This is a genomic window from Tardiphaga sp. OK246 (assembly GCF_900188215.1).
Classification (GTDB): domain Bacteria; phylum Pseudomonadota; class Alphaproteobacteria; order Rhizobiales; family Xanthobacteraceae; genus Tardiphaga; species Tardiphaga robiniae.
In genome coordinates this window covers 179,772-236,374 of record NZ_FZOX01000004.1, presented here as the reverse complement: position 1 = coordinate 236,374, position 56,603 = coordinate 179,772, and the positions used below count along the sequence as shown (strand labels likewise).

56 protein-coding genes (1 of these 56 only partly in view) are annotated in these 56,603 nt (G+C 61.7%); 23 read left to right on the top strand and 33 right to left on the bottom strand.

Annotated elements, in window-relative coordinates:
* Positions 1–2,533, top strand: the 3' portion of a protein-coding gene (locus CHC01_RS19480; protein ID WP_089265909.1) for a PAS domain-containing protein. The gene continues 728 nt to the left of window position 1, outside the view; the window shows 2,533 of its 3,261 coding nt (coding positions 729–3,261); its start codon lies off the left edge, out of view; it ends in the stop codon at positions 2,531–2,533.
* 15 nt (positions 2,534–2,548) lie between these two features.
* On the opposite strand, the gene CHC01_RS19475 is transcribed toward CHC01_RS19480, so the two are convergent.
* Positions 2,549–3,757 carry an NnrS family protein gene (locus CHC01_RS19475; protein ID WP_089265908.1) on the bottom strand — a complete coding sequence of 403 codons (1,209 nt, stop codon included), beginning with the start codon at positions 3,755–3,757 and terminating at the stop codon, positions 2,549–2,551.
* A gap of 24 nt (positions 3,758–3,781) precedes the next feature.
* Positions 3,782–4,225, bottom strand: coding sequence for a pseudoazurin (locus tag CHC01_RS19470; RefSeq protein WP_089265907.1), 444 nt, complete (start codon positions 4,223–4,225; stop codon positions 3,782–3,784).
* A gap of 153 nt (positions 4,226–4,378) precedes the next feature.
* Here CHC01_RS19470 and CHC01_RS19465 point away from each other — a divergent pair, with 153 nt between their 5' ends.
* A complete protein-coding gene (locus tag CHC01_RS19465) occupies positions 4,379–5,086 on the top strand; it encodes a Crp/Fnr family transcriptional regulator (RefSeq protein WP_089265906.1) in 708 nt (235 codons plus the stop codon).
* A 5-nt stretch (positions 5,087–5,091) separates the two neighbouring features.
* Here CHC01_RS19465 and CHC01_RS19460 read toward each other — a convergent pair whose 3' ends face one another.
* The gene (locus tag CHC01_RS19460; protein ID WP_089265905.1) at positions 5,092–6,426 is read right to left on the bottom strand and encodes an ATP-binding protein; all 1,335 of its coding nucleotides are present in this window, start codon (positions 6,424–6,426) and stop codon (positions 5,092–5,094) included.
* Positions 6,423–7,088, bottom strand: coding sequence for a response regulator transcription factor (locus CHC01_RS19455; protein WP_089266246.1), 666 nt, complete (start codon positions 7,086–7,088; stop codon positions 6,423–6,425). Before CHC01_RS19455 ends, CHC01_RS19460 begins: the two co-directional genes overlap by 4 nt.
* Before the next feature lie 366 nt (positions 7,089–7,454).
* Between CHC01_RS19455 and CHC01_RS19450 the strand changes: the two genes are divergently transcribed.
* From CHC01_RS19450 to CHC01_RS19440, 3 genes are all read left to right on the top strand, one after another.
* Positions 7,455–9,761 carry a TonB-dependent receptor gene (locus tag CHC01_RS19450; protein WP_244558430.1) on the top strand — a complete coding sequence of 769 codons (2,307 nt, stop codon included), beginning with the start codon at positions 7,455–7,457 and terminating at the stop codon, positions 9,759–9,761.
* 166 nt (positions 9,762–9,927) lie between these two features.
* Complete coding sequence (locus CHC01_RS19445) at positions 9,928–10,944, top strand: Fe(3+) ABC transporter substrate-binding protein (protein ID WP_089265904.1); 1,017 nt, start codon at positions 9,928–9,930, stop codon at positions 10,942–10,944.
* Between the two features lie 187 nt (positions 10,945–11,131).
* Positions 11,132–12,805, top strand: a complete 1,674-nt coding sequence (locus CHC01_RS19440; RefSeq protein WP_089266244.1) for an ABC transporter permease — start codon at positions 11,132–11,134, stop codon at positions 12,803–12,805.
* Positions 12,806–12,810: 5 nt separating this feature from the next.
* On the opposite strand, the gene CHC01_RS19435 is transcribed toward CHC01_RS19440, so the two are convergent.
* The 3 genes from CHC01_RS19435 to CHC01_RS19425 form a co-directional block, all read right to left on the bottom strand.
* Positions 12,811–13,875: an AI-2E family transporter gene (locus CHC01_RS19435; RefSeq protein WP_089265903.1), complete on the bottom strand. Its 1,065-nt coding sequence runs from the start codon at positions 13,873–13,875 to the stop codon at positions 12,811–12,813.
* A 145-nt stretch (positions 13,876–14,020) separates the two neighbouring features.
* Entirely contained in the window at positions 14,021–14,671 is a 651-nt protein-coding gene (locus CHC01_RS19430; protein WP_068728764.1) for a 3-oxoacid CoA-transferase subunit B, read from the bottom strand.
* A 28-nt stretch (positions 14,672–14,699) separates the two neighbouring features.
* Positions 14,700–15,404 (bottom strand): CoA transferase subunit A, encoded by a 705-nt coding sequence (locus CHC01_RS19425; protein WP_068728766.1) that lies wholly within the window; start codon positions 15,402–15,404, stop codon positions 14,700–14,702.
* A gap of 265 nt (positions 15,405–15,669) precedes the next feature.
* Here CHC01_RS19425 and CHC01_RS19420 point away from each other — a divergent pair, with 265 nt between their 5' ends.
* The gene (locus tag CHC01_RS19420; RefSeq protein ID WP_089265902.1) at positions 15,670–17,598 is read left to right on the top strand and encodes an AsmA family protein; all 1,929 of its coding nucleotides are present in this window, start codon (positions 15,670–15,672) and stop codon (positions 17,596–17,598) included.
* Between the two features lie 9 nt (positions 17,599–17,607).
* Here the strand turns inward: CHC01_RS19420 and CHC01_RS19415 are convergent, their stop codons facing one another.
* The 4 genes from CHC01_RS19415 to CHC01_RS19400 form a co-directional block, all read right to left on the bottom strand.
* On the bottom strand, positions 17,608–18,423 hold the full coding sequence (locus tag CHC01_RS19415; RefSeq protein ID WP_089265901.1) for an ABC transporter permease: 816 nt from the start codon (positions 18,421–18,423) through the stop codon (positions 17,608–17,610).
* Positions 18,423–19,334: an ABC transporter permease gene (locus CHC01_RS19410; RefSeq protein ID WP_089265900.1), complete on the bottom strand. Its 912-nt coding sequence runs from the start codon at positions 19,332–19,334 to the stop codon at positions 18,423–18,425. Before CHC01_RS19410 ends, CHC01_RS19415 begins: the two co-directional genes overlap by 1 nt.
* Entirely contained in the window at positions 19,331–20,497 is a 1,167-nt protein-coding gene (locus CHC01_RS19405; protein ID WP_089265899.1) for an ABC transporter ATP-binding protein, read from the bottom strand. The genes CHC01_RS19410 and CHC01_RS19405 overlap by 4 nt, the downstream gene beginning before the upstream one ends.
* 65 nt (positions 20,498–20,562) lie before the next feature.
* Positions 20,563–23,232, bottom strand: coding sequence for a sensor domain-containing protein (locus tag CHC01_RS19400; protein ID WP_089265898.1), 2,670 nt, complete (start codon positions 23,230–23,232; stop codon positions 20,563–20,565).
* 190 nt (positions 23,233–23,422) lie between these two features.
* Between CHC01_RS19400 and CHC01_RS19395 the strand changes: the two genes are divergently transcribed.
* Positions 23,423–24,526, top strand: coding sequence for an NAD(P)/FAD-dependent oxidoreductase (locus CHC01_RS19395; RefSeq protein WP_089265897.1), 1,104 nt, complete (start codon positions 23,423–23,425; stop codon positions 24,524–24,526).
* A gap of 168 nt (positions 24,527–24,694) precedes the next feature.
* Here CHC01_RS19395 and CHC01_RS19390 read toward each other — a convergent pair whose 3' ends face one another.
* Positions 24,695–24,880 carry a YdcH family protein gene (locus CHC01_RS19390; protein WP_068728781.1) on the bottom strand — a complete coding sequence of 62 codons (186 nt, stop codon included), beginning with the start codon at positions 24,878–24,880 and terminating at the stop codon, positions 24,695–24,697.
* A 249-nt stretch (positions 24,881–25,129) separates the two neighbouring features.
* On the opposite strand from CHC01_RS19390, the gene CHC01_RS19385 reads away from it, so the two are divergent.
* Both CHC01_RS19385 and CHC01_RS19380 read left to right on the top strand, forming a co-directional pair.
* A complete protein-coding gene (locus tag CHC01_RS19385; protein ID WP_068728782.1) occupies positions 25,130–25,336 on the top strand; it encodes a YdcH family protein in 207 nt (68 codons plus the stop codon).
* Between the two features lie 425 nt (positions 25,337–25,761).
* On the top strand, positions 25,762–26,013 hold the full coding sequence (locus CHC01_RS19380; RefSeq protein WP_089265896.1) for a hypothetical protein: 252 nt from the start codon (positions 25,762–25,764) through the stop codon (positions 26,011–26,013).
* Positions 26,014–26,039: 26 nt separating this feature from the next.
* Here CHC01_RS19380 and CHC01_RS19375 read toward each other — a convergent pair whose 3' ends face one another.
* On the bottom strand, positions 26,040–26,375 hold the full coding sequence (locus CHC01_RS19375; protein WP_349636622.1) for a hypothetical protein: 336 nt from the start codon (positions 26,373–26,375) through the stop codon (positions 26,040–26,042).
* A gap of 31 nt (positions 26,376–26,406) precedes the next feature.
* Between CHC01_RS19375 and CHC01_RS32650 the strand changes: the two genes are divergently transcribed.
* The 3 genes from CHC01_RS32650 to CHC01_RS19365 are packed head-to-tail and all read left to right on the top strand — an operon-like array spanning position 26,407 to position 28,165.
* A complete protein-coding gene (locus CHC01_RS32650; protein WP_170849526.1) occupies positions 26,407–26,586 on the top strand; it encodes a hypothetical protein in 180 nt (59 codons plus the stop codon).
* Positions 26,583–27,071, top strand: a complete 489-nt coding sequence (gene purE, locus CHC01_RS19370; protein WP_068728790.1) for a 5-(carboxyamino)imidazole ribonucleotide mutase — start codon at positions 26,583–26,585, stop codon at positions 27,069–27,071. Before CHC01_RS32650 ends, purE begins: the two co-directional genes overlap by 4 nt.
* An 8-nt stretch (positions 27,072–27,079) precedes the next feature.
* Positions 27,080–28,165 (top strand): 5-(carboxyamino)imidazole ribonucleotide synthase, encoded by a 1,086-nt coding sequence (locus CHC01_RS19365; RefSeq protein ID WP_256461239.1) that lies wholly within the window; start codon positions 27,080–27,082, stop codon positions 28,163–28,165.
* A 24-nt stretch (positions 28,166–28,189) separates the two neighbouring features.
* On the opposite strand, the gene aqpZ is transcribed toward CHC01_RS19365, so the two are convergent.
* Positions 28,190–28,912: an aquaporin Z gene (aqpZ, locus tag CHC01_RS19360; protein ID WP_089265893.1), complete on the bottom strand. Its 723-nt coding sequence runs from the start codon at positions 28,910–28,912 to the stop codon at positions 28,190–28,192.
* 283 nt (positions 28,913–29,195) lie between these two features.
* Here aqpZ and rpsU point away from each other — a divergent pair, with 283 nt between their 5' ends.
* Positions 29,196–29,498: a 30S ribosomal protein S21 gene (gene rpsU / locus CHC01_RS19355; RefSeq protein ID WP_089265892.1), complete on the top strand. Its 303-nt coding sequence runs from the start codon at positions 29,196–29,198 to the stop codon at positions 29,496–29,498.
* A gap of 171 nt (positions 29,499–29,669) precedes the next feature.
* Positions 29,670–30,329 (top strand): tetratricopeptide repeat protein, encoded by a 660-nt coding sequence (locus tag CHC01_RS19350; RefSeq protein ID WP_244558428.1) that lies wholly within the window; start codon positions 29,670–29,672, stop codon positions 30,327–30,329.
* A gap of 85 nt (positions 30,330–30,414) precedes the next feature.
* Here CHC01_RS19350 and CHC01_RS19345 read toward each other — a convergent pair whose 3' ends face one another.
* The 3 genes from CHC01_RS19345 to CHC01_RS19335 form a co-directional block, all read right to left on the bottom strand.
* The gene (locus CHC01_RS19345; RefSeq protein WP_349636621.1) at positions 30,415–31,251 is read right to left on the bottom strand and encodes a hypothetical protein; all 837 of its coding nucleotides are present in this window, start codon (positions 31,249–31,251) and stop codon (positions 30,415–30,417) included.
* 166 nt (positions 31,252–31,417) lie between these two features.
* Positions 31,418–31,705: a cupin domain-containing protein gene (locus CHC01_RS19340; RefSeq protein WP_089265891.1), complete on the bottom strand. Its 288-nt coding sequence runs from the start codon at positions 31,703–31,705 to the stop codon at positions 31,418–31,420.
* Positions 31,706–31,725: 20 nt separating this feature from the next.
* On the bottom strand, positions 31,726–32,826 hold the full coding sequence (locus CHC01_RS19335; protein ID WP_089266242.1) for a calcium:cation antiporter: 1,101 nt from the start codon (positions 32,824–32,826) through the stop codon (positions 31,726–31,728).
* Positions 32,827–32,998: 172 nt separating this feature from the next.
* On the opposite strand from CHC01_RS19335, the gene CHC01_RS19330 reads away from it, so the two are divergent.
* Positions 32,999–33,391: a VOC family protein gene (locus tag CHC01_RS19330; protein ID WP_089265890.1), complete on the top strand. Its 393-nt coding sequence runs from the start codon at positions 32,999–33,001 to the stop codon at positions 33,389–33,391.
* 65 nt (positions 33,392–33,456) lie between these two features.
* On the opposite strand, the gene CHC01_RS19325 is transcribed toward CHC01_RS19330, so the two are convergent.
* The 9 genes from CHC01_RS19325 to CHC01_RS19285 all read right to left on the bottom strand — a co-directional run bounded on the left by CHC01_RS19325 (position 33,457) and on the right by CHC01_RS19285 (position 40,105).
* The gene (locus CHC01_RS19325; protein WP_089265889.1) at positions 33,457–34,860 is read right to left on the bottom strand and encodes an NAD(P)(+) transhydrogenase (Re/Si-specific) subunit beta; all 1,404 of its coding nucleotides are present in this window, start codon (positions 34,858–34,860) and stop codon (positions 33,457–33,459) included.
* A gap of 10 nt (positions 34,861–34,870) precedes the next feature.
* Complete coding sequence (locus CHC01_RS19320) at positions 34,871–35,185, bottom strand: proton-translocating transhydrogenase family protein (RefSeq protein ID WP_089265888.1); 315 nt, start codon at positions 35,183–35,185, stop codon at positions 34,871–34,873.
* Positions 35,186–35,196: 11 nt separating this feature from the next.
* Positions 35,197–36,327, bottom strand: a complete 1,131-nt coding sequence (locus CHC01_RS19315) for a Re/Si-specific NAD(P)(+) transhydrogenase subunit alpha (protein WP_089265887.1) — start codon at positions 36,325–36,327, stop codon at positions 35,197–35,199.
* 82 nt (positions 36,328–36,409) lie between these two features.
* Positions 36,410–36,562, bottom strand: coding sequence for an aa3-type cytochrome c oxidase subunit IV (locus CHC01_RS19310; protein ID WP_089265886.1), 153 nt, complete (start codon positions 36,560–36,562; stop codon positions 36,410–36,412).
* A 119-nt stretch (positions 36,563–36,681) separates the two neighbouring features.
* A complete protein-coding gene (locus CHC01_RS19305; protein ID WP_089265885.1) occupies positions 36,682–37,065 on the bottom strand; it encodes a type II toxin-antitoxin system death-on-curing family toxin in 384 nt (127 codons plus the stop codon).
* Positions 37,062–37,325 (bottom strand): AbrB/MazE/SpoVT family DNA-binding domain-containing protein, encoded by a 264-nt coding sequence (locus CHC01_RS19300; RefSeq protein WP_244527965.1) that lies wholly within the window; start codon positions 37,323–37,325, stop codon positions 37,062–37,064. Before CHC01_RS19300 ends, CHC01_RS19305 begins: the two co-directional genes overlap by 4 nt.
* 80 nt (positions 37,326–37,405) lie before the next feature.
* On the bottom strand, positions 37,406–39,316 hold the full coding sequence (locus tag CHC01_RS19295) for a M3 family oligoendopeptidase (RefSeq protein WP_089265884.1): 1,911 nt from the start codon (positions 39,314–39,316) through the stop codon (positions 37,406–37,408).
* Between the two features lie 25 nt (positions 39,317–39,341).
* On the bottom strand, positions 39,342–39,779 hold the full coding sequence (locus tag CHC01_RS19290; protein ID WP_089265883.1) for a hypothetical protein: 438 nt from the start codon (positions 39,777–39,779) through the stop codon (positions 39,342–39,344).
* Complete coding sequence (locus CHC01_RS19285) at positions 39,776–40,105, bottom strand: helix-turn-helix domain-containing protein (RefSeq protein WP_089265882.1); 330 nt, start codon at positions 40,103–40,105, stop codon at positions 39,776–39,778. Before CHC01_RS19285 ends, CHC01_RS19290 begins: the two co-directional genes overlap by 4 nt.
* Positions 40,106–40,215: 110 nt before the next feature.
* Here CHC01_RS19285 and CHC01_RS19280 point away from each other — a divergent pair, with 110 nt between their 5' ends.
* From CHC01_RS19280 to CHC01_RS19260, 5 genes are all read left to right on the top strand, one after another.
* Positions 40,216–40,557, top strand: a complete 342-nt coding sequence (locus CHC01_RS19280) for a hypothetical protein (RefSeq protein WP_089265881.1) — start codon at positions 40,216–40,218, stop codon at positions 40,555–40,557.
* A gap of 131 nt (positions 40,558–40,688) precedes the next feature.
* Positions 40,689–41,342, top strand: coding sequence for a TerC family protein (locus CHC01_RS19275; protein ID WP_089265880.1), 654 nt, complete (start codon positions 40,689–40,691; stop codon positions 41,340–41,342).
* Positions 41,343–41,404: 62 nt separating this feature from the next.
* On the top strand, positions 41,405–42,907 hold the full coding sequence (locus CHC01_RS19270; RefSeq protein ID WP_089265879.1) for a sigma-54-dependent transcriptional regulator: 1,503 nt from the start codon (positions 41,405–41,407) through the stop codon (positions 42,905–42,907).
* Between the two features lie 314 nt (positions 42,908–43,221).
* Positions 43,222–45,411: a L,D-transpeptidase family protein gene (locus CHC01_RS19265; protein ID WP_089265878.1), complete on the top strand. Its 2,190-nt coding sequence runs from the start codon at positions 43,222–43,224 to the stop codon at positions 45,409–45,411.
* A 285-nt stretch (positions 45,412–45,696) separates the two neighbouring features.
* Positions 45,697–47,370, top strand: coding sequence for a peptidoglycan L,D-endopeptidase MepK (locus tag CHC01_RS19260; protein ID WP_089265877.1), 1,674 nt, complete (start codon positions 45,697–45,699; stop codon positions 47,368–47,370).
* A gap of 172 nt (positions 47,371–47,542) precedes the next feature.
* On the opposite strand, the gene CHC01_RS19255 is transcribed toward CHC01_RS19260, so the two are convergent.
* Complete coding sequence (locus tag CHC01_RS19255; protein WP_068728829.1) at positions 47,543–47,818, bottom strand: DUF2312 domain-containing protein; 276 nt, start codon at positions 47,816–47,818, stop codon at positions 47,543–47,545.
* Positions 47,819–48,005: 187 nt separating this feature from the next.
* Positions 48,006–48,308, bottom strand: a complete 303-nt coding sequence (locus tag CHC01_RS19250) for a DUF1244 domain-containing protein (protein ID WP_089265876.1) — start codon at positions 48,306–48,308, stop codon at positions 48,006–48,008.
* Positions 48,309–48,485: 177 nt separating this feature from the next.
* Between CHC01_RS19250 and CHC01_RS19245 the strand changes: the two genes are divergently transcribed.
* The gene (locus tag CHC01_RS19245; RefSeq protein ID WP_089265875.1) at positions 48,486–49,094 is read left to right on the top strand and encodes a DUF1036 domain-containing protein; all 609 of its coding nucleotides are present in this window, start codon (positions 48,486–48,488) and stop codon (positions 49,092–49,094) included.
* Positions 49,091–50,524 carry a pyruvate kinase gene (gene pyk / locus CHC01_RS19240; protein WP_089265874.1) on the top strand — a complete coding sequence of 478 codons (1,434 nt, stop codon included), beginning with the start codon at positions 49,091–49,093 and terminating at the stop codon, positions 50,522–50,524. The genes CHC01_RS19245 and pyk overlap by 4 nt, the downstream gene beginning before the upstream one ends.
* 58 nt (positions 50,525–50,582) lie before the next feature.
* Here pyk and CHC01_RS19235 read toward each other — a convergent pair whose 3' ends face one another.
* From CHC01_RS19235 to CHC01_RS19225, 3 genes are all read right to left on the bottom strand, one after another.
* Positions 50,583–51,011, bottom strand: coding sequence for an OsmC family protein (locus CHC01_RS19235; protein WP_089265873.1), 429 nt, complete (start codon positions 51,009–51,011; stop codon positions 50,583–50,585).
* A gap of 42 nt (positions 51,012–51,053) precedes the next feature.
* On the bottom strand, positions 51,054–52,016 hold the full coding sequence (locus tag CHC01_RS19230; RefSeq protein WP_089265872.1) for an alpha/beta fold hydrolase: 963 nt from the start codon (positions 52,014–52,016) through the stop codon (positions 51,054–51,056).
* Between the two features lie 74 nt (positions 52,017–52,090).
* Complete coding sequence (locus CHC01_RS19225; protein WP_176454642.1) at positions 52,091–52,813, bottom strand: DUF3750 domain-containing protein; 723 nt, start codon at positions 52,811–52,813, stop codon at positions 52,091–52,093.
* A gap of 201 nt (positions 52,814–53,014) precedes the next feature.
* Between CHC01_RS19225 and CHC01_RS19220 the strand changes: the two genes are divergently transcribed.
* Positions 53,015–53,197 carry a hypothetical protein gene (locus CHC01_RS19220; RefSeq protein ID WP_068728843.1) on the top strand — a complete coding sequence of 61 codons (183 nt, stop codon included), beginning with the start codon at positions 53,015–53,017 and terminating at the stop codon, positions 53,195–53,197.
* A 146-nt stretch (positions 53,198–53,343) separates the two neighbouring features.
* On the opposite strand, the gene CHC01_RS19215 is transcribed toward CHC01_RS19220, so the two are convergent.
* Positions 53,344–55,650, bottom strand: a complete 2,307-nt coding sequence (locus CHC01_RS19215; protein ID WP_502695672.1) for a mechanosensitive ion channel domain-containing protein — start codon at positions 55,648–55,650, stop codon at positions 53,344–53,346.
* A gap of 227 nt (positions 55,651–55,877) precedes the next feature.
* A complete protein-coding gene (locus CHC01_RS19210; RefSeq protein ID WP_089265870.1) occupies positions 55,878–56,522 on the bottom strand; it encodes a tetratricopeptide repeat protein in 645 nt (214 codons plus the stop codon).
* Positions 56,523–56,603 lie beyond the last annotated feature (81 nt).

The following is a 56,603-nucleotide window of genomic DNA, read 5'->3' as shown; positions in this document are numbered from 1 at the left end:
CCTTGCAGAGCCGAGCGACCTCTTCGTCGAATTCGATGAGACCACCGGGGCAAAAGACCCGAGCGAAAACGCCATCGACATCGACGCTCCGATCGAGCCGGAAAAAGCCGAGATCGATCGCGACGTACATCTCGAAGAGGTGATCGCCGAAACCATCGCACATGCCGACGCACCGGCTGAGACTGATGCGCAGTCGCCCGCTGTCGAAGCCGTTGCCGACCAACCTACATCCGTTGCACTGCCAGAGATCGAGCCGCGCACGACGCCGCTCCGTTTCGTATGGCAGATCGATGCGGAGAAGCGCTTCACACTGAACTCTGACGAGTTCATCCACCTGATCGGCCCGCGCACAGCGGCAAGCTTTGGCCACAAGTGGAACGATCTGACAGCCGAATTCAACCTCGATCCGGACAGCCACGTCGTCAAGGCGATGGCCACGCAGCAGACATGGAGTGGCATCACGCTGCTCTGGCCGGTGGATGGCGGTGGCCGCCTGCCTGTCGAACTCTCTGGCCTGCCGCTGTTCGATCGCGAGCGCAATTTCACCGGCTATCGCGGTTTCGGTGTTTGCCGCGATCTCGATGGAATGACGCGGCTCGCCGAGCAACGTCGACATGATCACATCGGCGATCCACCGCCCCGACCATTATCCGCCGATGTCGCGCAGGCCGGCCCTGTCGGCGACAGTCTCGATGAACCGATTGCCCTCAACACCAACCCGATACCAGAACAGACACCACCGCCAATCACACCGGACAGCACCGTGCAACCACCCGAGAACGTCGTGCCATTTCGACCAGGCGATCCCAGATCGCCGGCACTGACGCCTGTCGAGAACAGCGCCTTCAACGAGCTTGCGCGGCAATTGTCGGCGCGGCTTGAGTCGGAAACGGGACTGATCACGAGCACGAACACACCGGAAGCGGACAGCGAGACGGACGATGCACCGACGGCTGCCCAGACCTTGTCTCAGCCAACTGAGGCGGTGTCACAGGCTGCCTGGCTGACAACGCCACCGGCTGCACCACGCGGCGAGATGATGCGCGACAAGGTGCTGCTCGACCTGATGCCGGTCGGCGTCCTGATCTATCGCCTCGATCGCCTGCTATTCGCCAATCCCGCCTTCCTCGCCCGGATGAACTATCCAAGCCTGAACGCACTGGAAGAAGCAGGTGGCCTCGATGCGCTCTATGTCGGAGCTGATGTTTCGTCTGCGGCCAGTACCTCGGATGACGGCACCGCCGTCACCATTTCGGGCGGTGACCAGTCCGGCAACACAGTGCCTGCCGAAGCGCGCCTGTACACGATTTCATGGGACAACGAACCGGCGCATGCGCTGATTTTCGCTCCGCCCAAGGCAGAGCCTGTCGCCGCCCCTGTTACGATCGCTGCGCCCGTTGCGGACGCGCCATTGCCCGCGGGCCATATCGATGCCGAAGATCTGGCCACGATCCTCGATACCACGGCCGAAGGCGTCATCATGTTCGACGCCGAAGGCAACATCAATTCCTGCAACCGCAGCGCCGAGGCACTGTTCGGCTATAGCGGCGAATTACTGACGCAGCGGAATCTGACCGACCTGTTTGCTGCAGAAAGCCGCCGCGTGGTGCAGGACTATCTCGCAAGCGTCAAGGAATCCGGCGTGGCCAGCCTGATGGATCATGGCCGTGAGGCCCTGGGCCAGGTGCGCGCCGGCGGCCTCGTGTCGCTGTCGATGACCATCGGCCGCACGCGCACGGATGGACCGAACTTCTTTGCCGTGTTCCGCGACCTGACGCAGACGAAGAAGACGGAAACCGAACTGCTGAATGCACGCCGCCAGGCCGATCGTGCGGCAACAGCCAAGGCGGATGTGCTGGCGCGGATCAGCCACGAGGTCCGTACACCGCTGAATGCCATCATCGGCTTCGCGGAAGTGATGGTCGACCAGCGCTTCGGCCCACTCGGCAACGAGCGCTATGTCGAATACATGAAAGACATTCGCGCCTCGGGTGAACGCGTCATCGCGATCGTCAACGATCTGCTCGATCTGTCACGCATCGAGACCGGCAAGATCGACCTCGCTTTCACCACGCAGAACCTCAACGAGATGGTGGAGCAATGCGTCGCGGTGATGCAGCCGCAGGCCAATCGCGGCCGCATCATCATCCGTACCTCGCTGGCGCATCTGCTGCCGACCGTCGTTGCCGACGCCCGTGCGCTGCGGCAGATCACGCTGAATCTGATCGGCAACTCGATCCATCTCGCCAATGCCGGCGGTCAGGTGATCGTCTCCACCGCATTGTCGGACTTCGGTGAGATCGTACTGCGCGTCCGCGACACCGGTCACGGCCTCAACGACAACGAACTCGCCGCCGCGATGGAGCCGTTCCGGAGTGCGACGCCGGCTGATTCTTCGGAGAGCTCGGGTGTCAGCCTGTCGCTGACCAAGGCCCTCGTCGAGGCCAACAACGCTCGCTTCCAGATCAAGACCGCGCCGAGCTCGGGCACGCTGATCGAGGTGGCATTTTCGAATGCAGCAATGAAAGCCTGAGCGGCCTTCACCGATTTAGCGACTGAGCGCCACCGCCGCGTCGGAACGGCGTGGCTTGCGATAGCCGATCAGCAGCGGACCGAATGAGACGGCGAAGCCGATAAAGGCCGCGACCCACGTCAATGCTGCAACATGGAGCAGCGGCGGACTGTAAGCGGGCTCGATCACGGCGCCGATCCGCGCCAGTGCCGCCACGATGACGGCAGCATAGATCATCAGCGTGGTGCGTGAGGCGTGCAGTGCCTGGCCAGTATGCCCCAGTGTTGCCCGGCTCATGACAGCCAGCGTCATGACGCCGGCCGCGCCCGCCATCCATGCATGCAGGCCGGCGCTGGACGCGACCCATCCTGCTGCCGCTGCGGCATTCAGCAGAAAACCCAGCGGCACGAAAGCGTAACCAATATGCAGGATCAGCAGCAGGCCCTCGCGCGAGGTGCGATCGCCGGCCCAGCGCGTAAGACGCATGATGTGCAGCAAGCCGACCAGCGCGAGAGCCACTCCCGTTAATTCGCCAAAGGGCCGCACGATCCACAGCAGCAGCGCGGCGGCGCTGACGGCAATGACAACCATGTCGAAACGTGCGAACGGCACTGGAAGCCGACCGGGATTCTCACGCACCAGCCAGTTGCGGGTGAAGCTCGGAATGATCCGCCCGCCGATCAGCGAGATCAGCAATACCACGACCGCGACGCCGATCCGGATGCTGATATCTGCGGCCCCGGCAAGATGAGCTTCGACATGAAAGGCGATGTTGCCCACCAGCAGGAAGACGACGATGCCGACCACCGGCAGATTGCGCCAATTGCGGCCCGCCGCGATCTCGCGGGTTGCAGCGGCAGCGACCAGCGTCAGGAAACTCACATCGACCAGCATCGCCACGAGCCAGCCGGTACAGGCCGAAAACGTCAGGCAAATCCGTCCCGCGATCCAGAGGACGACCAGCCCGAGCAATGGCAAGCCGCGGATTGGCAACCGGCCGGTCCAGTTCGGAATTGCCGTGAACAGGAAGCCGGTGACCACGGCCGACATGAAGCCGAACAGCATCTCGTGAATGTGCCAGTCGCGCGGCGCAAAACCGGTGGCCAGCGCCAGCCGGCCATGGAAGGCCGGCATCCAGACCAGAATGGCCAGACCGGCATAACACACCCCGAGCAGGAAAAAGGGGCGGAAGCCGGCCGAGAGCAACGGCCAATCGGCGATGGCACGAACACGAAGAAGCGTCATCGTTACTCTCCCGTTTGGGGCGTGTTAGTTCGCAGCGACTTTCTCGAATAACGTTGCGAACGCTGTCTTGGCCTTGCCGGGATGGGTCACCGCCTTGGCTTCGGCCGCATTGGTTGGCGCACCGACCACCACCAGTCCCACCATGCCCATGCCGTAATGTGGCGCGCATTTCACGCCGTAGACGCCGGGCTTGTCGAAGGTCACCACGAGGTCCTGGCTCATCTTGCCAACGAAGGGCGTCGCATCGGCGGGTAGCATGCCTTTGACCGATTCAACGCTGTGCGCCTTGTCGGTCGACACGAATTTCACGCTATCGCCGGGCTGCACATTGACCAATGCGGGCTCGAACACCATGGCGGCCCCGTCAGCGCCCTTGTTGAGCATTTTGACCTCGACCTCCGCAGCGCCAGCGGCGCCTGTCAGAGCGAAAAGGACGGCGGCGGTTGCAAGCATAAGAGCCTTGCGCATCGTATTTCTCCGTAAACTCCGGTCATTTCAGCCGGATGCGCCAAATTAGGCCTGCCGCCCGGCCTCGACATTGCGCCAGCGCAAACTTCCGCTTGATCGACGCCCGCAATCACGGTCTAGAAGTGGCCGGAACGGGAATTTGACGGAGAACGCATGTCGGCGGTCGACAGCTCCATGGTCGCGCATCTGCCGCTGTTCGAGAGTCTCGGCACCGCAGCCTGCGAGGCGATCCTGCGCGAGGCGCATTCGATCCGCGTCGCGAAGAACAAGGTGATTTTCGAGCAGGGCGAGGACGTCCATTCGTTCTATCTGCTGCTCCATGGCCATATCCGCGCGACCAAGATGACGCCCGCCGGCGAACAGGTGATCGTGCGCTATGTCGCGACCGGCGAGATCTTCGGGATCGGTCAGGCGATGGGACTGACGGCTTATCCGGCAACCGCAACGGCGGTGGATGACAGCGTAGTTCTGGTGTGGCCCACCACGATCTGGACGCGGCTGGTTGCCGACTATCCCGCCCTCGCCGCCAATACGCTCAAGACCGTCGGTGGCCGGTTGCAGGAGGCTCATACGCGCGTGGTCGAGATATCGACCCAGCAGGTCGAGCAGCGCGTTGCTCACGCCCTGCTGCGACTGGCGAACCAATCAGGCCGCAAGACAGCACAAGGCATCGAGATCGATTTCCAGTTGAGTCGTCAGGATATCGCTGAGATGACCGGCGCCACGGTCTTCACCGTGAGCCGCACGCTCAGTACCTGGGAACAGCGCGGGCTGATCGAAAGCAGCCGGCAGCGCATCGTGCTGCGCGAACCCGAGACATTGCGTGCGCTCGCTGATGCCGCTCCAGGTGACGACGCGTAACGCGATTACGCGGCTTCGAACTGCCTGACTTCGTTCGACACGTCTCCGAGTGGGATCGAGACGGCAGCCCTGACGCCCTGAGCATCGTCGCGGTTTGCGATATCGAGGCTGAAGCCGTTACGATCCGCCGCCGTCCGGGCAATCGCCAATCCGAGCCCCGTGCCATCGATATCCATCGGCGCCGCACGGAAGAAGCGATCGTAGAGATACGGCACGGCGGATTCCGGTATTCCGCATCCGCTGTCGATCACCTCGATGACGAAATCCGCGCCTTGGCGCTCAGCCTTGATGCTGACCGCGCCGCCGGCGCGCGTGTAGCGCACCGCATTGTCGAGCAGGTTCGAGACAATCAGCCGGAGATCGGCGGCACGAACATTCAATTCATCACGCGTCCCCGGCTCGATCACGAGTGAGACGCCCTTGGCCTCGGCGATGGACACGAAACCGGACACCACCAGCCGCACGAAGGCCTCCGCATCGACGACTTCGGCTTCGCTTTCGATGCCGGCATCGGCGCGAACCATGGTCATCAACTGGTTGACCGAATAAGAGGCTCTTCGAATCCCGTCGAGTAGATCCTGCGCGATTTCACGCTCAGGCCCATTGAGTTCCCGTGCCCGCAGATTATCGATCTGGATCTGAAGCGCCGCGAGCGGCGTCCGCAATTCATGTGCCGCGTCTGACACGAAGCGGCGCTGTGTCTCCAGCGCGGTCTGATGTCGCTCGATCAGCGAATTCATGGCTGCCACCAGCGGAGCGACTTCGACCGGAACGCCTGTCAAGCTGAGCGCGCCCTTCGCATCTGCGCTTCGCTGGCCGATATCAGCCGATAGTGTTCCAAGCCCGGACAACACACGTTTCACGGCCCACCAGATCATCAGCCACGCAATCGGGATGGCGGCGATCAATGGCACCGCCGCCCCCGCCGCCGCATAGGCGGCCACTTCCTCGCGCGCACTCCAGCGCTGCGCGACCTGGATCGCATGCGTCGCGTCGCGCGACCTGAACACGCGCCAGCGCTCTCCACCCGCGGTCACGTCGGCATAGCCGAGTTCCGACTGAAACGGGATATCGACCGAAGGGCCTGAACGGTGAATGGGCTGTTTCGACTGATCCCAGATCTGGATCACCAACTGGTCTTCCAGCTCGGCATCGATCCGCGGCTCGATATCATGCCGGAACACCATGCCCGCCGTAAGCGCAACCTCGTGAAGAGCGTTGTCCTGAAAGCTGTTCACCTCGTATTTGACGAAATAATAGGACGTGACGGCCGCAGCAACGCCGACCAAGATCAGCAGTCCCGTGACGTAAGTCATCACGGTCTTTCGCAACGACGTCATGCGCCCTCCTTGGTCACCATCCAGCCCGCACCGCGGACATTGCGGACAATATCCTTGTCAAATTTCTTGCGCAGTCCGTGGATCAACACGTCGACTGCGTTGCTCTGGACTTCCTCGCCCCAACCGTAGATCCGGCTCTCGATCTGGCTGCGCGACAGGATCTGCCCGGGCCGCTCCATCAAGGCCTGCAGCACTGCAAATTCGCGCACCGACAGCAGATGCTTGATATCGCGGAACGTCGCCACCTGCGTCGATGGATCCAGCGTGATCTCCGCGGAGGTCATGAGCGATACCACGCGGCCATTGGCGCGGCGCGTGACTGCGCGTATGCGCGCGAGCAGTACCGGCAGTTCAAACGGCTTGACGATGTAATCGTCTGCGCCGAGATCGAGGCCCGCCACCATATCGGACACGCCATCCCGCGCGGTGATGATAAGGGCCGGCGTGGTCATGCCTGCTTTTCTTTTCGCCTTGAGCACGTCCAGGCCGGACATCTTGGGCAGGCCAATGTCGATCAGAGCGACCGCATATTCCGACCGGTCCATCGCGGCGAAGCCATCGCGGCCATTGCGCGCCCAGTCGACGCTCATGCCATTCTCGCTCAGGCCGCGCACCAGCGCCTTGCCGAACATGGCATCGTCTTCGATCAGTAGAACGCGCATCATTCAATCTCGTGCCTGCGGGACATTCGGAAAGCCAGTCAGTCAGACAACATCGGAGGCATCCCGATATTCCCTTATCCCAGGTGTCGGTGACTGCGGCGCCTACGCGCATTGCAGCGCTTGTCCAGTGACCAATCGTTTGGCGCAGGCTAGCCGCCGCTCCTCGTTTAGAACGATTACAAATTATCTAGACGCCATTGGTGCGTAGATCACACACCTTGGGCATATCCCTCGAAGTTCGATTTATTCTAAACGCCATCTAATTCGCGCCTAATACTCCGAATTGCAGATGTGTCCAAGTGTTTCCGAGGAAGCACAAGGACCGCCGGCATTTGCATGAGCGGAGAATATTTCAGGGGCGTAGTAATGACTTCCAGGACTTCTATCGGGGAGCGCGGCACGGCGGCGCGCAAAGCTTTTCTGATTTCGACGAGCGCGGCAGCCATGATCGCGACGGGATTTTGCATCGCAGAGCCAGCCATCGCACAAAGCGCGAATTCCGGCGCGTCGACATTGCCGCCGGTGCAAGTGGATGCTCCCAGCGCGCCGCGCGTCCGCCGCGCCCAGCCGCAGCGCACCGCATCCGGCCGCGTCGCCCGGACGCGCCCCGTTACGCCGCAGCCGGTTCGCCAGCCGCCGGTCGTTAACAATCAGGACGCCCGCACCGGTCAGGTCGGCTACATCACGCAAAGCATCTCGAGCGGTACCAAGACCAACACACCGCTCATCAATGTGCCGCAGTCGGTATCGGTGCTGACCAAGGATTTCATCAAGGATCAGGCTTTCACATCGATCGGCGAGGCCGTCCGTTATGTCCCCGGCGTCATCTATCATCAGGGCGAGTCGCATCGCGACGACCTTGTGATCCGCGGTCAGCGCAGCAATGCCGACTTCTACACCAACGGCATTCGCGACGACGTGCAGTATTTCCGCGACTTCTATAACCTCCAGCGCCTCGAGGTACTCAAGGGACCGAATGCGATGATCTTCGGCCGCGGCGGCGGCGGCGGCGTGGTCAATCGCGTTCTCAAGGAAGCCGATGGCACGACCGTCCGCGAAGTGACCGTGGGTGGCAGCTCCTATCCAGGTGGCCGCACCTCTGTCGATATCGGCCAGGCCGTGACCCAGGACCTCGCAGTACGCTTCAACGCCTTTTACGAGAACACCGACAGCTATCGCGACTTCGTCAATCTCGAACGTTACGGCTTCAATCCAACAGTCACCTTTGCGCCGAACGACACAACAAAGGTCAAGCTCAGCTACGAATATCTGCACGACAACCGCACCGTCGACCGCGGCATTCCCTCGCAGCTCCGCCCCGGCGGCGCGCTACCGCAATTCGCCTACAACACCGCCTCTTCGACCTATTTTGGCAATCCAAATGCGAGCTACGCAGTTGCCGACGTCAACATCGCCAATGCCGTGATCGAGCATGATTTCGAGAACGGACTGACGGTAAAGAACTCATCGCAATTCGCGGACTACCGGAAATTCTATCAAAACGTCTATCCGGGCGGCGCGGTGAACATCGCCGGTACCTCGATCAATCTCAGCGCCTATAACAACGAGACCGATCGCCAGAATCTGTTTAACCAGACGGACTTCACCTACCGCGTGAACACCGGCCCGGTCCGCCACACCGTAGTGTTCGGCGGCGAAGTCGGCAATCAGAGCGGCCTTGCTTTCCGGAATAGCGGCTATTTCAACGGCGACACGACGCAGACCAGCCTACCTGTAGATCCCCGAAGCCCGACGCGTATTTCCCCCGTCGCCTTCCGGAACACCGCGACAGACGCCAACAACACCTACAATCTGAACCTCGGCGCCCTCTATGTTCAGGACCAGATCGAGATTACCCGCTATCTGCAGCTGATCGGCGGCCTGCGCTTCGATCACTTCGATCTGTCGTCGCGCGATCGCCGTACCGGCGCGATCCAGACCCGTACCGACGACCTTGTATCGCCGCGCGCCGGCATAATCGTGAAGCCGGTCGACAACGTCTCGGTCTATTACAGCTATGCAGTATCCTACTTGCCGAGCTCGGGTGACCAGTTCAGCACGCTCTCACCAGGCCTCGTGATCGCCGAGCCTGAGAAGTTCGTGAACAACGAAGTCGGATTGAAGTGGGATATTCATCCGCGCCTGCAATTCGCTACTGCAGTCTACGACCTGAACCGGACCAACCAGCGTCTGGCTGATCCGAACAATGCTGGCTTCTTCATCACAAGCGGCGCCACCAAGACCCGCGGCTTCGAAGCCTCATTGGCCGGTTACATCACCGATGCGTGGCAGGTGACGGGTGGCTACGCCTATACGGACGCCCAGATCACAGGTGCGAACTCGACGACAGTACTGCCCGGCAACCGCGTTGGGCTCGTGCCGCTCAATACCTTCTCGCTGTGGAACAAGTACCAGTTCACCCCGCAATGGGCCGCGGCCGTCGGTGTGATCCACTACACCAATTTCTATGCGTCATCCGACAACAGCGTCCTGCTTCCAGAATGGACCCGTGTCGACATGGCCGTGTTCTTCAAGCTGAACGAGATGTGGCGCGCACAGCTGAACATCGAGAACCTGTTCGATCGTGGTTATTTCGCCACGGCTGACGGCAACAACAACATTACGCCCGGCTCGCCGCGCGTGTTCAGACTGTCGGCAACAGCCAATTTCTGAGACTAAGCATCGCGGGCCGCAGGTAAGCCATTGCTTATCTGCGGCCCACTTTCGAATCTGGAATCAATCTAATCTTTTGTCACGCGACGTTCAGTCACTGACATTCGAACGCCCACTGCGCTACTCCACCTGACATTGTCGATATGCCCCTTGCAGGAGCCATTTCATGATCAAGCACCACGCCCTCGCCACCGCCGTCCTCTTCGCCGCCCTTGGCTCATCCGCACTGCAGGCGGCCGAAGAAGTCAATGTCTATACCTATCGCGAGACCAAGCTCGTGCAGCCGATCTTCGAGGCCTTCACCAAGGACACCGGCGTGAAGGTCAATGTGATCTCGGCGAGCTCGGGCCTCGAGCAACGCATGAAGGCCGAAGGCGCCAACAGCCCGGCGGACGTGCTGCTGACGGTAGATATCGGCCGCATCGACGAGGCCGTGCAGGCGGGCGTGACGCAGCCGATGAAATCCGAGGTGATCGAGAAGGTCGTGCCGGCGCAATATCGCGATCCCGACGGCCACTGGGCCGGCATCTCGATGCGCGCCCGCGTGATCTATGCGTCGAAGGATCGCGTCAAGCAGGACGCCATCACCTATGAGGAACTGGCCGATCCGAAGTGGAAGGGCAAGATCTGCATTCGCTCCGGCCAGCACATCTACAATAACGGCCTGTTCGCCGCCTATGTCGCCAAGCACGGCGAGGCCAAGGCCGAAGAATGGCTGCGCGGCGTCAAGGCCAATCTGGCACAGAAGCCCTCGGGCGGCGACCGCGAGACCGCGCGAGATGTGGCAGCCGGTAAATGCGATCTCGGTATCGGCAACACCTATTACTGGGCGCTGATGATGAATGCCGATCCCGACAAGAAGCCGTGGGCGGAAGCCACCAAAGTGATCCTGCCGACCTTCGAAGGCGGCGGCACCCATGTGAACCTGTCCGGCGTGCTGCTTGCCAAACATGCGCCGAACAAGGCCAATGCCATGAAGCTGATCGAATGGCTCGCCGGCGAGCATGCCCAGCAGGTCTATGCCGACGCCAATTACGAATATCCCGTGCGCGCCGGCATCACGATCAATCCGACCATCGCGGGCTATGGCAAGCTCAATGCCGACCCGATGCCCATCGCCAAGATTGCCGCCAACCGCAAAGCCGCGTCGACGCTGGTGGACAAGGTCGGGTTTGATAATTGAGCCCGGCTATTGCTCCGTAGGCTGCGATGATGCACAGCCTATCAGTATGTTGTCCCCGCCCTGTGTGCCTGCAGCGCACACGGGGCGGGGACCCATACGCACCGAACTCTCGGTAGGGCGCTGTGGCTACGGCAATTTCTGACTTACTTCTCCTTGGGGTATGGATCCCCGCCTTCGCGGGGATGACATGCGGAGAGTGCCCACGTGGGCATGCACGCCCGTGAGGCCTTCGCGCACCGAAGCGCTCGCGATTCTCGTCGCAGTTGCCACCGCGCTCCTTGTGGCTGCGCCTGTCATCAGCATCGCGCTACTGGCGCTGCAGCCGGAGCCTGAGCTTTGGCAGCATCTGATCGCCTATGTGTTGCCGCAGGCGCTGCGCGACACTGCAGCCCTCCTGATCGGCGTCGGTATCGTTACGCTCGCGGTCGGTGCCGGCACCGCATGGCTGGTCTCTGCGCATGATTTCCCCGGCCGCACGCTCATGCTCTGGCTCTTGCCGCTGCCGCTCGCGATTCCGACCTATCTCGCCGCTTACGTCTATGTGGACCTGTTCGAGCCACTGGGTCTCGTCCATCGCGCATTGGCAACGGCAATGTCGTTGCCAGATGCCATCAAGTGGCTGCCGGGCCTGCGTTCGTTGCCCGGCGGCATCTTCGTGATCGGCATCGTGTTGTATCCCTACGTCTATCTCTCTGCCCGCGCGATGTTCCAGCATCGCAGCGCCGATTTTGCTGAAGCCGCGAAGATACTCGGTGCCGATCGCTGGACGACGTTCCGCCGGGTCTCGCTACCGATGGCGCGCCCCGCCCTTGCTGTAGGCCTCGCACTGGTATCGCTGGAAACGCTGAACGATATCGGCGCCAGCGAATATCTGGGCATTCGCACGCTCACCGTCTCGGTTTTCACGACCTGGCTCAACCGCGGCAGCCTTGCAGGTGCTGCGCAGCTGTCATTGTTCATGCTGGCCATCGTCGCGGTGCTGATCACCATCGAGCGCTTCGGCCGCCGCGAAGGCAGCGTGGAATTCTCTTCGGAGAATCCGAGACTGGCACCGCGCACGCCTTTGACGGGTGCACGCGGATGGCTTGCTTTCACCGCCTGTCTCCTCCCTGCCCTGCTCGGCTTCGTCGTGCCCTTGCTCTATCTACTGCGTGAAAGCCTGCGTCGCGGTCTGCTGTCGATGGAAACGACAGTTTGGCGCGATGCCGGCCACACCATTGCGCTGGCCGCCATTGCCACGGGAGCCGCGCTGCTTCTCGGGCTCGTGGTGATCGTCGCTCAGCGCTGGCGTGCTTCGCGGCTGATCAACCTGTCGGTCGCTGTCGCCCAGACCGGCTATGCGCTGCCCGGAACGGTGCTGGCGCTGGGTCTGCTGACGCCGGTGCTGTTCATCGACAATGGATTCAGCAAGCTCGCCGGATGGCTCAGTCTCGCTTCGCCCGGGCTTGTCATGGTCGGCTCCGGCGCCGCCGTGGTGATCGCCTATGTGATCCGGTTCCTGGCGGTGCCGACCGGTTTCATCAAGGCCGGCTTCGAGCACATCCCCGTCGATTACGACGACAGCGCCCGCGCCGCCGGCGCACCGGCAGTCACCACGCTGCGCGTGATTCAACTGCCGCTATTGCGTCCGGCATTGTTCGGCGCCGTCATCGTGGTCTTTGTCGATTGTCTGAAGGAGCTGCCGGCCACGTTGCTGCTGCGACCGCTCAATGTCGAAACGCTGGCAACTTCGATCTATCAACATGCGAGCCGTGGCAGCTTTGAAGAAGGCGCCCTGGCCGCACTTCTCATCGTCGCCGCGAGCATCGGCCCCGTGGTCTGGCTGACACGTTTTGCAGATGTGCCTCAGGGGCCGGTGTAACGCGCTTACGCGATCGGGACCTGACCGCTTTTGCGTGACTCCGCAAAGATCGCCCAGCCGGCAACAAACATTGCAGCAATCACCGGACCGACGACGAAGCCATTGAGGCCCAGCGCATCGATGCCCCCGAGCGTCGCGATCAGCACCAGATAGTCCGGCAGCTTCGTGTCCTTGCCGACCAGCATCGGGCGCAGGATGTTGTCGACCAGACCGATGACGAGAAATCCATAGGCGATCAGGATCACACCCTGAACGACCGAGCCCGTCGCCAGCAGATAGAGCGCGACCGGCATCCAGACGAGGCCAGCCCCCACCGCGGGCAACAGCGACAGAAACGCCATCAGCACCGCCCACAGCAACGCAGCATTGATGCCAAGGATCCAGAAGATCAGCCCGCCGAGCGCGCCCTGTGCCAGCGCCACCAGAATGCCGCCCTTCACCGTGGCCCGGATCACCACCGTGAACTTCTCCATCAGATCATCGCGCAACTCCGGCCGCAGCGGGATCGCATTCTTCACACGCTGCGACAACGCCTCGCCATCCTTGAACAGGAAGAACAGCAGGTAGAGCATGATGCCGAGATTGATGATGAAGTCGAACGTGCTCTGACCGATGTTCAGCGCCTGCGATGCAAAGTACTGACTGCCTTTGACGAGGCCCTCAGTCAGCTTGTCCTGCATGCCGCCAAGATTGGCAACGCCGAAGCGATCCAGCAGTCCCCTCGCCCATTGCGGGACGGCATCGAGTATCTGCTGCAGAAACGTGCCGAGATTGAACTGACCCGACTTCATCTTGCCGACAACGACAGCCGCTTCCTGCGCCAGCGATGCGCCAACCAATGTCAGCGGCAAGATCACGATCAGCACGATCAATCCCACGGTGAGCAAGGCGGCCGAGTTTGGATGCTTCGGCATCCGGCGCTCCAGTCGCCGATGCATCGGCGCGAACATGATCGCGATGACGACGCCCCACAGGATCGCGCTGTAGAACGAGCTCATGATCCAGCCGAAGGCCAACGTGACCACGACGATCAGAAGCAGGAAGAAACGGTCTTCGAGACTGGCGCGCATGTCGGCTTCCTAGAGCATGACCCGGAAAAGTGGCAACCGGTTTTCCGAACGATCATGCTCAACTAAAGAGATGAAAAGGCAGATACTAACACGAATGCCCGGCACGGGGCCGGGCATCATGTCAACGTTCGGAGCGCGCAATCGTTCAGGTGTTGGTCAGCGCGACCCGAAATTCAGCTTCGGTATTGGCCTTCACCTCATCGAGCGTCACGCCATCGGCGAGTTCGATCAGGGCCATGCCATCGTTGCCGTGCTTGTCGATGGTGAACACTGCCAGATCGGTCACGACCATGTCGACGACGCGCTCGCCGGTCAGCGGCAGGTTGCAGCTCTTCAGCAGCTTGGCGCCGTCCTTGGCCGAATGCTCCATCACCACGACGACGCGCTTGACGCCGGCGACGAGGTCCATCGCGCCGCCCATGCCCTTCACCATCTTGCCTGGGATCATCCAGTTGGCGAGATCGCCATTCTGGGCGACCTGCATGGCGCCGAGGATCGACAGATCGATATGGCCGCCACGGACCATGCCGAACGAATCCGCCGACGAGAAATAGCTGGTCTCCGGCAGTTCGGTGACGGTCTGCTTGCCGGCATTGATGAGGTCCGGATCTTCGTCGCCCTCATAGGGGAAAGGACCCATGCCGAGCATGCCGTTCTCGCTCTGCAGCTGAACGTCCACGCCTTCGGGAATGTAGTTCGACACCAGCGTCGGAATACCGATGCCGAGATTGACGTAATATCCGTCGCGCAGTTCCTTAGCCGCGCGCGCTGCCATTTGATCACGGGTCCAAGCCATCGTTCTCTCCTGTTTTTGCTTTTGGCGGTTACGCGGGACGCTGACGCGAGGTGACTTTTTCGATCCGCTTCTTGCCGGTACCGACCTCGACAATGCGCTTCACAAAAATGCCGGGGGTGTGAATGTGATCCGGATCGATCTCGCCGGCCGGCACCAGATGCTCGACTTCGGCAATGGTGATCTTGGCGGCGGTCGCCATCATCGGGTTAAAGTTGCGGGCGGTCTTGCGATAGACGAGGTTGCCGGCGGTATCGCCCTTCCAGGCGTGCACGATGGCAATGTCGGCAAACAGACCACGCTCGAGCATGTAGGTCTCGCCGTTGAATTCCATGGTCGGCTTGCCTTCCGAGATCAGCGTGCCGACGCCGGTCTTGGTGTAAAAGCCGGGAATGCCGGCGCCGCCGGCGCGGATGCGCTCGGCCAGCGTGCCCTGCGGGGAGAATTCGAGTTCCAGTTCGCCGGCCAGATACTGCTGGGCGAACAGCTTGTTCTCGCCGACATAGGACGAGATCATCTTCTTGATCTGGCGGGTTTCCAGCAGGCGCGACAGGCCGATGCCGTCAACGCCGGCGTTATTGGACACCACGGTGAGGTCCTTGACCCCGGAATCGCGCAATGCGTCCGACAGGTCCTCGGCAATGCCGCACAGGCCGAAGCCGCCGGACATGATCATCATGCCGTCCTTGAGAATGCCGTCGAGTGCCGATTTGGCGTCGGGGTAGACCTTGTTCATGGGAATCGACCTGATGCAGGAATGCGCTGAGAACCCAGCGGGCGCGGGCGGCTATGTCGTGGATTATTAGGCGGAAACTCCGCGGCAGGTCAATCGCGGGGGACTGCGACCCCATCACCCCCGCTATGGCCTTGAAAGCGTCAAGAAAACCCTTCAAATTGAGGACCTTGGACGTGGGCGCACATGGATGCCGCCCCGCTATGTGTGACCACCAACCAACCCGGATAGTTCATTGACGAGTGCCCAAGGAATAAGACGCCTGGGGATGCCGATTGCGGCGCTCCTGGGTGTTGCAGTGATCGGGCTGTTCGCCATGTCGTGGCTGCTCAACCGCGATACGCTGCGTCATGCCGTGGAGGCCCAGATCCGGGCCGTGACCGGGCTGGACTTCGTCGTCAACGGCGCGGTGGATGTCTCGGTCTTTCCGGGGAGCTATGTCTCGTTTCACGATGTTGGCCTGAAAGGTGGCGGGTCGATCGATCCCGCTTTGACGGTCGACGTGTTGACGGCCAATCTGCGGCTGTTGCCGCTGCTGCTGCAGCGGTTCGAGATCGCCGACATGATGATGCTGCGGCCACGTATCCGCGTGATCCGCGAGGCCTCCGGCGAAAGCAACTGGACTCCATTTATCGAGTCCATCGCCCGCACCATGAGGCCGGGCGCTGAACAGCCACTATCCTTCTCCGAGATCCGCATCCAGGACGGCGTGCTGCACTATCAGGACCCGCACAACACCGAGCGTCTCGGCGACATCGACCTCTCACTGGCCTGGCCCTCGATCTCACGCTCATTCGCTGCAACCGGCCAGTTCGACTGGCGCGGCGAGCGCATCGACGGCAGCCTCAGCGTCAGCGACTTCATTGCCGCACTGTCCGGTGAGCGCTCCGGCGTAAAGGCACGCATCGCCGGTGTGCCGATCAAGCTGGCATTCGACGGCACCGTCGCCAACAAGGCCAGTCTGGTCATGGAAGGCACGCTGACTGCTGACAGCCTGTCGCTGCGCAATGCGCTGCGCTGGGTCGGTCAGGCGCCCCCCGGCTCTGGCGGTTTCGGCCGCTTTGCCCTGAAAGCGCGCGCCAGCCTGGTCGGCCCGTCGATCGCGCTGACCAACGTCAATGTCGAACTCGACGGCAACAGCGCCGAAGGCGTCATGACCTACAGCAACACCGGCCGTCAGACGCTGCAGGCGACGCTGGCTGCCGGCGCGCTCGACTTCACGCCCTATGTGTCCACCGTGCGACTTCTGGCCTCCGGCGCCCGTGACTGGAACCGGCAGTTGTTCGATCTGAACGCGCTGTCCACCACGGATCTCGACATGCGCCTGTCGGCCGCCAAGGTCACAGTGGGGTCCTCAGTGCTCGGCCGCACCGCGCTCGGCGCCAATCTGCGCGGCGGTACACTGGCGCTGTCGGTGGGTGAGGCACAGATGTATGGCGGCATCGTCCGTGGTTCGTTCAATGTTGCCCATTCCGATGCCGTGGCCGATGTGAAGGCCCAGTTCCAGTTCAGCGATGTCGATCTGCAGGCCTGTGCCAGCGATCTGTTCGGCGTCAACAAACTCACCGGACGCGGCAATCTCAGCATGATGCTGGAGGCCTCGGGCTCATCGCCCTTCGGTCTCGCGCAATCGCTTGACGGCAACGCAACGCTGACCGGTCATGACGGCGCCATCAGCGGCTTCAACGTCGAACAGCTTTTGAAAAGACTGGAGCGACGTCCGCTGTCCGGCGCCGGCAATTTCCGCTCGGGTTCGACGCCGTTCAACACGCTCAACATGTCCGTGAAATTCAACGACGGCATCGCTACCGCGCAGGATATCCGGATCGATGGTCCCGCTGCGAAACTGACGCTGACCGGTACCGCGTCGGTGCCGGCGCGCGAATATGATTTCAAGGGCATTGCCAGTCTCAATCCGGCAACCAACGGCACCGGCGGCTTCGAGTTGCCTTTCGTGATCCAGGGCCCATGGGACGATCCGCTGATCTTCCCAGATCCGGAAAGCCTGATCCGTCGTTCGCCGGGCGCGGCGCCTTTGCTGGATGCAGTGAAGGATCGCAAGACCCGCGACGCCGTACGCTCGGTGATCGAGCGCTTTACGGGTGTGCCCAAACAGGCGCCGGTAGCAGAGCCGGATAAGCCCGCCGATGCACCTGCGGCGGCAGCGCCTGCGGATGCAGCACCAAAGGCGAACTAACTTTTTGCCCTACAACGGCGCGGCGCTTTCGCCCCGGGCGCTCGATAGTTTCGACACCAGCGATGCCAGCACGATGACTACGGCGATGAAGCCGACGATCAGCGTGCAGATGGCATTGATCTCCGGCTTCACGCCGAGACGCACCTCCGAATAGATCCGGATCGGCAGCGTCGCCGAACCTGGCCCTGTCGTGAAGCTGGCGATGACGAGGTCGTCGAGCGACAGCGTGAGGGCCAGCATCCAGCCCGCTGCAATGGCCGGCCAGATCAGCGGCAACGTGACGGCTATAAATGCGCGGAGCGGATCGCGGCCGAGATCCATCGCCGCTTCCTCGAGGCTGCGATCAATCCCCGCGAGGCGCGATTGCACCACGACGGCGACGAAGCACATGGTGAGTGTGGTGTGGGCGATAGTCACCGTGACAAAGCCGCGCCCGGCATCAAGCGCCACGAACAGCAGCAGCAGCGACAGGCCGGTAATCACCTCGGGCATCACCAGCGGCGCATAGAGCATCCCGGACATCAGCATTCGGCCGCGAAATCCCGCACCACGCGTCAACGCTATCGCGGCCAAAGTGCCGAGCAGCGTTGCCAGTGTTGCCGACACGACACCCACACGGAGACTCATCCAGGCAGCATCGAGCATCGCACGGTCGTTGAAGAATTCGGTGTACCAGCGTGTCGACCAACCGCCCCACACCGTCACCAGCCGCGAGGCGTTGAACGAGTAGATGACAAGAATGACGATCGGCAGATAGAGAAACGCCAGGCCAAGCACCAGCGACGTGACATTGAAGCGCGACAGGCGGAGCGGATGCACGGCCATCAGCGCGCCTCCAACTGCCGGCGCTGCAGCCGGTCATAGACCAATAACGGGATCAACAGCAGTCCAAGCAACACGATGGCAGTGGCAGAGGCGACCGGCCAATCCTTGTTGGTGAAGAATTCGAGCCACAGCGTCTGGCCGATCATCAATGAATTCGATCCGGCGAGCAGATCGGGAATGACGAATTCGCCCATGATCGGAATGAAGCACAGCAGTGCACCGGCGCCGACGCCGCGCAGGGACAAGGGAACCGTCACCAGCCAGAAGGCGTCGATGCGCGAGACGCCGAGATCGGCGGCGGCCTCGATCAGCGACGGGTCCTGCTTCGCCAGCGTGGCATAGAGCGGCAGGATCATGAAAGGCAGATAGGAATAGACGATGCCGAGATACATCGCACTGTCGGTGGAGAGCCACACGATTGGCGTCGATACGACGTGCAGCGCAAGAAGGACCTTATTGAGCAAGCCGTCATGCTGCAGGATGTTGATCCAGGCATAGATGCGGATCAGGAACGAGGTCCAGAACGGCACGATCACCAGCATCATCGCAATGCCCTGCCAGCGTCGCGGCAAACGCGCCATGCCATAGGCGATGGGATAACCGACCGCGAGCAAGATCAAGGTCGACACGACGGCGACGAGGACGCTGCGCAGATAGGATGCGAGATAGAGATTGTCCGAAACGAGCAGCCGGAAATTATCCAGCGACAGCGCCGCAAACGAGGCCTTTAGCCCGGCGATTCCTTCGGACAGACCAAACACCGGCAGATAAGGCGGCTGCGCAATCGCTGTCTGCGACAGGCTGATCTTCAGCACGAAACCGAACGGCACCAGAAAGAACAGCATCATCCAGACATAGGGCGGGATGGCAGCGAGCCGCGCCGGCGCCGTGAAGATGCGGCGCGCGCTCATTGAACCAGCACCACGCAATCATCGGGGGCAAACCATGCCGCAACGCGCTCGCCGATCGAATAGGCATCGACATCGAGCCGCGCCGTATTGGCGAGAGCGACCCGCAATGTGGCTCCACGGTCGAGCTTCACTTTGTAGAGCGAGCGACCGCCGAGATAGCCGACGTCGGAAATGACACCCTCAAGGCTGTTCATGGCGCCGCTATTGACGAGGTCCGTTGCCGGCCCGCGACGCGACAACCGGATCTTCTCCGGGCGGATCGCAACGCAGATGACCGCGTCGCCGACAGGTTGTCGCGGCTCGATCGCAAACAGGGTTCCTACATCGCGGCCTGCAATGGTCAGGCGATGACTGTCACGGTGCGTGATCCCGCCCTCGATGATGTTGATGTCGCCGACGAACTCCGCGATCCAGCGCGATGCGGGCGCCTCATAAAGCTGTCGCGGTGTCGCTACCTGTTGCAGGCGACCGTCATTCATGACGCCGATACGGTCGGCCATGGTCATCGCCTCCTCCTGATCGTGGGTGACGATCACAAAGGTGGTGCCGAGCTGGCGCTGCAGCGCCATCAATTCGACCTGGGTTTCCTCGCGCAGCTTCTTGTCGAGAGCTGCCAGCGGCTCATCGAGCAGCAACAATTGCGGATGCCGCGCCAGCGCCCGGGCGAGCGCCACGCGTTGTTTCTGGCCGCCCGATAATTGATCCGGCCGGCGTTTCTCCAGTCCCTGGAGCTTGACCAGCGCCACCATCTCGGCAACCCGCGTATCGATGCCGAGACGCGTCAAGCCAGCGCTCTTGAGACCGAAACCGATATTGTCGCGCACGTTGAGATGCGGAAACAGCGCATAGTTCTGGAACATCATGTTGACGGGCCGCTGATGCGGCAAGACCGCGGCGATATCCTCGCCGTTCAACTCGATCTTGCCCGTGTCCGGCGCTTCGAAACCTGCCAGCATGCGCAGTAACGTGGTCTTGCCACAGCCGCTCGGGCCGAGCAGCGCGAAGAATTCACCGGCCTTGATGTCCAAAGAGAGATTGTCCACTGCGCTATGCGCGCCGAATTTTTTGGTGACGCCGTCGATCCGCAGCAAGGGCGTGGGATAGGCGATGACCGGCGCATCGCTGGCCGCCGGATCCGCGACTGTCGCAGTGAGATTCGTCATAACCGCAAGCTAGCCGCGGAACGCCGCGGGCTCAACAACATCAGCACTTCGCAACGGCCTGTCGCTCAACCGACCATGCGCGCGGCGGGCGCAGCGGCGGCAATCCGTCCGACCAGCGCGGCATATTGCGCAATCGGGGCAGGACGCCCGATGAAGTAGCCTTGTACGCCGTCGCAGCCTTCGCTGGCGAGGAAGCAGAGTTGCTCGTGGGTCTCGACGCCTTCCGCAACGATCGCGACGTCGAGGCCATGGCCCAGCCCGATGACCGCGCGCACGATGGCGGCGGACTGCGGATTGAGCCCCAGATTGATCACGAAAGCGCGGTCGATCTTGATCTTGTCGAACGGGAATGCCTGCAGATAGGTCAACGAGGAATAGCCGGAGCCGAAGTCGTCCATAGAGATGCGCACGCCGAGCGCCTTCAACCGCCGCAGCAACGCGACGCCGCGATCGAAATCCTCGATCAGCACACCCTCGGTGATTTCCAGCTCAAGGCGACCGGGCTGCAGGCCGGTTTCGAGCAGGATCGAATGCACGAGGCCGACGAGATCACCATGCATGAACTGCGCGGGCGACAGATTGACCGCGATCTGCAGCGGGACCGGCCACGAGGCGGCCTCAAGGCAGGCCTGGCGCAGGATCCACTCACCCATCTCAACGATCAGGCCACTTTCTTCGGCCAACGGAATGAAGTCTCCGGGCGGCACGAAACCGCGCGTCGGATGAATCCACCGCGCCAGTGCCTCGAAGCCCGTAATGTCGGCATCGACGACGGTCTGGCCGGCGCGTGCCTGGGGCTGGTAGTGCAGCGACAATTCGCCATTGCGGATCGCGGCCGAGAGGTCCTGATGCAGCACGCGGCGATCGCGCAGTTGCTGGTCCATTTGCGGCTCGAAGATGCTGATCGAACCGCGCGACTGCGACTTGGCACGGAACAGCGCCGCGCCGGAATTCGCCAGCAACGCGGCCGGGTCATGGCCATCGCGCGGGAACAGCGAAATGCCTGTGGTGACGCCTGTACGCACCGACTTGCCGTCGATCGGGAATTCCTCCGCAAGGGCCGCGGCGATCCGCTCTGCGATCAACAGCCCAGCCGCGGGCTGCGCGCCGTCGATGATTACGCCGAACTCGTCACCGCCGAGCCGCGCCACAACGCCGCCGCCTACGGCTGAATCGATGCGACGCGACACTTCGACCAGCAGCTTGTCGCCGATGGCATGGCCGAAGACATCGTTGACCTCCTTCAGGCCGTCGAGATCGATCGACAGCACGGCGAATTCCTCGGAGGTTTCGCCGCAGGCATCGATCATCTGCGACAGAGCCTGCAAAAAGGCCGGGCGGTTCGGCAGATCGGTCAGGCCGTCGTGATAGGCCATATGCGCCATCCGCGCCTCGGTCTGGCGGCGGTCGGTGACATCTTCGTGGGTCTTGATCAGATATTGCGGCTCGCCTGCTTCGTCGAGCACTGTGACCCGCCGGGTCAGGAACAGCCGCAATCCGTCGCGCGTGCTGATCGGATGCTCTTCCGCAATCGGTGTTCGGCCCCTGATCGCGGCCTGATCCCGGCTGACGATCAGCTTCGCTTCTTCCGGGCGAAGCATTTCGGGAACGGTCAGACCGATAGCGTCTTCGCGCTTGCGACCCAAAATGACCTCTGCGCCGCGGTTGGCGAACAGATAACGACCGGTGCTGATCTGTTGCACCATCAGCGACACAGGAATGTTGTCGAGCACGGTCTCAAGGAATTTCTTGGCGTTCTCCAGTTCCTTGGACAGCGACTTGCGGTCGGTCACATCCTCGAACAGCGCAATCAGAAATGCCGGCTCATTGCGTTCGTTAAAGGCAATCACGCGATTGCTATCCAGCGTGCGGAGGTCTGAGCCAATCTCCACATTGAACTCGCTGCGACACTGACTGCGCGTTTCCACTGCCAGGGCATCGGCTTCGGCAATCGCTTTCGCAGACTGTGCGGAGAATATCTGATCCGGTCGCTTGCCGACGATCTTATCGCGCGAGAGCCGAGAGAAGGTCTCGAAAGCCCGGTTGGCGAAGATGTAGCGGCCATCGTCAATGGTCTTGGCCGCGACGCAGATCGGGACGTGATCAAGGACAGATTCGAGGAATTGCTTGGTGGTCGCAAGCTCGCGCTGCAGGAAACGCTGCTCGGTGCAGTCCTCATGAATGCCAATGGCGCCGCCATTGGGAAGCCGGCTGAACTTGACGTGAACGGATTGCCCGCCGGGCATTTCGGCAATGTACTCGCCGGCGGAAACAGTCTGCTCGTAGAAGCTCTGGGTGGTCAGATCGAGCTTGCCACGCTGGCGGCGTAACTCACGCAATCCCGGACCGGTAATATCCTTGGTGATGTCGGCGCGGGTCAGGTCGTAGATCTCAAGATAGCGATCGTTGCAAAACACGACCCGCTTCTGGTCGTCGAGCATCACGATGCCTTGGCCGAGATGATTGAGGGCAGAACCGACAAACGCATTGCGACGCTGCTGCTCGCGACGCACATTTCGCAGCGCCGAGGCGACCCACAGCACAATGGCGGCGAGAAATGCCAGCGCGACAAATCCACCGATGAGGATCTGCCAGATCATTTGCGGGTCGAGTTCACTGATATAATGAACCGCCGGGGATTCTGCGTGGGCTCCGGCAATGCTGCCGAGAAGGCACGCGACTGCGATGACGGACACTGCCGCCTTGCTGTCTGATCGCCCGATCTTGCCAGTCATTACACACCCGCGTATTCGCAGCGTGAGTGTTTGGTTACAGGTATGTGGATCAGGTAAATGCGTATCGTCGCACCTGCAGAATGCGGCGAAATTTGGTGGTAATTAGCTGTGATGCTTAATGTTTTACTAATGCGCCACATGCGCAAGGTCGAACCGCAGCTGACCGGCGCAGCAAACTATCGGACGCGACATGGACAAGGTTGAATGCGTGGTGGTGGGCGCCGGCGTCGTGGGTCTTGCGATCGCCCGGCGACTGGCGGAAGCGGGACGCGAGGTCATCGTGCTGGAGGCCACGGACGCGATCGGTACCGTGACCTCGTCGCGCAACAGCGAGGTCATCCATGCCGGCATCTATTATCCGGCCGGAAGCCTGATGGCACGGCTCTGCGTCGCTGGAAAACAGGCGCTCTATGATTATTGCCGCGATCGCGGCATCCCACATCGCAACTCCGGGAAACTGATCGTCGCCACACGTCCGGAGGAGATCGCCAAACTGGCGTCGATCAAAGCGCATGCCGAAGCCAATGGCGTCGCTGATCTCGAGCAATTATCCGGGACAGAGGCACGGGCGCTGGAGCCGGCATTGGCTTGCGAAGCCGCGCTGTTGTCCCCCTCCACGGGGATCGTCGACAGCCACAGCTACATGTTGTCGCTGCGCGGTGAAGCGGAAGCCGCGGGCGCGGCCTTCGCATTCCTCGCTCCCCTGGAACGTGGCCGGGTCACCGCCGACGGTTTCGAACTGGATGTCGGCGGCGAAGCTCCGATGACACTAGCCTGCGACATGCTGATCAATTCCGCAGGCCTGTCCGCAACCGCGATCGCCCGCATGCTCGACGGCATGCCGCTCGACCTGATACCGCCCGCTTATCTGGCGAAAGGCTGTTATTTCAGCTGCAATGCGAAAGCACCGTTCTCGCGGCTGATCTATCCCGTGCCGGAACCGGGCGGCCTCGGGGTGCATCTGACGCTCGATCTGGCCGGCCAGGCGCGTTTCGGCCCTGACGTCGAGTGGGTGGATCACATCGACTACACGGTCGATCCGGCACGCGGAGAGAGGTTCTATCCGGCTATCAGGCGCTACTGGCCAAGTCTGCCGGACGGCGCATTAATGCCAAGCTATTCAGGAATGCGGCCGAAGATCGTGCCGCCCGCAGTCGCGGTGCAGGATTTCATGATCCAGGGTGCCCAGACCCATGGCGTGCCGGGCCTTATCAACCTGTTCGGCATCGAGTCACCGGGGCTGACATCATCGCTGGCCATCGCGGACTACGTGGCTGAGATGGCGGGACATTGAACGCGAAAGGTTGCAGGCGAAGCGATCCAGGCCAACCGAATACTGGAGCTTCGTCGCAAACCTATCGCGGGATGAGGGGAAGACGTCATCGCACCTACGCGAAAGCAGTGACGTAGACGACGATGTCGATGCTGTGATTTATCGTTCGCTGATCAGTGCAGCCGTTGATCAGTGCACCGTTTCGCTGGCCCCGTTTTTGAGACGCTGGATTTCGTCCCTGACCATCAGTTTTCGACGCTTGAGTTCGACGATGCGGAGATCGTCGGTAGACAGGTGCACGAGCGCTTCGTGCAATTCGCTTTCGAGAACTTTGTGCTTGCGTTCCAGTTCGACGAGATGCGCCTGTAGTGCCATTCGAAAACTCCTCGGTAGGATTGAACCTCAGGATACGTTCGGTTGGACGATGAATTCTACATGACAGTGGACATCTGTCGATAGGTATTGAAAAGTGTATTTTGAGTTTCAGGTATCGTGTGAAACGAATCGTGACCTGATCGCGCCGCAAAAACATGGAACCGGACGGCTTGCGTGGTGCGCCTGCACCGGCGATAGTCATCCTAGAAATTCCTCGCAAATGACTTGCGAATCCAGTCAGCTAGAAACATGAACGACGACGAAGATCGCGAACTCCCGTTAGAACTCGCCCGATTGCAGCAGGAACATCGCGACCTCGACGCCGCTATCGATGCCTTGCAACATTCACCGGCACCCGATCTTTTGCGACTGCAACGGTTGAAGAAGAGGAAGCTTCAGCTGAAAGACCGGATCTCCTTTATCGAAGACCAGATCACCCCGGATATTATTGCCTGAGACAACGCGTCGCGCTGTGGCTGTGGGTTGAAGAACGGCCAGGACTGCGAACTCAACGCGCGATGATCGATGGATCGGCTTTCTTTAACTCGCGGTGAATGCAGCAGGCTGGGCGTTGAACTCGCCCGTCGTCAAAACCTTGCTTCGCGACGGCCGCCGCTCTTTTCGCGCGGCATCGTAGGCACGACAGCCAGACTTAATTCTGGCCAGCATCGCATTGTGGCGTGGTGAAAACTGCTGGGCTCCGCGAATTGATCGCCATGGCGCTCGCGCTGGCCGACGTGACGCTCGCAACGCGCAAGCCAGCTATTGCGGCCTGACAGGAGCGGAATGGGGCGACTGCAAACGAGGCGCTGTCGAAACTTGACAATAAGAACAAAATAAGAACATTCTCGTGCCGAGATCAATCGACTCGTGAGGGCACCATGGCCGATATCACCTATTATGTCGCACTGCCCTTCCTACACGACGACTCTGGTTCGCCGGCCGCCGGTGCCGCCGAGGAATGTCAGAGCGCATCCGGCGCCATCCGCCGCGCCGAACTATTGTCCCGTGCGCCAGGTTCGATCGGCGCACTGGCCTTCAGCCGTACCGGCGATCCGATGATCGGCGAGTTCGGCGACGCCCAGGTGATCCGCGCCTTTGGCGAAGTGCCAAACGACCTCAGCGCGCTGTAAGGGCGCCAACGCCGACAATCGACTAACTACACTTTCGCGCGTCGCGCGGTCTTGCGCACATACATCGCCCTGTCGGCCTGAACCAACGCGGCTTCGCCATCGACATCGGGACCCAGCAGTGCGACGCCTGCAGAGGCGCCAGCCGATACGTTGATGTCGCGGAAGACGAAAGTGAGCTGGTCGATCGCCACGGCGCGGGTCAGCTCGCGGGCAAATCCACGGCGGTTGAGAATGTCGAGCAGGAAGTCGGTTTCCGCCGAAGCTCGCAATTCGGCAATCTTCGCCTCGGCCTGTGTGAGTTGCGCTTCCAGCCGCCGAATCGTGAGCGCTGCCGCCGACGCGCGGCTTTTCGGCAGCGACACCAACGCTTTGGAACCCCGAACTGCCGGCTTCATGGAACGTTTGACCGACTTTGCAGCAGGCGTTCGGGTTTTCTTTTGCATGGGATTTGTTACAAGGCTTGCCAGTCTTCACCAAGACGAGATCATGTTTGCCACGCTCCTTGCCACGCAAGGGGACGACATTGTATTTCCAGCCTATCTTTCTGGATTCGCGAAAGAAAATACGGAATGACCGCGCCCGTCGCCATTATTATGGGAAGCCAGTCGGACTGGGAAACCATGCGCCACGCCGCCGAAACGCTGACCGCGCTCGGCGTATCCCATGAGGCGCGCATCGTCTCGGCCCACCGTACGCCGGACCGGCTGGTCGCATTCGCCAAGGGCGCCAAGGCGGCGGGCTTCCAGATCATCATCGCCGGTGCCGGCGGCGCTGCGCATTTGCCCGGCATGGCCGCGGCGCTGACGGAACTCCCGGTATTCGGCGTGCCCGTGGAATCCAAGGCGCTATCCGGCGTCGACTCGCTTTATTCGATCGTACAGATGCCGGGCGGCGTGCCCGTCGGCACGCTGGCCATCGGCAAACCCGGCGCGATCAATGCGGCACTGCTCGCAGCGAGCGTGCTGGCGCTGCACGATACAGCACTGGCGACAAAGCTCGCCGCCTGGCGCAAGGCGCAGACCGATGCCGTGGCTGAAAAGCCGGAAGGTGCGGCGTGAGCGCTGTGGTGACGAAGGTTCTCAAGCCGGGCGATACGATCGGCATTCTCGGTGGCGGCCAGCTCGGTCGCATGTTGGCGATGTCCGCAGCGCGCCTCGGCCTCCGCTGTCAGGTTTTTTCACCGGATCCGGATTCGCCGGCTTTCGATGTCGTGCAGAACGCGACATGCGCTGAATATGCGGATGTCGAGGCGCTCGAACTGTTCGCCAGTGATTGCGACGTCATCACCTACGAATTCGAGAACGTGCCGGCCGCCACCGCGATGATCCTCGACGCGCGGCGCCCGGTTCTGCCCGCACAGACAATCCTGCAGACTACGCAGGACCGCCTGGCCGAGAAGGATTTTGTAACGTCACTGGGTATCGGCACGGCGGGTTACGCAGGCGTTGCGAACGCTGGCGAGCTTCATGCAGCGGTCAAGAAGATCGGTCTGCCAGCTGTCATCAAGACGCGTCGCTTCGGTTATGACGGCAAGGGCCAGGCAATCATCCGCGAGGGTGACGATCTCGATCAGGTCTGGAAGGATCTCGGCACCAATTCCGCGATCCTTGAAGCCTTCGTGCCGTTCGAACGCGAGGTTTCGGTCATCGCTGCACGCGGCGCCGACGGTCACGTCGAATGTTTCGACGTCACCGAAAACGAGCACCGCGATCACATCCTGAAATTCTCCTATGCGCCCGCGCACATCTCTGACGCGCTTGCCGCGAAGGCACGCGAGATCGCCGAGAAGATCGGCACTGCGCTGGGCTATGTCGGCGTCTTTGCCGTCGAACTGTTTGTCGTGCCCGGTAAGGACAGCGCGACGCTTGTCGTGAACGAAATTGCGCCGCGCGTGCATAATTCCGGCCACTGGACGCTCGATGGCGCCTCAGTGTCGCAATTCGAACAGCACATCCGCGCCATCGCCGGCTGGCCGCTCGCCAAACCCGTCCGCCACGGCCAGGTCACCATGATCAACCTGATCGGCGACGACATTCTCGACTACGGCAAGTGGCTTACCGTCCCCGGCGCTACCGTGCATCTCTATGGCAAGGGCGCGCCGAAGCCCGGCCGCAAGATGGGCCACGTGGTTGAAGTGAAGCCGGCGACGTAACGACGCCGGCTTCACCGCCTCATGTCAGGTGGTCGCCTTACCTTCCACCACACCGGTGGGCTCGTCACTCAGCCAGCGATAGATCGCGCCGCCGAGAACACCGCCAACCAGCGGTGCCACCCAGAACAGCCACAACTGTTGCAGTGCCCAGCCGCCGACAAACAATGCCGGCCCGGTGCTGCGCGCCGGATTCACCGACGTGTTGGTGACTGGAATGCTGACGAGGTGGATCATCACCAGCGCAAGCCCGATCGCCAGCGGCGCGAAGCCCGCAGGCGCCTTGCCGTGCGTGGAGCCCATGATGATGAACAGGAACATCATGGTCATCACCACTTCCATGATGAAGCCCGCGACCATGCTGTATTTGCCGGGCGAATGATCGCCGTAGCCGTTCGACGCAAAGCCCTTGGCAAGGTCGAAACCGGCAGCGCCGCTGGCGATGACATACAACACGGCCGCACCTGCAACCGCACCGACGACCTGCGCAATCACATAAGGGAGAATCTGGCCGGCGGGGAAACGTCCACCCGCCGCAAGACCCACGGTGACCGCAGGATTGAGATGGCAGCCCGAAACGTGGCCAATGGCATAGGCCATGGTCACGACGCTGAGGCCGAAGGCCAGCGAGACGCCGACGAGACCGATACCGACCTGCGGAAATGCTGCCGCTATTACGGCACTGCCGCAACCTGCAAATGTGAGCCAAAAGGTGCCGATCAGCTCGGCCGCGTATTTTTTCCCATTCATGATGCTCTCCGGTCGTAATCGGCGTCCCGGCTGAGTCGCCACGGGAATTATGCGTCCGTGCTCCAATACCTGTCGAGACAGGGAACCTGCCCTATCCCCACCCGGGAAAATTCGGAAAAAATAGGTTATTTTCCCGGCCCAGAAGGTTAAAATGACGGCGCCGCAAGGTGGACATTCGCCATTTCATCTGGTACATCGGCGCCCTTGAGGTTAAGGGCATGGCCTTTGTCGGCCCTTCACTTTACCGAAATTCAAATCCGATCAATTGAAAAGAGGATGCCGCGTGCAGGTTCTCGTTCGCGATAATAACGTCGATCAGGCTCTCAAGGCGCTGAAGAAGAAGATGCAGCGCGAGGGTATTTTCCGCGAGATGAAGCTCCGCGGTCACTACGAGAAGCCCTCTGAGAAGAAGGCTCGCGAGAAGGCTGAGGCTGTGCGTCGCGCACGCAAGCTGGCTCGCAAGAAGCTGCAGCGCGAAGGCCTGCTGCCGATGAAGCCGAAGCCGGTGTTCGGCGCGGGTCCTGGCGCCGATCGTGGCGGCCGTCCCGGCGCTGGCGGCGCGGGCGCTCCGCGTCCGGCGCGCTAAGCGCACTTCATCCACCGAGTTTGATAACGCGGGCCAAAGCCCGCGTTATTTTTTTGCGCAGTTGCTTTTTTGCGCGAACTACTTCTTTGGCGCGCTGGTCTTGATCGGGTGCATTTTGCCCGATGTCGCGCTACCAATAGGTCATTGGTCGCTGCGTGAGATTGGCCCTGCATGGAATGTCCCGTCCGCGAGTCCCCGTCCCGCTTCGGCGCCCGCGGCCTTACCGCGATTGCCCTTATCGTTACGGGTCTGTGCGGCACCGGATGCTCGTTCAACCTGTCGTCACTAACACCGGGGTCTGACAAGGACGAACCGAAGACCACGGCTCTGGCGCCCCCGCCGCCCGCGAATTCCGGCAAGACCAATCCGCAGGATGCACAGATCCACGCTGCACGCGCGCAGGCGCTCGCACAATCCGGCAAACCCGATGACGCGCTGCTGGCCTTCAATCAGGCACTCGACCTCGATCCGCACAGTGCGCAGACCTTCTACCAACGCGGGCTGCTCTATCAGTCCGAGAAGAAATATGAATTTGCCATCGCGGATTTTACGTCGGCCAACGGCCTGACGCCGCAGCAGGCGGATCCCCTGCTCGGCCGCGCGCAATGCTATCTCGCCCTCGGGAAACATCAGGAAGCCGCAGCGGATCTCGACGAGGCTTCGCAGGTGGCACCGGGCAATGCCCAGGTCTGGCTGACCCGCGGCGCGACCTATGAGAAGCTTGGCGACAGGGCCAAGGCCGCAGACTCCTACAGCCGCGCTGTCGCGCTGCGCCCGAAGGACGATGCAGCGCGGAGCGGCCTCGCCCGCATGGGTGGACGCGCGGGCTAGCTAAAGCTGGCAGGGGTCAGGCTGATACCAATACGACGTCGCCCTGCATGCGTGAGAGCGGAGCGCGGAAAATCCACCGTTTCCCTTACCGCTCGAACGGGCGCGGGATCACCGAATTGAACACCGACTTTGCCGCAGACAGCACATCTTCGGCCACGTTGGTGCGCTCAGATCGCGGTGTGCCAGCAGCATCCGCTTGCAGATCCATCGGCTGCGGCGTCGGGATGTCACCGGGCGGACGAATGCGACGTACCTCGGGGCGTTCGGCCTGCGAGGGCATGGGATCAAGCTTCTCGACGCTTGGCGTCGCCACCACGATCGGCGGTGGCAGCTGCTGCATCGACGGAGGGGAAACAGTCCGTGCGGCTTCCTGCGCCCGAGGCGCCTCCGGTGCACGCGGAGTCTCAGGCGCACGGGCAGCTTCCTGGGGTCGCGGCTCGCTGCGATTCAGGCGCTCGATGGCAGCACGGGCGAGATCGTTGGCGTCGCGGCGTTCATCCGCGCTGGCATTCGCCGCCGGCGCAGTGCCCACGGTGGCAAGGACTGGCGCAGGCGCGGCCGGAGCCGGCGCGGGTTTGGCCGCTGCCTTCTCGCGCAATGCCGGCTGATGGCGGCGCGGCTCGGGTGTCGTGGCCGCCTCGGGCTTTTCGATGCTGGCCTTCTCGACCACCGGCTTGTCGCCGGCCTTGGTCGGGACCGATTCGGGCAGATTGGCGAGGTCGGCAGAATTCTCGGCGGGCTTGGCTGTCGCTGCCTTAATGTCAAGCTTCGGCTCGGCAGGCGTCGATGCGACAGCCGCAGCGGGCCGATCCGGGCTCGCCTTCGGGATGATGTAGTGATTGACGATGTAGGCACCCACGATCGTCGCCAGAATCGACGGCAAGATATCGATGGTGAACTTCGAGAGATACTTGTGCAGCATGGACCGGCCTCTTCCCCAAGCTGCTTCATGCTGGGAATTTGAGGCTGATTCAGGGATCAATCGCGACGGATCGAAGGCAAAGTTCCAATCCGTCGCATTGAATTGTTTCAGGTCGTCCTCAGCAGGCTAAACACAATGAACCGGCAGCCGCTGGAGGCAGACAAGGTTAAGCTTTCTTAACCTCGACCTCGAGAAACACGATTTCCTTGTCGGTTTCATTCAGAACGTCATGCTCGACGCCTGCCTTGCGGAAATAGGATTTGCCGGTCGTGATCGGCGCTTGCGAACGGGTGCCGTCCGGCGCAATGATCGTCATCACGCTCGTGGTGATCGGCACGATCACATAGTCCATCCCATGGGTGTGGTGACCAGTCGCCGCGCCAGGCGCGAGTCGCCATTCGGTGACGCGAACTTCGGGCGTGTCCTGCTGAACATCGGACTGGGCAGCGAGCATTGTCTCATTCTCCAAAGTGGTCACGGCACAAACACCATGAAGATGAATACCGCAAACACCACCAAGTGAACCAGCCCGAACAGGATGTTTGTGCGTCCGGTGCCAAAGGTCAGCATGCTCAGCACGAACGTCATCACCAGCAGCACCATCTTCTGCGCACTGAGACCGAGCACCAGTTCCTTGTTTAATGCATAGGCCGCCACCGCAACCGCAGGTATCGTCAGTCCGATAGTGGCGAGCGATGAGCCGAGTGCGAGGTTGATGCTCTTCTGCAGATCGTTGCCACGCGCGGCAGAAATGGCGGCGACGCTTTCCGGCAGCAAGATCAGCAGCGCCACGAGAATGCCGGCGAAAGCTTCCGGTGCACCGATCCGTTCGATACCGGCGTCCACCACCAGCGAGAATTTCTTCGCCAGCAGCACCACCGCCAGCAACGAGACCAGCAGCAAAACGGCGCTGACGGCCAGAAGACGGTTGGAAACATGCCCGCCTGCAGCACCTTCGCTACTTCCGTCTGCAACGAAGTAATCCTGATGTCGAATGGTCTGTGTGTAGAGAAACACCGCATAGAGCATGATGGTGGCGACGCTAACGAAGGCGAGCTGTGCGTTCGAATAGAACGGTCCCGGAGTGGTCAGGGTGTAATTCGGCAGGATCAGCGTGATCGTCGCCATCACAATCAGCACACTGAGATAAATATTCGAGCCCGTGACCTGAAAATCCTGCTCTCGGTAACGCAACCCTCCGACAAGGATGCAGATGCCAACCAACCCGTTGCAAACGATCATCACCACCGCGAAGACAGTATCGCGCGCCAGCGTCGGAACGGCCTTGTCACCCAGCATGATGGAGGCGATCAGCGCCACCTCGATAATGGTCACGGCCAATGTCAGCAACAGCGTGCCGAACGGTTCGCCGATCTTGTGTGCGATGACTTCGGCATGATGCACGGCGGCGAACACCGTGCCGAACAAGATGACCAGCAGAACAACCGCGAACACAATGCCAGCAGTCGTCTCCGTGAATCCGATCCCGAGCGAAGGAATCGACGTCGCGATAAAAAGCAGAACGGCCAACGTAGGGAAAATCCAGGACGATCTGGGCATGGGATGTGCTGACATCAAGCAAGTGTCCTGATTGAAAACGGGTTCGGCAGCAAGCGACACGCCGCTATTGCAGACCCACAAAACCGATTGCGCGGCGGGATCATGCCGTCTCGCCAAACTGCATATGATGCGTATAGTTGCGTATCACCTGAAGGTGAGTTTGCAAGAAAGTGGGAGAGGAAGCGAGATGTTTTCACATGTCATGATCGGCACCAACGACCTCGAAGCCGCGAAGTCGTTTTATGACAAGCTGCTCGGCACGCTGGGCGTCCCGCCCGGCGCCGTCGATCGCCACCGGGTTTTCTGGCGGACCAAGACGGGTACTTTCTCGGTGTCGAAGCCGATCAATGGCGAGCCTGCTTGCGCTGCCAATGGCGGCACCATCGGCTTTCTCGCCAAATCGCAGGAAGAAGCCGATGCCTGGCACGCCGCCGGCATCGCCAATGGCGCCACCACCTGCGAAGAGCCGCCGGGCATCCGCGAAGGCGGCGTGAAGCTTTATCTGGCCTATCTGCGCGACCCCGACGGCAACAAGCTGTGCGCGCTGTATCGCTTGCCAAAGGAAGACGCTGCGAGCTGACCTTTCAAACAAAAAAACGCCCGGCTTGTAGCCGGGCGTTTTGATGAAGGTCATCAGGGCGGGACTTACATCGCCTTGACGATGTTCTCCGTCACCTTCTTCGCGTCGCCGAGCAGCATCATGGTGTTGTCGCGATAGAACAGCGGGTTGTCGATGCCGGCATAGCCGGACGCCAGCGAGCGCTTGATGAACATCACGGTGCCGGCCTTCCAGACCTGCAGCACCGGCATGCCGTAGATCGGCGAAGTCTTGTCGTCTTCCGCCGCCGGATTGGTGACGTCGTTGGCGCCGATCACGAAGGCGATGTCAGCTTGCGCGAATTCCGAATTGATGTCCTCGAGTTCGAACACCTCATCGTAAGGCACATTGGCTTCCGCCAGCAGCACGTTCATGTGGCCGGGCATACGGCCTGCCACCGGATGAATGGCGTATTTCACCTCAACGCCTTCCTTCTTCAGCGTATCGGCCATCTCACGCAGCGCATGTTGCGCCTGCGCCACCGCCATGCCGTAGCCGGGCACGATGATGACCTTCTGCGCGTTCTTCATGATAAAGGCTGCGTCGTCCGCCGAGCCGAGCTTGGCCGGCTTCTGTTCGCCCGAGCCACCACCGGCCGCCGCGGTCTCGCCGCCGAAGCCGCCGAGGATGACCGAGATGAAGGAACGGTTCATCGCGTGGCACATGATGTAGGACAGGATCGCGCCGGACGAGCCGACCAGCGCGCCGGTGATGATCAGCGCCGAATTGCCCAGCGTGAAACCGATGCCGGCAGCTGCCCAGCCGGAATAGGAGTTCAGCATCGAGATCACGACCGGCATGTCGGCGCCGCCGATCGGGATGATCAGCAGCGCGCCGAGCACCAGCGCGATGACGGTGATGAGCCAGAAGTCGACCGCACTGCCCGAACGGACCAGACCGAAGATGAAGAACACCAGCGCCAGGGCGAGCGCGATATTGATGATGTGACGCGCCGGCAGGATGATCGGCGAGCCGCTCATGCGGCCGGAGAGCTTGGCGAACGCGATCACCGAGCCGGTGAAAGTCAGCGCGCCGATGGCGACGCCGAGCGACATTTCGACGAGGCTGGCGCCGACGATCTTTTTGGTGACCGGATCGAGAATGCCGAAGGCTTCCGGCGCATAGAACGCGCCGGCGGCAACGAGCACAGCGGCCATGCCGACCAGCGAGTGGAAGGCCGCGACCAGTTCGGGCATCGAGGTCATCGGCACGCGCTTGGCGATGACCGCGCCGATGCCGCCACCAATGGCGATACCGAGGATCACCAGGACCCAGCCGAGCCCATCGGCCGGCGGATGCGCGGCCAGCGTGGTGCCCACGGCGATGACCATGCCGGCCATACCGAGGAAATTGCCCTGGCGGCTGGACGCCGGGCTGGACAGCCCGCGCAGCGACAGGATGAAGAGGATGCCCGCGACGAGATAGAGCAGTGCGGCGAGATTGGCGTTCATCGGGCTGCCCTTACTTCTTTTTCTTCTGGTACATCGCAAGCATGCGCTGCGTGACCAGGAAGCCGCCGAAAATATTGACGCATGCAAAGATCAGCGCGACGAAGCCGAAGCCGCGCGCCAAGGCGCCGCCACTGCCGACCATGTTGACGCCGACCGCGAGCAGTGCGCCGACCACGATCACCGAGGAGATCGCATTGGTCACCGACATCAGCGGCGTATGCAGCGCGGGCGTCACCGACCACACCACGAAATAGCCGACGAACACGGCGAGCACGAAGATCGAGAGCTGAAAGACGAACGGGCTGACCAGCGAGGCATGATCCATGGCAGCGCTCCTTAAGCGGTCTTCGGCTGAAAGTTCGGATGAATGACGGCGCCGTCCTTGGTCAAGGCCGTTGCCTTGACCAGTTCGTCGTCCCAGTTCACCGCGAGCGCCTTGGTCTCTTTGTTGACCAACGTTTCGATGAACGAGAACAGGTTGCGCGCATAGAGGCTCGACGCCGAGGCGGCGACGCGGCCGGCGACATTGGTATAACCAACGATCTTGATGCCGTTGACGTCAGCGACTTCGCCGGGCTTGGCACCTTCGACATTGCCACCGCGTTCGACAGCGAGGTCGACCAGCACCGAACCGGGCTTCATGGACGCCACCATCTCGGCGGTGACCAGGCGCGGTGCCGGACGACCCGGGATCAGCGCCGTGGTGATGATGATGTCCTGCTTCTTGATATGCTCGGCGGTGAGCGCGGCCTGCTTGGCCTGATACTCTTTCGACATTTCCTTGGCGTAGCCGCCGGCGGTCTGCGCGTTCTTGAACTCGTCATCCTCGACCGCCAGGAATTTTGCGCCGAGGCTTTCCACCTGCTCCTTGGTAGCGGGACGCACGTCGGTGGCGGTGACCACCGCGCCGAGACGGCGCGCGGTGGCGATCGCCTGCAGGCCGGCGACGCCGACGCCCATCACGAACACCTTCGCAGCAGGGATCGTGCCCGCCGCAGTCATCATCATCGGGAAGGCGCGGCCAAAGGATTCCGCGGCCTCGATGACAGCGCGGTAGCCGGCGAGATTGGCCTGGCTCGACAGCACGTCCATCACCTGCGCGCGGGTGATGCGCGGCATCAGCTCCATCGCGAAGGCCGACACGCCGGCATCCGCCATCGCCTTCAGCGCCGCGTCGTTGCCATACGGATCCATGATCGCGATCACCAGCGCACCGCGCTTGTAACCGGCGAGTTCGGACGCCTCGGGACGCTTCACCTTGATGACGATGTCGGCATCCTTCACCGCATCGGCGCTGATGGTGGCGCCCACGGCCGTGTATTCCGAATCGGGCAGACTGGACTTGATGCCGGCGCCAGGCTCAATCGCCACATCGACGCCGAGCGTCTTGAACTTCTTCACCGTGTCGGGCGAGATCGCCACACGCGGTTCGGACGGATCGATTTCCTTGGCAACGGCAATCTTCATGGGGCCTCCGGCGGCGCAAGGCACGCGCGTGAGCAAACAGGACAGGACGCCACCCGTGTCGGGCGGCGCAATCGGCGATAGATCAGGTGAGGAAGATGCCCATCAGGGCCACGATGGCGATGACGCCGATGGTGCCCCACTTCACCAGCATGAGAAAGCCCTCATAGGTCTGCTCATGCGCCGGATAGTCGTTGCCATCGGCCGTGGTGTAAGCGACTTCGCTGTGATCGGACATCAGGGTCTCCCGCCTCGAATTTCGTATGTTGCCACGGAATTAGCGCAATTGGATATGGAGAGCAACGGTTGCTGGCATACCACGGCAATCTTTGCATACCGCAGTGCATTAGGCGGGCATTATGCGGGCCAGTTATCGCGAATCCATCGGGTGAGACTCGCTTCGCTGACTTCGCCCGCCGCAACGGAAAGGATCATGGCCGTGGCGCTCTCGGGCGCGACAAGAAAATCGATCTCGTTCAGACCCAGAAAGACGATCATTGCACCAAAGGCCGCGCGCTTATTTCCATCGACAAAGGGATGATTGCGCGCGATGCCAAAGACATAAGCGGCTGCAAGCGCGGCGAGATCAGTCTCACCATACGCAAACTTGTTGACAGGCCGCCCCAACGCCGACTCAAGCATTCCCTGATCGCGAATGCCTTCAGGACCACCGAAAAGCGCCAGTTGCTCGGAGTGGAGATCGATGAGGATCTCCACATCGAGCCAAACCGGCTCACTCATTTTGCGAGTGCCTTGTAAGTGTCAGCGTAAGTGCTGAACGAACGCCGAGCGATTTCCATCGCCTTGGCGTGCTTCGGGTTGTACGGCGAGAGCTTGATCCCCCGCTCAGTCTGCTCGACGATATGAAGCTTGTCGCCCTCGCTCAACTTGAGGCGAGAGAGAATATCCTTCGACAAGATGAGGCCGAGAGAGTTGCCGATCTTCTTGATCTGAACAAACTCGCCCTCTGCTGTCGCGGATTTGCGAGGCATCTCATTCATGGCGAACACCCTAAACTTAGTTGAGAAATGCCAGAATACACCTTTTCAGATGCCCGTTCAACAAATGTTTTACGCCCACCCTACCCCATCGCTTCCAGCTCATCGATCATCCCTGAGATGACCGAGAGGCCGCCATCCCAGAAAGCCGGGTCCTTGGCGTCGAGACCAAAGGGCTTCAGCAGTTCGGAATAGTGCTTGGTGCCGCCGGCCGCGAGCATAGCGAGATAGCGCTCTGCAAAACCTTCCTGGGCGTTCTCGTAGACTGCATAGAGCGAGTTCACGAGACAATCGCCGAAGGCATAGGCGTAGACGTAGAACGGCGAGTGGATGAAATGCGGGATGTACATCCAGAAATTCTCGTAACCCGGCTTGATCTCGATCGCGGGCCCGAGGCTTTCAGTCTGCACACTGAGCCAAAGCTCGCCAAGCCGCTGCGCAGTGAGTTCGCCGTGACGCCGCTCGGTGTGAACAGCGCGCTCGAATGAATAGAACGCGATCTGCCGGACCACGGTGTTGATCATGTCCTCGACCTTTCCCGCCAGCAGCGCCTGACGCTGCTTGGCGCTCTTGGTCTGCGACAGCAGCCGTTTGAAGGTCAGCATCTCGCCGAACACGCTGGCGGTTTCGGCCAGCGTCAGCGGTGTCGGCGCCATCAGCGCACCGTTGCGGGCAGCGAGCACCTGATGCACGCCATGCCCGAGTTCATGGGCGAGCGTCATCACGTCGCGCGGCTTGCCCTGATAGTTCATCAGCACATAGGGATGCGCCGACGGCGTGGTCGGATGCGAAAAGGCGCCGGGCGCCTTGCCTGGACGCACCGGCGCATCGATCCAGCGATCGGTGAAGAAGCGCCTGGCGATATTGGCCATGTCTGGCGAAAACGCACCATAGGCGGTCAGCACCATGTCCTGCGCGTCCGACCATGGAATTGTGCCGGTCGGCGCGAATGGCAGCGGCGCATTGCGGTCCCAATGGGCGAGCTTCTTCTTGCCGAACCAGCGCGCCTTCAATTGATAGTAGCGATGCGACAGCCGCGGATAGGCCGCGCGCACCGACGACACCAGTGCATCGACCACTTCGCGCTCGACGCGATTGTTGAGATGGCGGGAATCCGCAATGTCCTGGAAACCGCGCCAGCGGTCGGAGATTTCCTTGTCCTTGGCCAGCGTGTTGGTGATCAGCGCAAAGGTGCGCTCATTGGCCTTGAAGGTTTTCGCCAGCGCTTGCCCGGCCGCCTTGCGCTTGGCCGGCGCGCGGTCCTGCAGCATGGTCAACGTTGGCTCGATCGCCAACTCCTTGCCGCCGAGCTTGAAGCGAAGCCCCGCGATTGTCTGATCAAACAGGCGGTTGAAGGCGCCATAACCGGTCTGGGACTTTTCGTGAAACAGCTGCTCGACGCGGTCTTCGAGCTGATAGGGCTTGTCCTTGCGGCTGTCCTCGATCCACGGCCGGTAGTGACCAAGTTCGGGCGTCTGCATCGCCTGCTCGATCACGGCATCGTCGACACGATTGAGTTCGAGGCCGAAGAAGAGGAGATGCACCGACGCCGCGGTGATGCGCTCGGAGACGTCGCCGTAGAATTTCGAAATCGCAGGATCGACGCTGTCGCCGGCATGGACGAGACCGGCATAAGAGCCGAGCCGGCCGGCGAGATCGTCAATCGCCTCATAACGGCGAACAGCGCCCGCGAGCCACACACCACCGCCGGGCTTAGCCGTCTCTTCCGCGAGCTTGCCCTTGTAATCGGCTTCGAATGCCGCGCATTCGGCGTCAATCTTGTCGAGATCCCCGGCAATCTCCGGCGCGTCGATCGCCGTGTAGAGATCCGCAAGATTCCATTCCGGCAGCTTGCCCCCCGGCGATTTGGCCGATGATTTCGACGCCAGCTTGCTCACCGCTTTTTTGGCCGGAGCGGATTTGCGCGAAACAGTTTTGCGAGAAGCGGTCTTTCGAGCAGGCTTGGCAGTCTGGGCAGTCGCAGATTTCGTCATGAATACTTTCGGTTGGATGCAGCCGTCACACGAAAGCAGCGAGCTGCGGAGCGAAATGGACAAGCAGTTCTTCGCCCTCGGTCATCAAGGGTTCGATCTCGTCATGAAGCATATGGCGAATCGTACACCACACCATGACAATCCGTGCGACAAGCCACCATCGCGTCCCGCGCAGCGCAGTGCGGGCATGCGCCGCCACCAGCGGCAGGCTGCGATGCTCGAACAACAAGCGCCCGGTGCCGTCTTCGAGAATGTACTGGCCATCCACGCGCGATACGCACAATTCGCAGGCCTGCTCCGGCTGCGGTCCCAGCAGATAGAGCTGCGCATCGCCGTTCTCAGTGATGCCAGTCTCCCATTCGCGGCCGCGATGCCCGAGATTGATCGTGTCGGCAAGCGTTGCGAGCTCGGTCTCGCTCCACGCGCCCTGCAGCGGTTTGCGCTGAAATGCGATGACGTTCATTTGGGTGCTCCAAACAGCAGCCGGTGCAATTCCGGCTCGTAATAGACCAGCAAATGTTTTGCGAAGGCGGCCGGCTCCAGACCGAGCTGAATGGCCCATGCTTCCATCGTTTCGGTGGGCACCCGACTGAAGCCGTTCTCAACCTGCGAGATGAACGTGTAATATTTGAGACCAAGTTTTGCGGCGAGATCGACCTGCGACAAGCCGGCTTCCGCTCGCCGCGCCTTCAGCCAATCCCCAGCCTGTTTTCGCAACTGCCGCGCTTCCGGCAAGGCTTTGCCGCGCTGCACTCCAGCGAAATCCTCTTGATTTTCGCCACGTTTCATGATTACGAAACTATCCAGTATGAATTAGAGATCTGACGACTTCCTGTAGCACGACTATCGAGCTGCAAGAACGTTGCGGACGGGATGAAACGATACCCGACAGGACAACGATGGCCTTTACGGATCGCAACAGCATCGGCTGCAAGTATGCGCCTCCTGCCCCTCACCGGGTCAAGGAGCTGTTTGCCGCAACCCTTTTGCTGGCGCTGACCGCGGCACTGGCCTTGCGCGCATTTGTCTCGCTCGATGCGCTGGCGCCGATGGTCGCCACCCTGCTATTCGCACTTGCAGCATTGATGGCCGGTGGCGCGCTGATTCCGCGGAACTTCGCGCGGCGCGCGACTTGGTTCGATGTCGCCGGTGTCCTGACCTTCATCGGGGTCGGAATCAGCATCCTCATTGAGCCCGACCAGATGGTTCGGCTTGTCACCCTCTCCGATCAACCCGAGTAACGGATCGGATCAACCGCGGGATCAAACCCGCATGTAAACACGACTTTTAACAAGCACGTCCTGGCCCGGGCCCCTCTGGCAGTTCACCCGAACTGTGATGTCGGACTGGACGTTCATACGGAGTGGCCCACATGACAGAGTTCTTCACCGCTGAAGCTATGACTGCACTTTTCCAGGTCGTGATGATCGATCTGGTTCTCGCCGGCGACAACGCCATCGTGATCGGCCTTGCGGCCGCCGGCCTTCCCAAGGAACAGCGCGGCAAAGCCATCCTGATCGGCATCATCGCCGCCACCATCCTGCGCATCGGCTTCGCCAGCATCACCGTCCAACTGCTGCAGATCATCGGTCTGCTTCTGGCCGGCGGCATCCTCTTGCTGTGGGTGTGCTGGAAGATGTGGCGCGAATTGCGCGCCGGGCATGAGCACGATCTCGACGCGCTCGAGAACCAGCTCAATGCCGATGGCACGGCCAACGGCCCGCGCAAGACGCTGGGCCAGGCTATCTGGCAGATCACCGTCGCCGATGTGTCGATGTCGCTGGACAACGTGCTCGCGGTCGCCGGTGCCGCGCGTGAACACCCGAGCATCCTGATCTTCGGCTTGGTGCTGTCGATCGCGCTGATGGGTCTCGCCGCCTCCTTCATCGCCAAGCTGCTACAGAAGCACCGCTGGATCGCCTATGTCGGCCTCGCCATCATTCTCTATGTGGCGGGTGACATGATCTATCGCGGTGCCCGCGAAGTCTGGCCCTATGCGACGGCTTACCTCGCCCCGGTGTTATGAAAGCATTAAGGCTTTGATCGCCATGGTGGCTCAAATCGGGACATACCCGCTCTGGAGTTGCCATGGCCGAACGAATCCTCATCGCAGATGACGACGCCGTCCAGCGCCGCCTCCTCGAAAACATGGTGCAGCGCTGCGGCTATGAGGCCATCACGGTCGATAGCGGCGACGCTGTCATGGCCCGGCTGATTGATCCCGAAGCGGCCGCCATCGATGCTCTGGTCCTCGACCTGATGATGCCCGGCCTCGACGGCATGGGCGTGCTCGACAAGATCCGCGAGAGCGGCCTCAGCATCCCCGTCATCGTCCAGACCGCCCATGGCGGTATCGAGAATGTTGTGTCCGCCATGCGCGCCGGCGCGCATGATTTCGTCGTCAAACCTGTCGGCGTCGAACGTCTGCAGGTGAGCCTGCGCAATGCGCTCAATACCAGTGCGTTGAAAGGCGAATTGCAGCGCATCAGGCACAGCCGCGAAGGCAAGCTCACTTTTGCCGACATCGTCACACGCAATGCCGGTATGGACGCCGTGCTGCGCACCGCACGCAAGGCGGCGACCTCCACGATTCCCGTGCTGATCGAAGGCGAGTCCGGCGTCGGCAAGGAATTGATCGCGCGCGCCATCCACGGCTCGGGCGAACGCAGCAGCAAGCCGTTCGTGGCCGTAAATTGCGGCGCCATTCCCGACAACCTCGTGGAGTCGATCCTGTTCGGCCACGAGAAGGGCGCCTTTACCGGCGCCACCGACCGGCATCTCGGCAAGTTTGTCGAGGCGCACGGCGGCACGCTGTTTCTCGACGAAGTCGGCGAGCTACCGCTATCGGCACAAGTGAAGCTGCTGCGTGCGCTTCAGGAAGGTTCGGTCGAGGCCGTTGGCGGGCGCAAGCCGGTCAAGGTCGACGTCCGCATCATCTCGGCCACTAACCGCAAGCTGCTCGATCTCGTCAAAGCCGGGCAATTCCGCGAAGATCTGTTCTATCGCCTGCATGTGCTGCCGCTCACGGTGCCGCCGCTGCGGGCGCGCCGCGAGGACATTCCGTATCTGCTGCGGCATTTCCTGGCGCGCTTCTGCGCCGAGGAGAACAGGCCGATTACCAGCATCACTGGCGACGCCATGACGATGCTCACGCAGCTCGACTGGCCGGGCAATATCCGGCAGCTGGAAAATGCAGTCTACCGCGCCGTGGTGATGAGCGAAGGCGATCAACTCGGACTGGCCGACTTCCCGCAAACGACCGCGTACGCTCCATCGATCGTGGCATCGGCAGTCGCGCCGCTGATTGTAGACCCCGTCTTCCACACGATGGCGCCGACCATGGTACCGGGCATCGACGCAGCCCCGATATCGCTCGCCGCCGGAAGCCTGTCCATGCTGACAGCGGAGAACGAGGTAAGGGCACTGGAAGAGCTCGAATCCGAGATCATCCGCTTTGCCATTGCGCACTATCGCGGCCAGATGTCGGAAGTCGCACGGCGCCTCAAAATCGGCCGGTCGACGCTCTACCGCAAGCTCGATGAGGCAGCGGAGAAAGATTCATCGATTGCGGATTCCGCACCGTCGAACTGAACTTCTCGCCTCCCACGCGATTGAACATGTTGTTGCGATCGCTATGGAACTTGAACCGTTGCGGTCTGGTGACACACAAAGTCAAAAGCATCGGTGAAACCTCGGTATGCGTTGCAAACCGGGGAGGTTGAGGTCAGTTTGTTGTGACTTGTCCGACAAGCGCTAGCGCTTGTGCCGGGCGCGTGTATCGTCTGCACAGGAAGCGCTCTGAATCGGAGCGAGCAGGCAAAACAGCGCGACTGCTTCAACCGAAGCTGATGATGTCAGACTAGAACTGTTCCATGCCGGAACAGCTCACCTAACGAGGTGCGAGAATGCGAGACTATTCCAAGGGCCGCTCGGGATTCGACCGCGTGCTGATGGCCGTGGCCGCGACATTCCTGACGGTTTCCGCTGGCGCCGCAGCTGCTGCCCAGAGCGCAGCGCCCCGCGACAGTGTCTCCGAACTCGCCATCGATGCGGCGGTGCCGCGCCCGGAACCCGCCAACGTAGCCCCGCCGACCGCCGCCGACTTCAAGGCTGATGTACCGAAGGCCGAGACCACCGCGTCCGTGCCGGACGCGACCCGGACGTCCGAGAAGACCATCGGCTCGACCTCGACCGATACGCCAAAGGCAACCGAGGCCGCGCAAGCGCCTGCGGATGTGAAGCCCAGCGAGGCTGTAACCGCGCCCGCCGCTGCGACACCGCCGGCTGCGACTGCTGTAGCACCTCCTGCGCCCGCAGCTGAGCCGCCGAAGGATGTCGTCAAGGACATCGCCAAGCCCGCGACCACCGTTGCGTCCAGCGATCAGCCCGTCGCCGAGAAACTGCGCGATATGTTCGTCGCCAAGTCCACGCGCTATTTCGACCGTAAGGGCGAGCGCGCCGCGGTCGAGAAGTTCTACACCGCACGTGACTTCGCACCGATCTGGACCCAGGGCGGCGCAACGACTCCTGCCGCCAAGGGCGTCATTGCGCGCCTCAAGGACGCCGCTTCTGACGGCCTCGACGCCGCCGACTATCCGGTGCCGGATTTCACCACGGCGAATACGCCCGATGCGCTCGCCGAGGCGGAGCTGAAGCTCACCGCCAGCATGCTCGACTATGCCCGCCAGGCACAGAGCGGCCGCATGCACTGGTCGCAGGTGACTGGCGACATCATGTATCCGGAGCATCCGACCGACCCGGCGGAAGTTCTCGCCAATATCTCGACGGCGAAGAACGCTTCGGCAGCCCTCGACGCCTACAACCCGCCGCACAAGGGCTATCAGGAGCTGAAGAAGAAGCTCGCTGAACTGCGCGGCGAAACCGCAACGCCGGTACAGCCGATCGGCGAAGGCCCGGCTCTGCGTTTCGCCAAGGCCACGAAGAAAAATCCGAACCCGACCGTGATGGACGACCCGCGCGTGCCGTTGCTGCGCGCGCGCCTCAATGTCGAGACTCCGGCCGAGACCAAATACGACGCTGCCGTCGCCGAAGCCGTTCGCAAGTATCAGGCCAGCAACGATCTGAAGGCCACCGGCGTACTGGACGAGGCGACCGTGCGCGCGATGAATTCGCCGAAGCGCGACCGCCACATCGATACGGTGCTGGTCAACATGGAGCGTTGGCGCTGGCTGCCACGCCAGCTCGGCGCGTCCCCAGTCGGCAATGCCTATGTGATGCTGAACATCCCGGACTATACGCTGAAAGTGATGCAGAACGGCGCGCAGGTCTGGACCACACGCGTCGTCGTCGGCAAGCCGGGCAATCACGCTACGCCGCTGATGACCGAAACGATGAAGTACATCACGGTCAACCCGACCTGGAACGTGCCGCCGTCGATCATCTACAACGAATACCTGCCCGCTCTGCAGCAGGACCCGACGGTGCTTGACCGCATGGGCCTGAAGCTGACGCGCAATTCCGACGGCAGCATCCACATTGCGCAGCCCCCCGGTGAAGCCAACGCGCTGGGCCGCATCCGCTTCAACTTCCCGAACAAGTTCCTAGTCTATCAGCACGATACACCGGACAAGAACCTGTTCGGCCGCGACGAGCGCGCCTTCAGCCACGGCTGCATGCGCGTGCAGAATCCGGATCAATACGCCGCGACGCTGCTGAACATCACGATGCCGAACGAGCACTACACGCCGGAGAAGGTTCGCGGCATGTATGGCCGCAGCGAGATCGATCTGAAATTCCCGACGCCGATCCCGGTGAACATCACTTACCAGACCGCCTTCGTCGATGACGCTGGCAAGCTGCAGCTGCGCAAGGATATCTACGGACGCGACGCGCAGATGATGCAGTTGCTCCGCGGCGGCAAGAACAAGGATCTGGAACAGGTCGTTGCCCGGGCCCAGCCGAGCTATTCGCGCCCGCGCGCGGATATCCCGCAAGGCGTGGCCTTCAACGACAACGGCTCGCGCATGGCCAGCAATGGCGGCCTGTCCTTCTTCGAGCGCCTGTTCGGCGGCGGTCCCCCGGCACCTCAACCGGTGGTACCCGGCCAGAAGCCGCGCCGCACGGTAACTCGCTAAACTGCGACGTCGGCGCTAATATTCTGAAGACTTATCAAGGGCTTCACCTTCCGGTGGAGCCCTTTTTACGTTTCGCCCTTTATCCAGATTAACCATCGTCCATCTGGAACCCGGCAGCGGGCTATTTTTCGCCATACTCAATGGGTTAAGTTTAATGGCTGGCTGAAAAGCCCGCTTGGGGGGATGGGTTGTAAATCTCGGTTAACCCTCCCGTTTTAAGAGTACGTTCACTCTCTGTCGCCGCATGGGGTAGCGAGAGAGTTGTCGACTTGGGTGGGTTCATACGTGCTGAGCGGTTTCGCACGCAAAACGAGATTGCGAACATCGCGCGCTGGCTTTCATGCCGGCCTCGCGTCAGTTCTGCTGATGGCAGGCGCCAGCTCCGTCCATAATGCCACCGCTCTCGACGAAACCCGCACCCTCTCGTTCCACCACACCCATTCAGGCGAAGACCTCACCGTCACGTTCAAGCGCAACGGCCGCTACGACGACGACGCGATGAAGAAGATCAACTACTTCCTCCGCGACTGGCGCAGCCAGGACCAGACCAACATGGATCGTCGCCTGTTCGACATCCTCTGGGAGGTCTACCGCGACGTCGACGGCAAGGCGCCGATCCAGATTATCTCCGCCTATCGCTCTCCCACCACCAACGCCATGCTCCGCCGCCGCTCGTCCGGCGTCGCTCGCGCCAGCCAGCATATGCTCGGCCACGCGATGGACTTCTTCATTCCCGGCGTGGCGCTGGAAAAGATCCGCTTTGCCGGCCTGCGCCTGCAGCGCGGCGGCGTCGGCTTCTATCCGACCTCCGGCTCGCCTTTCGTGCATCTCGACACTGGCAGCATCCGTCACTGGCCGCGCATGACGCATGACCAACTGGCGCGCGTCTTCCCCGACGGCCGCACCGTGCATCTCCCCACCGACGGCCGTCCATTGGCTGGCTATCAGCTGGCGATGGCTGAGATCGAGAAGCGCGGCGATGGCGACAGTGCAGCTTTTGCCAAGAGCAAGCCGGGCCTGTTCGCCTCGCTGTTCCGTGGTGGCAAGTCGAATGACGACGAAGACGAGAGCGCAGCAGCCGCGATCGCACCCGCCAAGCCGTCGCCTGTGGGCATGATGGCCGCCGCGATGCCTGCGAAACCGGTCGATACGAAGCAGGCCGAAACGAAGTTGGCTGAAACGAAGCTGGCTGAGGCGAAGTCTTCGGACCCCATTCCGATGCCGCGCTCCAAGCCGGCCGCAGCAGCAACCTATCAGCTCGCATCGGCCGACACCGAGACCGTTCCGGTACCGCGCCCGAAGGCACCGATTCCGGCGCCCGCAGCCAAGACCGACAACCGGCCGCAGACGCCGGCCGATATTATCAATGCCCGCGGCTTCTGGGATGATATGCCGGCGCCGAAACAGGCCACGCCGCAGCAGGTCGCCGCGATCACCGCACGGCAGGCCTTGGCCAATGTGGTCGATCCGCAGCCGGCCGCCACCGAGTCCAGCTTCGCCAAGGCGATGGCCTATGCGCCGCCGGCTAACTCCCCGGTCGATCGCGCCAATGTCGTTGCCGCGAGCGCGCCGATCCCACGTAGCATGCGTCCGGCCTCCGTGGCCAAGAACCCGATGGCGGTGAATAACATCACGACCGTCGTCGCGAAGGGCGCTCAAGGCCAGAACAGCACCGTCACCGTAGCGACCCGCCTGACCGCAGCAGTCATTCCCGACAACCATGTCTGGATGCGCGCAATGATCCTCGCGCCGAGCGCCACCACGTCGATGTCAGCCTCAGTGATGGGCGACGGCGACATGACCATCCTGCGCGCGCACTTCGTCAAGCCGCAGGCGGTGGTGGCAATGACTTTCTCGGATGATCCGCAGCTCGGTCTGGTCTGCGAGCGCTTCACCGGCTCGGCAACAGCCTCGCTTGCGACGACAGCTTTTGTGATGCGCACGGCGTCGCTGCGTTAAGCGCGCCAATTTCTCAGACTACAATGGTGTCATGGCCGGGCTTGACCCGGCCATCCATCGCTATTTTTGTGGCTAGATGGATACGCGGGTCGTTTAGCGCGAAGACGCGCTTCGCGCTTTTGCCCGCGTATGACACCTGAGTGTTTGGCTGAGTATTGGCGCGCTAAGCGCCTTACAGCATTCCCAAGGCCTGCAGATAGGTCTCGAGGATCGTCTCCTGCTCGGCGCGCTCGTTGGCGTCCTGCTTGCGCATGCGGATGATGGTGCGCAGCGCCTTCACGTCGTAGCCGTTGCCTTTGGCTTCGCCATAGACGTCCTTGATGTCGTCAGAGATCGTCTTCTTTTCTTCTTCAAGGCGCTCGATACGCTCGACGATAGCCTTGAGCTGATCCTTGGCGAAAGAATGTGTCGCCTGATCGTCCAGCACGGACGCAGCAGAGGTGGCCATCGAAAACTCCTGGTGAACTGATGTTGCTTTAAGCGGATATGGGGTGGGTTTAGTGCGCAGCGTTATGCGCGCATTAATCTTAAGGAAATGACACTCAAGACCACGGCACCTCGCGTCAAGGCGCCTTCGCGGTCATCCACAGCGCCCCCACAGCTTTGATTTCATGCCTCAAAAAGACGAGAAATCGTCAGTGCCCGCTGTGCACTTTCTTCATGGCCTCAATTTGTTCGGGTTTGGCCTCGGCCTGATGCAGCGATTTCCAGGTCTCGTAAGGCATGCCGTAAATCGCTTCGCGGCTCTCATCCTTGGTCATCGCCACGCCCTTGGCGTCGGCAGCGTCTTTCAGCCAGTTTGACAGGCAGTTCCGACAGAAGCCGGCCAGATTCATCAGGTCGATATTCTGCACATCGGTGCGACCGCGCAAATGGTCTACCAGCCGGCGAAAGGCGGCGGCCTCGAGTTCGGTCTGGATCTTGTCGTCAATCGCCATGAATGGTCTCGCTGTTGCACCCGATACCGGCCTGTCGTCTTCGTGTAACATGGGCGCTGTCACAGATTTTGCCATATCACAACGCAAACCGCCTGGCGGGACAGAATTGGTTCCGCGACCGTTGACAGGCCCGCCGGGTCAAGCGAAATCGTCAACGAATTGAGATAGCTTCGCCGCATGACCGCAAGAGATTCCCATTCCCGCCCCTTTCGACGCGTCCCCCTCGCCGGCCTGTTGCCGGTGCTGGCGCTGGCCCTGTCGTGCCTGTGGACGAGCCCCGCGGCGGCTGATTTCCGGCTGTGCAACAACACCTCGAGCCGGGTCGGGATCGCGCTGGGCTACAAGGATGCCGAAGGCTGGACCACCGAGGGCTGGTGGAATGTCTCGTCGCGAGCCTGCGAGACCTTGCTGCGCGGAACCCTGGTTGCGCGGTATTATTATATCTACGCACTCGACTACGACCGGGGTGGTGAGTGGTCGGGTCAGGCCTTCATGTGCTCCCGCGACAAGGAATTCACCATCAAGGGCACCGAAAACTGCCTCGCACGCGGCTTTGACCGGACCGGCTTCTTCGAGGTCGACACCGGCGAACAGCGCGCCTGGACGGTGCAACTGACCGAGACCAACGAACAACCGCCGAAGCTGCCGGGCATTCCGGGGCCGACCGGACCGCCTCCGGGCGCACCCGGCGCGGGCTTCCCCGGTCTGCCCAACACGCCAGGTGGCGCGCCCCCGGGCGGGTCAACGACCCTGCCGCCATCAGTACCGCCGGGAGGCAAACAATGAGACGCCAACGCCGCATCAAGATTCTGGCCACGCTCGGCCCCGCCTCCTCGGACAGCGCGATGATCCGCAAGCTGTTCGAGGCTGGTGCCGACGTGTTCCGCATCAATATGAGCCACACGCCGCATGACAAGATGCGCGAGCTGGTGAAGACCATCCGCAATGTCGAGAGCAGCTACGGCCGCCCGATCGGCATTCTGGTCGATCTGCAGGGCCCGAAGCTGCGCGTCGGCGCCTTTGCCGAAGGCGGTGTGCAGCTCAAGAACGGCGAGAGCTTCGTGCTGGATTCCGATCCTGCCCCCGGCGACGCCACCCGCGTGCACCTGCCACATCCGGAAATTCTCGCTGCACTTCGCCCGGGCCATGCGCTGCTGATCGACGACGGCAAGCTGCGGCTGATTGCCGAGGAGACATCGAACGACCGCGCGGTGACGCGCGTGGTGGTCGGCGGCCGCATCTCCGACCGCAAGGGCGTCAGCCTGCCCGATACCGACCTGCCGGTGTCGGCCATGACGCCGAAGGACCGCCTGGATCTGGAAGCCGCACTCGAGACCGGCATCGACTGGATAGCCCTGTCCTTCGTGCAGCGCGCCGAGGACGTGCATGAAGCCAAGCGGCTGGTGCGCGGCCGCGCATCCATCATGTCGAAGATCGAGAAGCCGCAGGCGATCGACCGTCTCGATTCCATTCTGGAAGCGTCCGACGCGCTGATGGTGGCGCGCGGCGATCTCGGCGTCGAACTGCCGCTGGAACGGGTACCAAGTCTACAAAAGCGCATGACGCGCATGGCGCGCCGCGCCGGCAAACCCGTCGTCGTCGCCACGCAGATGCTGGAGTCGATGATCCAGAGCCCGGTACCGACCCGCGCCGAAGTCTCCGACGTCGCGACGGCCATCTATGAAGGCGCAGATGCCGTTATGCTGTCGGCCGAATCCGCCGCCGGCAAATTCCCGGTCGAAGCCGTCTCGACGATGAACCGCATCGGCGAGGAAGTAGAGCGCGATCCGACCTATCGCACCGTACTGATGGCCCAGCGCCCCGAACCCGAGCCGACCGTCGGTGACGCCATTGCGGACGCGGCACGACAGATCGCAGAAACGCTGGACCTGTCTGCGATCATTTGCTGGACCAGCTCAGGATCCACCGCCGTCCGCGTCGCCCGTGAACGGCCGAAGCCGCCGGTGGTAGCGATCACGCCGAACCTCGCCGCCGGTCGCAAGCTATCGGTCGTGTGGGGCGTACACTGCGTGGTGGCGGAGGATGCGAAGGACCTTGACGACATGGTCGATCGCGCCGGACGCATCGCCTTTCGTGACGGCTTCGCCAAGGCCGGCCAGCGGGTCATCATTGTCGCTGGCGTACCGCTCGGCACACCAGGTGCGACCAACATGGTTCGCATCGCTTATGTCGGGCCAAACGACGCGGATATGTAGTTCACGGATACAACCTCTCCCCGCGATGGCGGGAGAGATTGTATCCGCCGCCTGAGGCTTAACCCACCAGCGTCGCGCCGAGCGTGATTTCTGCGTTCAGCACCTTCGACACCGGGCAGCCGGCCTTTGCCATGGCGGTGAGTTCGTCGAACTTCGCCTTGTCGGCGCCGGGAATGGAGGCCGAGAGCGTGAGGTGCACTTTGGTAATGGCGAAGCCGTCACCCTGCTTCTCCAGCGTCACGTCGGCCTTCGTCTCCATATTGTCAGCCTTGAAACCGGCTTCGCCGAGGATCAGAGACAGCGCCATTGTGAAGCAGGCGGCATGGGCGGCGCCGATCAGCTCTTCAGGATTGGAGCCCGGCTTGCCTTCGAAGCGGCTGGCGAAACCGTAGGGATAGTCGGCGAGCGCGCCGCTCTTGGTGGAAATCGATCCCTTGCCGTCCTTGATGCCACCTTGCCATTTGGCCGAACCGAAAGTCGTGGTCATGCAATTCTCCTCAATTTGGTTTGAAGTCGATCGAACGGGAGGTTAGCGCAAGGCGGCCTTCGGTTTTGTGTCAGCGGCCGAGATCATGCCCTCGATCTCCCCCATGATAAGATCAGGCGCAGCGTTTTGCACCATATGACCAACGTTCGGCAGCACGATTAGTTTGGCGCCCGGCACGGTTTTCGCGAAATGACGCGAATGAATCTCCGGCGATACGATGGTGTCGGCAGAGCCTGCGATCACGACGGTCGGAGCTTTGATATCGGCATAGCGCGATGCCTGCGCCATGACGGCAGATTTCAACGTTACCAGATCCCAGGCATTGGCGAGGAAGTTGCGCGGCCGCAGTACAAGTTGCGTCGCGGTCTGCGCGATATAGCCTTCCGGCATCGGCTGCGGCGCAAACACTGCGCGTCCGCCCATATCCGTCAGGAAATAGCCAAGCGGCAGCGTAATCGTATAGGCCAGCAGCTTGCCAATGGCCGGAGTGGCGACGACCTCGTTATAGATGCCAACGCCACCGGGCCAGGGATGAGTGACACCCGCCAGCATGACCAGTCCTGCGAAACGCTGCGGATAGTCCAGCGCCATCAGCGCGCCGAGTGCGCCGGCAAGCGAATGCACCACAACGATCGCCTGATCGACGCCGAGTTTTTCAAGCGCTTCGTCGATCATCCTCGCCTGCATCGCCGGAGAAGAGTTCGACAAATCGTCACGCGTGCTCCAGCCAAAGCCGGGACGGTCGATCAGGATAACGCGGTGTTTTTCTGCCAGCATATTGCCGAGCGGCAGCCGCATGGTTTCCATATTCGACGTGGCGCCATGGATGAGGACAATCGGCGGGCCTGATGCATCGCGTGGTCCGATCTGCACCACATGCAGACGGCCGCTCGTGACGTCGACAAACTCACCCGTTGGCGGATATTTACGCTCGAATACCAGCACGCCGACCTGCGTGGCCACGGCCAGCACGCATAGCACCGCCACCACAGTGACTGATATCATCGCCGATATCCGGGAAATTTTGTGCACGATCCAGCTACGCGGCGGTACCCTGTGGGTTTCGCGCCGCGCGCCATTTACGCGCTGACGCCAAGACGACCAATGCCCGGCAGTTTGATCGCGGGCCGGCGGATGTCGAGGCCGAATACGGCACCGAGCAGATTGAGCTCGACCCCTTCGACCCAGCCTGCGGTGACACCGAGATAGCCGCCCAGCGTGGCGCGCACGCCGGTCCCGGAGGGTGTCCAGCCAAAGGCATTGCCGGCATAGGGAAAATCCTTGCCGATGGCGGTGGGCGGCAATGCCACCCGCAATTCCGGCACGGCGGCCAGAACGGCCGCGACGAATGTGTTGGAGTTCGGCCCGGGCCAGGCCCGATAGTCGCCATAGGCGCGCCAGGAGTAACTCGCGATGGCCGCCTGGATTTTCGGGATCATGGCGGTGGCGGCATCGCCGTCGGCGGAGGCGATAGCGGTCGGCACGTCGCCGAACCAGCGGCCGTCTGCGGCAAATCCATTCAGGCGAATGGGCTCGCCCCACGCCGTATAATCGTAGCGGGTGTAGCGCGACGCGCCCTTCTCCTTGAAGACGATCCAGCTATGGACCGCAAAGATACCGCGCCAACGCACGGTCCGCGCCGCGAAGACGCGCACCAGCGCCTCGGGATGCGCGGCGGGCGGTGGCAACAGGCCGGCGCTGGAACGATCCGCGCTCTGCCAATCGACCGAGCGATCACCCATCCAGTATCTGGCTGCCGACACAACGATGGGAACGACGAGAAGCGCGAGCAGCACAATCACAAATTTTCTCACTGAGGAAAGGCCCGTGGCGGGAAACAATGTTGTGGATATGGGGGGCGTTTGGCGGCTTTGCCACGGTGATCGCGACGAGCGGCCTGCAAGGACTGTCCACGCTATCCACAGGAACGCATTCGTTCCCGCCCGGTTATCGCCACGATCAGGCGGCGGACTGACGCCATGATCTGAACCGGAGATAGTTCCATGACGGCCCGCCCAACCGATGCTGTGATCGACGAAATCATTTCTACCTGCAATGGCGACTTGCGCGGCGCGCTCAAGGCTTTGCTGATGGTCAACGAGCAACTGGAAGCGGAATTGCAGCAACTCTATGCCGCTTCACCCCAGTTCGGTGCTATCCGGCCCGGCAATAACGTCCTGCACTAGATCGACCAACGCGCCTATTCTGGTTCGTTCTTGTCTTCCGGCTCGTCCATCTGCCAGAGAGGCCGCGTGGCCAGATGGCGAATATGGCTGCCATTGCGCCGCACGTAGCCGCAACTTTGCTCAATCCGGAGCTGCAGCGACAATCACTAGCCGGCGCGGCGCTGCGCTGACTTGCTCTGCTCGATATCTGCGTCATTGTCCTCTGCAGCTTCAGTGGTCGGCGGAGGCAACTGCATCAGGACGGTCTGTCCGGGTGACGCGATCTCGATACCTTCTTCCTGGAAGCAGATTTTCATGCGGCGATTGAATTCGCGCTGCACCGCCCAGCGGCCGGAATCGGTACACCGGATCTGCCCGACGATCGTCGCCATCGAACCATCGACCTTGTCAACGCCCCACAATTCGAGATCGCTGCGGATCAGCGGCTTGAAAGCTGCCTCATTGCGCATCTGCTCGACGATGTCCTTCAGCAACTGGCCGGCGCGGTCGGTATCTTCCTTGTAAGCGACGCTGACGCTGACGGCCGCGTTGCCTGCACCGCGGCTGGCATTGGTGATGGTGGTCACCGCGCTGAAGGGAATGATATGAACCGAACCATCGCCGGCACGCAGCCGGATGGTACGGATCGAGACGTTCTCGACGACACCCGACAGACCCGACACCGTAACGTTATCTCCAACCTGCACGGTGCTTTCCAGCAGCAGAAACAAGCCGGTAATCACGTCCTGCACCAGCTTCTGCGAACCGAAGCCGATAGCGATACCGAGGATGCCGGCACCAGCGAGCAGCGGCGCAACATTGACACCGATCTCGCTCAGCGCGGTGAGCGCAACCACCGCGATGATTACGCCGAGCAATGTCGTACGCAGCATCGGCTGGAACGTGCGCAGACGGGCCGCGCGGGCGAAATGAGCATCGCGCGTCAGCGCCGCGAGCTGACGCTCCATCAGCGCATTGCTACCTTCCCACACAACCGCAGCGACAATGGCAGCGATGCCGACGGTGATGACAGCCGAGACGACCCGACTGCCGATCTGGCCACCATAGAACCAGACAATGGCATTGACGCCCCACACTTCCAGCAAGGCAACGAGGCCGATCACCGCGATGATCGTTGCGACGACCTTGCGCAACAGTGGCAGATAACGATTGGCACGCGTCTCAAGACCCGGAAAGCGCTGCAGGATTTCCGGTTTGATGCGGAAACCGCGATCAATGAGGCTCAGCGCAATCATCGAGACGAGCCGGGCCACCAGCGCGACAATGACCGTGCCGACGATGTATCGCAGCAGCAATGAATAACCGTTCTGGATATTGAGCGCCCAGATGGTCCAAGCCGCCATCACGACGACGATCGCCAGCACATGCCAGAGACTGGCGAGGCGATTGCGCATCGCGCTCAGGAAGCCCGTAGCGCCGATCGGCGCGCGGAGTGCATCGGCAACGGGCTTCCGGCACTGCAGGACGATGACGACAACAAACAGATGCACGACCAGCATCACGAGCTTGATCAGCGCGAAATGCGCCGAGCGATAGAGACCCATCATCAGGGCAACATTGGCGATTGCGATGCCGGTGGCGCCGACGCCGACGATGCGACGCGTCCAGATTTCGAGATAGGCTGCGGTCTCCTCCTTCACCCTGAACAGAGCGAGCGGCCCGAACAACGCGCGCATCGCACAGATGATGGCGCGCGCCACCACATAGCTGTTTACGATCGCAAGGATCGCGAGGCGCGTGATCCCGGCATCGCCGATCTGGGTGCCGAGCAGCAGCGATACTGTGCCGGTAAAGACGAAAATCGGAAACAATTCGAGGAGAAGACGCCCGACCACATAGGGAAGCCGCAGCAGCGATTGCCACGCCCGGGTCAGGCTGCGCCGCCGTTTGTTGAGATCCGGCGCCTCGGTGAAGTCGGCCGTGGACGACTGTGGATCGGCACGTTCGATGAGCGAGGACGGCGCACGGGCGACGAAAGGAATGCGCGCCTCGAGCACTGCCTGCGGCTTGCGCAGCAGCCAGACCATGAGCCATTCCGCTGCCAGCGCACCGCCGAATACGACAACAAGCTTCCAGGCGATGTCGAACAGGAGATGATAGGTGGCGGGATCGTTGGCGCTGCGCTGCAGCCAGTACCATAGGGCCGGAAAGCGCGTGACCGATTGCACGGCTGTCGAGACCTCGCGCGTAATATCGCCGAGCTGATCGGAAATCGTCACCAGCAATTGCGCGCCAAGACTGTCGGCGTCGAGCGGAATGGCAGGCTTCTTCTCCGGCGATGCGGGTGTCGCCGCGGCGATCGCGCGCAGCGTATGGATCATCTCCTTGCGCTTGACGTCGTCCTGCAATGTGTCGAGCGCAGCCTTGGCCTGATCGGGGGACAGCGTCGAAACTGCAGGCGCCGGCGGCGCATCGGCTTTCTGCGCCAGTGCAGGGCTGGTCACAGCAGCCATCGGTGCGGCCATCAACACACATAGCAAAGCGAATAGCGGAAATGACTTCGGCGCCAAAAGGTGTCCCTTCCTGTGGCTCGGAAAACGCCCTTTTCGCCCGTTTCCTGTGTCAGAAGTTTGATTCCCCGGCGACGATGTCTTGTTTTTCCATCGCGGGCAGCAGGGATGCATCAAAGCAGGGCGATGTTCCCGCGATGTCCCGCGAGCGCCCCGACCTTCAAGGAATTTCAGATATCGCGGCCTTCGACCTTTTCGGTCAGGGTCTTGACCAGCTCCGGCACCTTTTCGAGATGCGGATTGACCGCAAGCGCCTTGCGGAACGCATCAAGCGCACGCTTGTCGTCGCCCAGCTCCTGCATGATCATGCCGAGCCCTGCCAGAGCACCGAAATGCCGGGGTTCGCGTATCAGCACTTGCTCGATATCCTGCAGCGACCGGGTGTAATCGTTCTGCAGGTAATACAGCGTCGCGCGCCGATTCCAGCCCTCGACGTAATCGGGGCGCAACTTCACCACCGCGCTCAACAACTGCAGCGACAGATCGACCTGCTTGGCGTCCAGTGCCGTCTTGGCGCGGGTCATCAACAGCGCGGTCGTGTCGCTCGTGGTCTGCGACCACAGGGCCCAGATCCGGCCTTCGACGTGTTTGGCACTGGCTTCGTCCGGCGCCGCTTTCAGCGCACCAAACAGGAAATCAAGGCCGCGCGTCTTGTCGGCGTTGACCTTCGGCAGTTTGGCGGGTGGCTCGGGAATTTTCTTCGGCGCATCCGGGGTCACGATCTGCGGATCTTTGACCTGCGCGTAGACGGGTGCTGCGCCCAGAAATGCGCTCAGCAGAATTCCAAAACCTGCGGCCGGGATTCTCAATGCCATGCCACAAGTCTAGACACGAAAAAACGCGCTGCAAAGCAGCAGCGCGTCAAACACCTGTGATGTCGTGAGGCCAGCCGGCAA

Coding starts and splice junctions, on each gene's coding strand:
- CHC01_RS19475 (WP_089265908.1), bottom strand. CDS start 3,757: ATGACGCTTCTTCGTGTTCGTGCCATCGCCGATTGGCCGTTGCTCTCG.
- CHC01_RS19470 (WP_089265907.1), bottom strand. CDS start 4,225: ATGCGCAAGGCTCTTATGCTTGCAACCGCCGCCGTCCTTTTCGCTCTG.
- CHC01_RS19465 (WP_089265906.1), top strand. CDS start 4,379: ATGTCGGCGGTCGACAGCTCCATGGTCGCGCATCTGCCGCTGTTCGAG.
- CHC01_RS19460 (WP_089265905.1), bottom strand. CDS start 6,426: ATGACGTCGTTGCGAAAGACCGTGATGACTTACGTCACGGGACTGCTG.
- CHC01_RS19455 (WP_089266246.1), bottom strand. CDS start 7,088: ATGCGCGTTCTACTGATCGAAGACGATGCCATGTTCGGCAAGGCGCTG.
- CHC01_RS19450 (WP_244558430.1), top strand. CDS start 7,455: ATGACTTCCAGGACTTCTATCGGGGAGCGCGGCACGGCGGCGCGCAAA.
- CHC01_RS19445 (WP_089265904.1), top strand. CDS start 9,928: ATGATCAAGCACCACGCCCTCGCCACCGCCGTCCTCTTCGCCGCCCTT.
- CHC01_RS19440 (WP_089266244.1), top strand. CDS start 11,132: ATGCGGAGAGTGCCCACGTGGGCATGCACGCCCGTGAGGCCTTCGCGC.
- CHC01_RS19435 (WP_089265903.1), bottom strand. CDS start 13,875: ATGCGCGCCAGTCTCGAAGACCGTTTCTTCCTGCTTCTGATCGTCGTG.
- CHC01_RS19430 (WP_068728764.1), bottom strand. CDS start 14,671: ATGGCTTGGACCCGTGATCAAATGGCAGCGCGCGCGGCTAAGGAACTG.
- CHC01_RS19425 (WP_068728766.1), bottom strand. CDS start 15,404: ATGAACAAGGTCTACCCCGACGCCAAATCGGCACTCGACGGCATTCTC.
- CHC01_RS19420 (WP_089265902.1), top strand. CDS start 15,670: ATGCCGATTGCGGCGCTCCTGGGTGTTGCAGTGATCGGGCTGTTCGCC.
- CHC01_RS19415 (WP_089265901.1), bottom strand. CDS start 18,423: ATGGCCGTGCATCCGCTCCGCCTGTCGCGCTTCAATGTCACGTCGCTG.
- CHC01_RS19410 (WP_089265900.1), bottom strand. CDS start 19,334: ATGAGCGCGCGCCGCATCTTCACGGCGCCGGCGCGGCTCGCTGCCATC.
- CHC01_RS19405 (WP_089265899.1), bottom strand. CDS start 20,497: ATGACGAATCTCACTGCGACAGTCGCGGATCCGGCGGCCAGCGATGCG.
- CHC01_RS19400 (WP_089265898.1), bottom strand. CDS start 23,232: ATGACTGGCAAGATCGGGCGATCAGACAGCAAGGCGGCAGTGTCCGTC.
- CHC01_RS19395 (WP_089265897.1), top strand. CDS start 23,423: ATGGACAAGGTTGAATGCGTGGTGGTGGGCGCCGGCGTCGTGGGTCTT.
- CHC01_RS19390 (WP_068728781.1), bottom strand. CDS start 24,880: ATGGCACTACAGGCGCATCTCGTCGAACTGGAACGCAAGCACAAAGTT.
- CHC01_RS19385 (WP_068728782.1), top strand. CDS start 25,130: ATGAACGACGACGAAGATCGCGAACTCCCGTTAGAACTCGCCCGATTG.
- CHC01_RS19380 (WP_089265896.1), top strand. CDS start 25,762: ATGGCCGATATCACCTATTATGTCGCACTGCCCTTCCTACACGACGAC.
- CHC01_RS32650 (WP_170849526.1), top strand. CDS start 26,407: ATGGAACGTTTGACCGACTTTGCAGCAGGCGTTCGGGTTTTCTTTTGC.
- purE (WP_068728790.1), top strand. CDS start 26,583: ATGACCGCGCCCGTCGCCATTATTATGGGAAGCCAGTCGGACTGGGAA.
- aqpZ (WP_089265893.1), bottom strand. CDS start 28,912: ATGAATGGGAAAAAATACGCGGCCGAGCTGATCGGCACCTTTTGGCTC.
- CHC01_RS19350 (WP_244558428.1), top strand. CDS start 29,670: ATGGAATGTCCCGTCCGCGAGTCCCCGTCCCGCTTCGGCGCCCGCGGC.
- CHC01_RS19345 (WP_349636621.1), bottom strand. CDS start 31,251: ATGCTGCACAAGTATCTCTCGAAGTTCACCATCGATATCTTGCCGTCG.
- CHC01_RS19340 (WP_089265891.1), bottom strand. CDS start 31,705: ATGCTCGCTGCCCAGTCCGATGTTCAGCAGGACACGCCCGAAGTTCGC.
- CHC01_RS19335 (WP_089266242.1), bottom strand. CDS start 32,826: ATGTCAGCACATCCCATGCCCAGATCGTCCTGGATTTTCCCTACGTTG.
- CHC01_RS19330 (WP_089265890.1), top strand. CDS start 32,999: ATGTTTTCACATGTCATGATCGGCACCAACGACCTCGAAGCCGCGAAG.
- CHC01_RS19325 (WP_089265889.1), bottom strand. CDS start 34,860: ATGAACGCCAATCTCGCCGCACTGCTCTATCTCGTCGCGGGCATCCTC.
- CHC01_RS19320 (WP_089265888.1), bottom strand. CDS start 35,185: ATGGATCATGCCTCGCTGGTCAGCCCGTTCGTCTTTCAGCTCTCGATC.
- CHC01_RS19315 (WP_089265887.1), bottom strand. CDS start 36,327: ATGAAGATTGCCGTTGCCAAGGAAATCGATCCGTCCGAACCGCGTGTG.
- CHC01_RS19310 (WP_089265886.1), bottom strand. CDS start 36,562: ATGTCCGATCACAGCGAAGTCGCTTACACCACGGCCGATGGCAACGAC.
- CHC01_RS19305 (WP_089265885.1), bottom strand. CDS start 37,065: ATGAGTGAGCCGGTTTGGCTCGATGTGGAGATCCTCATCGATCTCCAC.
- CHC01_RS19300 (WP_244527965.1), bottom strand. CDS start 37,325: ATGAATGAGATGCCTCGCAAATCCGCGACAGCAGAGGGCGAGTTTGTT.
- CHC01_RS19295 (WP_089265884.1), bottom strand. CDS start 39,316: ATGACGAAATCTGCGACTGCCCAGACTGCCAAGCCTGCTCGAAAGACC.
- CHC01_RS19290 (WP_089265883.1), bottom strand. CDS start 39,779: ATGAACGTCATCGCATTTCAGCGCAAACCGCTGCAGGGCGCGTGGAGC.
- CHC01_RS19285 (WP_089265882.1), bottom strand. CDS start 40,105: ATGAAACGTGGCGAAAATCAAGAGGATTTCGCTGGAGTGCAGCGCGGC.
- CHC01_RS19280 (WP_089265881.1), top strand. CDS start 40,216: ATGGCCTTTACGGATCGCAACAGCATCGGCTGCAAGTATGCGCCTCCT.
- CHC01_RS19275 (WP_089265880.1), top strand. CDS start 40,689: ATGACAGAGTTCTTCACCGCTGAAGCTATGACTGCACTTTTCCAGGTC.
- CHC01_RS19270 (WP_089265879.1), top strand. CDS start 41,405: ATGGCCGAACGAATCCTCATCGCAGATGACGACGCCGTCCAGCGCCGC.
- CHC01_RS19265 (WP_089265878.1), top strand. CDS start 43,222: ATGCGAGACTATTCCAAGGGCCGCTCGGGATTCGACCGCGTGCTGATG.
- CHC01_RS19255 (WP_068728829.1), bottom strand. CDS start 47,818: ATGGCCACCTCTGCTGCGTCCGTGCTGGACGATCAGGCGACACATTCT.
- CHC01_RS19250 (WP_089265876.1), bottom strand. CDS start 48,308: ATGGCGATTGACGACAAGATCCAGACCGAACTCGAGGCCGCCGCCTTT.
- CHC01_RS19245 (WP_089265875.1), top strand. CDS start 48,486: ATGACCGCAAGAGATTCCCATTCCCGCCCCTTTCGACGCGTCCCCCTC.
- pyk (WP_089265874.1), top strand. CDS start 49,091: ATGAGACGCCAACGCCGCATCAAGATTCTGGCCACGCTCGGCCCCGCC.
- CHC01_RS19235 (WP_089265873.1), bottom strand. CDS start 51,011: ATGACCACGACTTTCGGTTCGGCCAAATGGCAAGGTGGCATCAAGGAC.
- CHC01_RS19230 (WP_089265872.1), bottom strand. CDS start 52,016: ATGATATCAGTCACTGTGGTGGCGGTGCTATGCGTGCTGGCCGTGGCC.
- CHC01_RS19220 (WP_068728843.1), top strand. CDS start 53,015: ATGACGGCCCGCCCAACCGATGCTGTGATCGACGAAATCATTTCTACC.
- CHC01_RS19215 (WP_502695672.1), bottom strand. CDS start 55,650: ATGGCTGCTGTGACCAGCCCTGCACTGGCGCAGAAAGCCGATGCGCCG.
- CHC01_RS19210 (WP_089265870.1), bottom strand. CDS start 56,522: ATGGCATTGAGAATCCCGGCCGCAGGTTTTGGAATTCTGCTGAGCGCA.